This window comes from Gordonia namibiensis NBRC 108229, from assembly GCF_000298235.1.
In the GTDB taxonomy this organism is placed as follows: Bacteria; Actinomycetota; Actinomycetes; order Mycobacteriales; family Mycobacteriaceae; genus Gordonia; species Gordonia namibiensis.
The window spans coordinates 115,178-172,336 of sequence record NZ_BAHE01000016.1; the positions used below are offsets into that span (position 1 = coordinate 115,178).

Genomic DNA, 57,159 nt, shown 5'->3' on the forward strand with positions numbered 1-57,159 from the left:
GCGCCGCCGCGGGTGACCTGGCTCGATGCCCCGGAGCCCGACGCCGCCGAGGGTGCGGTGCTGCTCGAGGTCCGGTCCGACGACCGGATCGGGCTGTTGAGCCGGGTGAGCTCGGTCCTGGAGAGGAACGGCGCCGACATCCGGTGGGCGAAGGTCTCGACCCTGGGCGCGACCGTCGTCGACATCTTCAGCCTGCGACTGGCAGAGGACACCGAGGAGATGCGTGCAGCGCTCACCGCCGCGATCATCGCGGTGTGCCCGCCGCCGCAGCCCAAGCGTGACGAGGAGGACGGGCCGCAGACGCCCGGCGGGACGGGACGGTCCGGAGTGCCGATCTCCTAAATGGAATGACCGGGGAACCACATGGAAGGATGGGACCCATGTTCGATTCCCTCTCCGACCGGTTGACCGGTGCCCTGAAGGACCTCCGCGGCAAGGGGCGGCTCTCCGATGCCGACATCGACCGCACCTGCCGTGAGATCCGGCTCGCCCTGCTCGAGGCCGATGTCTCGCTGCCGGTGGTGCGCGCCTTCATCGCGCGGATCAAGGAACGGGCGAAGGGTGCGGAGGTCTCCGCGGCCCTGAACCCGGCCCAGACGGTCGTCAAGATCGTCAACGAGGAACTCATCGGCATCCTCGGCGGCGAAACCCGCCGGGTGCGGTTCGCGAAGAACCCGCCCACGGTCATCATGCTGGCCGGTCTGCAGGGTGCCGGTAAGACGACACTCGCCGGCAAGCTCGGTAACTGGCTCAAGCAGCAGGGGCACACGCCGCTGCTGGTGGCCTGTGACCTCCAGCGTCCGGGCGCGGTCTCGCAGCTGCAGATCGTCGGCGAGCGGGCCGGCGTACCGGTCTTCGCCCCGCACCCGGGCACCAGCGTCGGTGGGGAGGGAGCACTCGGCGTCACCTCCGGCGACCCGGTCTCGGTCGCCCGCGCAGGTGTCGAGGAGGCGAAGGCCAAGCACTACGACGTCGTCGTCATCGACACCGCCGGCCGCCTGGGTATCGACTCCGAGCTGATGAAGCAGGCCTCCGACATCCGGGATGCGACCACGCCCGACGAGGTGCTGTTCGTCGTCGACGCGATGATCGGTCAGGACGCGGTCTCCACCGCCGAGGCCTTCGCCGACGGCGTGGGCTTCACCGGCGTCGTGCTGACCAAGCTCGACGGCGACGCCCGCGGCGGTGCCGCACTGTCGGTGCGCGAGGTCACCGGTCAGCCGATCATGTTCGCGTCCTCCGGTGAGAAGCTCGAGGATTTCGACGTCTTCCACCCCGACCGCATGGCCAGCCGCATCCTCGGCATGGGCGACGTGCTCAGCCTCATCGAGCAGGCCGAGCAGCACTGGGACGCCGAGCAGGCCGAGGCCGCCGCGGCCAAGATCACGCAGGGTGAGCTGACCCTCGAGGATTTCCTCGAGCAGATGCTGATGATCCGCAAGATGGGCCCCATCGGCAACATCCTGGGCATGCTCCCCGGCGCCGGCCAGATGAAGGACGCGCTGTCGCAGGTCGACGACAAGCAGCTCGACCGGGTCCAGGCGATCATCCGTGGCATGACCCCTGCCGAGCGGGACAACCCGAAGATCATCAACGCCTCGCGCCGGCTGCGTATCGCCAACGGCTCCGGCGTGACCGTCAGCGAGGTCAACCAGCTCGTCGACCGCTTCTTCGAGGCCCGCAAGATGATGGCCCAGATGTCGGGTCGCATGGGCATGGGCGGGATGAACCGGAAGTCCAACCGCAAGGGCAAGAAGGGGAAGAAGGGCAAGGGACGCGGTCCCACGCCGCCGAAGGTGCGCGGGGGCTTCCCGGGGATGCCCGGTGGCATGCCCGCCGGCTTCCCTGACCTGTCCAACATGCCCGCCGGACTCGACCAGCTGCCGCCGGGTCTCGAGGGCATCGACGTCTCCCAGTTCCAGCCCAAGAAGAAGAAGTAGCGATGGGTGGCCCGGCGATGGATGGCCCAGCACCTGATGTCACCGCCCGCCACTACCGGGGCGCCGACCCGCTCACCGGCGAGCCGATCGAGTTCTGGGTGTCCGGTGAGACCATCAGCCACACGCCTGTCGTTGACGCCGAGACCGTCGTCGACGCCGGCTGGATCCTGCCGGGGCTCGTCGACGCCCACAACCACGTGGGTATCGCGCCCGGGCTCGGCGTCGACATCGAACAGGCCCGCGGTTACGCGTACGCCGACGCCCGGGCGGGGACTCTGCTGATCCGTGAGGTCGGGTCGCCGCTCGACACCCACCCGCTCGACGACGACCCCGCATGTCCGCGGTTCATCCGTTCGGGCAAGCACATCGCCCGGCCCAAGCGCTATCTCCGCGACTACGGCGTCGACCTCGACGACCCCGACGAACTGGCCGCCGAGGTGGCGCGCCAGGCGCAGGCCGGTGACGGCTGGGTGAAGATCGTGGGGGACTGGATCGATCGCGAGGTCGGCGACCTCGCGCCTCTGTGGACACGAGACCAGATCGAGGCCGCGGTCGCCGTCGCGCACGAACACGGCGCAAGGATCACCGCCCACGTCTTCGGTACCGACGCCCTGGTCGACCTCATCGGGGCCGGTGTGGACTGCATCGAACACGGCACCGGGCTCACCGCCGATCTGATCGATCAACTCGTCGACAGCTCGATCGCGTTGGTGCCCACGATGATCCAGGTGGAGAACTTCCCGGGCATCGCCGACGGTGCCGAGCGGTTCCCGACGTATGCCGCTCATATGCGCAAGTTGCACGCCGACGCACCGAAGGTGTTCGAGTCGGCCCGCGAGGCAGGTGTGGCTATCTTCGCCGGGACCGACGCCGGGGGATTCGTCGAGCACGGGCGCATCGTCGACGAGATCGAGGCTCTCTCGCAGGTCGGTCTGGGGAATGCCGGGGCGATCGCTGCAGCGTCCGTGCAACCTCGGCAGTGGCTCGGCGCCGACCTCCTCGCCGACGGCGACCGCGCCGATTTCGTGGTCTACCGGGAGAACCCCTGCGATGACCTGGGAGTTCTGCGTCACCCGTTCGCAGTGGTGTCGTCGGGCCGAAACATTTTGTGAGCAACACCACAAGGCGACCGCTGGTTGCGCTTACCTACTGCCGCGTAAGGTAGCAACCGCGTTGCACAGGTTCGTAAGGGGACGAACCGAACAGCACAGTGCAGACCCCGCCGAAACCGGGGGTGGAAACGGGGTTTCGGTGGGGGTCGCGCAAGCCTGGGGGCCGATCAATCGGTAGGCAAGTGGCGTTTGCGACGTACGGCATGTGGTTGTTCTCGCGGGGTGGACAACCACATGCCGGTTTCTTTTCCGGCAACATTCGCCGGACTCCGTCCGGGCGACCTGACGGATTTCTTTCCGGGGCCTCTGTTCTGGCAGAATGGCTCGACGGTTCGTCGGATACGGTCACGGCCGCCCGACGGTCACACCGAAACAGACGCAAAACCGGGTCCACCATTCCGGGTGGATCGCAGAATTGCGCAGTGACCACACGAAAGTAGAAGAAGACATGGCTGTCAAGATCAAGCTCACGCGGCTCGGCAAGATCCGCAACCCGCAGTACCGCATCGTCGTCGCCGACGCTCGGACCCGCCGCAACGGCCGGGTGATCGAGACCATCGGCAAGTACCACCCGAAGGAAGAGCCCTCGCTGATCGAGGTCGACTCCGAGCGCGCGCAGTACTGGCTGGGTGTCGGCGCACAGCCGACCGAGCCCGTCGCCGCGATCCTCAAGGTCACCGGTGACTGGCAGAAGTTCAAGGGCCTGCCGGGCGCCGAGGGCACCCTGAAGACCGCCGAGGCCAAGCCGTCCAAGCTCGACCTGTTCAACGCTGCGCTCGCCGCCGCCGAGAACGAGCCGGTCGCCGCGGCCACCACCCCGAAGAAGAAGGCCGCCAAGAAGGACGAGGCCCCGGCAGAAGAAGCTGCCGCCGAGGCCCCCGCCGCCGAGGGTGACGCGTGAGCGCTGTCGTCGCCGACGCGGTCGAGCATCTCGTCCGCGGAATCGTCTCCAACCCGGACGACGTCCGGGTCGACCTCGTCACCGGTCGTCGTGGACGCCTGGTCGAGGTCCACGTGAACCCCGACGATCTGGGTAAGGTCATCGGCCGCAACGGTCGTACGGCCACCGCCCTGCGCACCCTCGTCTCCGGTATCGGCGGACGCGGCATGCGCGTCGACATCGTCGACACCGACCGCTGACGGCCGACTCGCAGGACGAACGCATCGTGGATCTCGTCGTCGGACGCGTCGTGAAGTCGCACGGCATTCGTGGCGAACTCGTCGTCGACGTCCGAACCGACGAGCCCGAACTGCGTTTCGCTCGCGGCTCGGTGCTGCGCGGCCGACTGCCGCGCGGTGGCGGAGAACGTGGATTCACCGTGACAGCCGCCCGGGAACATTCCGGGCGGCTGTTGGTGTCTCTCGAGGGCATCGCCAGTCGCGATGCGGCCGACGCCATGCGCGGCACCCTGTTCCTCATCGACTCCTCGGAAGTCGAGCCGTCGGACGACCCGGACGAGTTCTACGACCACGAACTCGAAGGCGTCCCGGTCCAGCTCGCCGACGGCACCGAGGTGGGTGTCGTCGAATCGGTGCTGCACATGCCCGGCGGCGAACTGCTGTCGGTGCGCACCCCCGACAAGCGTGAGGTCTTGATCCCGTTCGTGCGGGAGATCGTGCCGACGGTGACCCGCGAACTCATCGTCGTCGACCCGCCCGAGGGCCTCCTCGATCCGGACTCGGCCGACGGCGCGAAGTGATGCGCCTCGACATCGTCTCGATCTTCCCCGAATATCTCGACCCGCTCCGGGTTGCGTTGCTGGGCAAGGCGATCGACGCCGGCCGGATCAGTGTCGACGTCCACGACCTGCGGAACTGGACACACGATGTGCATCGCAGCGTCGACGACTCGCCGTACGGCGGCGGACCCGGCATGGTCATGAAACCCGACGTGTGGGGGCCGTGTCTCGACGACGTCTGCCCCGACGACGCGCTTCTCGTCGTCCCGACCCCGGCCGGTGTGCCGTTCACGCAGGCGACCGCCCAGCGGTGGAGCACGGAGAAACATCTCGTCTTCGCCTGCGGACGCTACGAGGGCATCGACCAGCGTGTCTTCGACGACGCGGCCCGTCGGGTACGCGTCGAAGAGGTCTCCCTCGGCGACTTCGTCCTCATCGGCGGCGAGGTCGCGGTCATGGCGATGATCGAGGCAACCGTCCGGCTGATCGACGGTGTTCTCGGGAATCCTCGCTCGCACCAAGAGGATTCGTTCTCCGACGGGCTCCTCGAAGGGCCGAGTTACACGCGTCCGGTGAGCTGGCGAGGACTCGACGTCCCGCCGGTGCTACTCAGCGGCGATCATGCGAAGGTCGCGCGATGGCGACACGAGCAGGCGCTCGAACGGACCCGCGCCCGCCGGCCGGACCTCCTCGCCAGCCCTGTGAATCCCCACGAAGACCCGGAGTCGGATCCCCGCTAGGATTCGGCACAACTCGAGCACACGGGGGTGTTATGCAGGGCTATGAGGCCATGGTCGGGGAACTCGACCGTCAGCGTGCCGAACTCGCGCAGACCCGTGCCGCGTTGTCGGAGCTGACCTCCCGGGCGGTCAGCCGCGATCGGCTCGTCGCCGTCACCGTCAACGCACGCGGTCTCGCCGTCGACATCTCGATCGATCCCACCGCCTTGCGTCGCTACCGTGCCGACCAGCTCTCCGAACTCCTGACCACCCTGATCGCCGAAGCGGACCATGCGCTGACTTCGCGGCGCGCCGAACTTCTCGCTGCGGCAACGGGTTCGGGGTTGGACTACGCCGACGCGCGTCTCGACCCTGCCGGTCCCGACCCTGCCCGTCTCGACACCGCCCGGACTACCGGATGACGGCCGGAGGACGCCGAAACCGGGTGGCCGCGGACGTGGGTACCGCGGCGGACCTGTCCGCCCGGCTGGCCAATGCCGAGTCGCGGCTGGGCACCGTGCATTCCGAACTCGTCGAACTGCTCGCCGACATCGACACCGCGGTCGGGGTCGGGGAGAGCGCCATGGCCTTCCGTCGCGGTTTCGGTCCCGCGAGCGCCGACGCGAGCGACCTGCTCTGTTCCGCGGTAGCGCGTCTCGCCGAGCATCGGCGGGCGCTCACCACCGGTGTCGAGTCGCTCGCCTCCGCCGATGCCGACGCCGCGGCCGCCTTCGAACCCGGTGATCCCCGGTGAACTCGGCGCCCCGACACATCGCGGACGAACTGGCACCGGGCGTGTGGCCGGGTGCGGATCCGACGTCGCTCCGGGAGGCGGCACGACGCGCACGGGCCCTCGCCGAAAGCGTGGAGAGGGTCACCGACGTGGTCGTCTCGGCAACCGCCGCGTACTCCTCACCGGCCGGCGGCGGCGCGGCCGTCGAGGGGGAGTTCGCCGACGCTCTGGTCGACGGGCTCGGCCGGGTCACCGGCATCGGGCCGCAGTCGCTGCCGCATGTCGCCGAACGGCTCCGCGCGATGGCGGCGTCGTTGGACACCTATGCCGACGTCGTCGTGGAGACCGAACAGCAGATGACGACGATCGCCCTCGTCGCCGACCGTGACCGGCAGCGGGCGGAGGTCTTCGCCGAGGTCGGGGACGACTCGTGGCGGGTGAGTGCGGCAAGTGCCGGTCGTCTGGCCCTGACGGCTGCCGGTGACGACTACACGCAACGGTCGGAGGATGCCGGGCAATCCGCCGGCGGGACCCCGCCCGCGGCGACCAGCGGGATGATGCCGTTCGCCCCGATGGGTGCAATGGGCGCGGCCGGAGCGGCCGCCGCCGGGTTCGGTGCCGCCGTGGGTGCTGCATCGCGCACCGACCGGGACACCACCGGGGGAGACCTGACCTGGCTGAGGCGGCGCGCCGACGCCGTGCAGTCGACGGTGCCGACGACCATCGCGGGCTGGTTCCGGACCGCGGTCGGTGTCGGTGTCGGTGCCCGCGGGCGTCGCGTGGTCGTCGTCGGGACCAACGATCCGCAGCCCTACCAGCGCGCGGGGCTCGAACTCGCCGACGACGAGGCGTTGACCGCGAACGGGCGGGCGCCCGAACTCGCGATCGTCGAACACATGACGAGTTCGGGGATCACCCCCACGGCCGTCGCCGCCGCCACGCCGATGGATTCGGCGACGGTGGCGGCGCTGCAGGCCGCCGGCGTGGTCGCGATGGCACCCGGTTCGTCGCGCTGACCGGGGATTTCGTCGGACCGGGGTGTCTCTGGCACAATAGTCGGGTTGCCTGTCCCGTGTGACGGGCACCGACGACTCGGAGTATGAACCGGTTCGAAGCCGTACGGCCCGCCAGGTTCCTCTGCTCAACGTTCACGCCAGAATAGGACCCAATCAATGAACACGCTCGACTTCCTCGACAAGCAGTCCCTTCGCGACGATGTCCCGGAGTTCGGCCCCGGCGACACCCTCGACGTCCACGTCAAGGTCATCGAGGGCAGCAAGGAACGCGTCCAGGTGTTCAAGGGTGTCGTGATCCGTCGCCAGGGTGGCGGCGTCCGCGAGACCTTCACCGTCCGCAAGGTGTCCTTCGGCGTCGGCGTTGAGCGCACCTTCCCGGTGCACAGCCCGAACATCGCCAAGATCGACGTCCTCACCCGCGGTGACGTCCGTCGCGCCAAGCTCTACTACCTGCGCGATCTGCGTGGCAAGGCCGCAAAGATCAAGGAAAAGCGCTGACGCGTCTACCCTGACGAGGTGGCCGACACACAGCGACCCAGCGACGATCGCGACCTTGACACCGAAGGCAACGACGGTGAGAAGCGTCCCTGGCGGTTGAAGTCCGATCCGGACGAGACCGCCGACGCCAAGAGCAAGTCGGGCTCCGGCTCGCTCTTGCGCGAGGTCGTGATCATCGTGGGGTGCGTCCTGCTCCTCACCTGGGTGCTGCAGACCTTCATCGGTCGGCAGTACGTCATCCCCTCGGAGTCGATGGAGTCGACTCTGATCGGTTGCGACGGGTGCACCAACGATCGCATCGTGATCGACAAACTGGTCTACCGTTTCGGTGATCCGGAGCCCGGTGACGTCGTGGTCTTCAAGGGCCCGTCGGAGTCGTGGAACGGCGCCTGGGTGTCGCCGCGCTCGACGAACCCGGTCGTGCACAAGGCGCAGGATGCGCTGTCGTGGTTCGGTTTCGCCCCGCCCGACGAGAACAATCTCGTCAAGCGTGTGATCGCGACCGGCGGACAGACCATCGAGTGCCGCAACGACGAGGGTGTCGGCGTGAAGGTCGACGGCAAGCCGCTGCGCGAGCCGTACATCAACATGGAGTTGCAGCGCGAAACCCTCGCGGCTTACGGACCCGATTCCGGTGTGAGCGACAAGCTGCCGCCGTGTCTGGGCCCGGACTTCGGTCCGATCAAGGTTCCCGAGGGCAATGTGTGGGTGATGGGCGACAACCGCCTCAACTCACAGGACTCGCGCTACCACGTCGACGACCAGTACCAGGGCACCGTCCCGGTCAGCGATATCCGCGGCAAGGTCCGGACCATCATCTATCCCTTCTCGCGGATCGGTGGTGTCGGTTCGATCAATCCCCAGCAATGACCATGTGGGGATTGCGTACACCATGAGCCGCTGGCCACCGCGTTCGCCGGTCCGTCGTGCAGCCGGACTACGGACCTTCGAATTCGCGCTCTACCGGCAGGGCCTCGGTCCTGTCGCCGGGGTCGACGAGGCCGGTCGCGGTGCGTGCGCCGGGCCGCTGGTGGTGGCGGCATGTGTGCTGAAACCGACGCAGCTGGCCTCGCTCGCCGACCTCGACGACTCCAAGCGGCTCACCGAGAAGACCCGCGAGACGCTGTACCGATCGGTGACCCGGTACGCACACGCGTGGAGCGCGGTGATCATCGACGCCGCGGAGATCGACCGGATCGGCATCCACGTCGCGAACATCGAGGGCATGCGCCGGGCCGTCGCGGCACTCGACGTGACTCCCGGATACGTGCTGTCCGACGGGTTCGTGGTCCCCGGCCTGACCGCGCCGTCGCTGCCGGTGATCGGGGGAGACGGGGCCGCGGCCTGCATCGCGGCCGCGAGCATCATCGCGAAGGTGACAAGGGATCGGATCATGGTCGCGATGGACGCCGACCTGCCCGGGTACGATTTCGCGATCCACAAGGGATACAGCACAGCTCTTCACATGTCCCGCATCGATGCGGCGGGACCGTCACCACAACACCGCATGTCGTACCGGAACGTCGCGGCACGAGTGGTCTCCAGTGCAAACGACAACAGGGATAGGCTTACAGGATGAGTGCTGAGGATCTCGAGAAGTACGAAACCGAGATGGAACTCTCTCTGTACCGCGAGTACAAGGACATTGTCGGCCAGTTCACCTACGTGGTGGAGACCGAGCGGCGCTTCTACCTTGCCAACGCGGTCGAGATGATTCCCCGCAACACCGACGGCGAGGTGTACTTCGAACTCCGGATGAGCGACGCCTGGGTCTGGGACATGTACCGGCCGGCCCGCTTCGTCAAGCAGGTTCGCGTCATCACCTTCAAGGACGTCAACATCGAGGAGCTCGAGAAGCCGGAACTCCGGCTTCCCGACGAGCCCTGAACTCTCCTGGGGTGAACGTGCCCCGAGACGTCGACGACACCATGTTGGTGAGTCGGTAGTTCTCCACAGATTCGGCCGCGGCGGGTGTACTCCCGCCGCGGCCGAATCGTATTCGGGGACCCTTCAGAGCATGAGCAACCGTCGTGCGCACGTGGGCAAGCTGGGGGAGGACATCGCCGCCGAGTTCGTCGGTTCACTGGGGTGGGTGGTGCTGGAACGCAACTGGCGCAACCGATATGGCGAGCTCGACCTGATCGCCGTCGACCCCCGTGGCACGGCCGGTCCGGCGCTGGTGGTCGTCGAGGTGAAGACACGTGCCAGCCGCACCTTCGACGATGCCGTGATGGCCGTGACCCCGGACAAGCTCGCCCGGATGCGTCGGCTGGCCGGTATCTGGCTCGCGGGCCAGGAACGACGCTGGCCACAAATCCGGTTCGACGTCATCAGCGTGCAGTTGGACGGCCACACCCCGGACGACCCCGCAGCGGCGCACGTCAGGCACCACCGCGGAGTCCACGAGTGAGTAGTCGTCGGCCGGGCGTCTACAGCTTGCCGAGGTCGGAGCGGATGAGCATCACGTTGTAGTCGCTCCAGCGTGAGGCGTTGAAGTACAACTCTTTTCCGGTGCCGGTCAGTGCCGGCGAGGTCGGCAGCATCATCGGCCCGTAAACCACCGGGTTGCCGGGGGCCACGATGTTGCGCGGCGAGCTCCACGGGCCTTCGGGATGGTCCGCGGTGCGGAGTTTGATGCCGTTGTCGCCGTCGAGCATGATGTATTTCTTCAGGTACGGGCTCCACGCCACGGACAGTTCGCTGACCGGCTGACGGACGACGACGCCCTCGGTGTCGTGGATGTCGCTGATGCTGTCGACCCATCCGATGCGCTCGCCGGACCAGTACTGGTACTTACCGAGGTCGAGGATGTCATCCGGTTTGAACCGCGCCAGGAATGCAGCGCCGAAACGGCCGTTGGGCGTACCGAACTGGTAGATGTAGTCCTCTTCATCGGTGCCCGGCCGTCCACGCATGTATGCGTTCTGCTGGAACTTGCCGTTGTTGACGTCGATCGCGCGCAGGTTGCCGGGTAGCTCGAGGTCGATCGGAGCGTTGATGAGGATGGTGTCGGGGTCGCTGACCCAGGTCTGACCGTTGTCGTCGGAGTGGGCGATACCCGAGTAGTTGGTGATCCAGTTGCCGGCCGTACCCCAGGACCGGACCGACATGTAGTTGATGTACTGCCGGAACCCGCTGCCGTGGGGGAGCGAGATCGCCGCGGTGGGGATCGTGGTGACCTCGATGTTCGAGATGCCCAGGGACGGAATGAGTTCCTCGGCGTAGTTCGCCCGGCCCCGGATCACGGTCCCCGAGTTCTCGTCGCCGGCCACGCCGTTCGGGATGGTGATCTTCCCGTCGCTGAAGTCGTCGTCGTTCGTCCGCAGCAGGACATTGTGCCGCCATTCCTGACCGACGGCGGTGCAGTTGCCGAAGCTGTCGCCGAACGCCATCAACGTCTGCCCGCGGCCGTTGTCCCAGGCGATACCGAGGTCGGTGCCGCTGATGCCGAAGCGGTCGTAGGTGTCGTTGTTGCTGCGCGGACCGGTGACCCAGCTGAGGACCTTGGAGATGTTCCCGTTGTAGACGGGCAGCGGGCCCTGGGGTCCGGCTGCAGGGGCATTGGAGCTACCCGACGAACCGGTGCCGAGAAGACTCGAACCGGCGCCGGAGTTACCGCACGGCGCGGCTTCTGCGATGCCGGTACCGGCGGTCAGGACGATCGCGGAGGTACCGATTGCGAAGGCTCCCGCCAGCGCCAGTCGGACACCCTTGGTGAAACGGCTGGGCACTCAAGACCTCCGTGTGACAGGTGTTACTGAAGTTATGGACGTGACTATTGTTACTAGAGTTGTGTCACGGAAGGCCCCGAGATCGGTCACGATCCGATGTCAGCGGATGAGGTGGCGCTTCTCCGAGTCGGTGCGCGACTGCCAGCCGACCCGTTCGAGTTCGGGGACGTCGTTCTCTCGTTCGGGATAACCGATGCAGAGGTAGCCCACGAGTTTCCAGGTGGGTGGGACCGCGAGTGCGGCGGCCACCTCGTTCGGTTCGAGGATGGACACCCAGCCGATACCGACGCCGCGGGCCCGGGCGGCCAGCCACAGGGTGGTGATGGCCGTGACGACCGAGTACTCGAGTGTCTCCGGCACGGTGTGGCGACCCAGGCCGTGGCCCTGGTCGACGTCGGGTTCGCAGAACACGGCGAGATGAACCGGTGCGTCGTCGAGGCCGGCGAGCTTGAGTGACGAATACAGCTGTGCGCGCTCGCCGGTGTAACCGTCGAGCGCCTCGGCGTTGCAGCGAACGAAGCTGTCTCGCACGGCCTCCCGCGCCGCCTTGGTCTGCACCTCGACCCACCGCCAGGGCTGGCTGTTGCCGACAGACGGCGAAAGCTCTGCCGCTTCGAGGATCTCGGGGAGGAGGTGCGATTCGAGCGGTTCGCGACTGAACCGGCGGACGTCGCGTCGCCAGCGGAAGAGTCGATCCAGGTCGTCGACGAACGCGTCGTCGAATGTTCCGTCACTCATCGGTTGTCGAGCTTAGCGACGGTCATCGATCAGATCGGTGCCGGCCCGGTGGTGGCGCGGACGACGAGCTCCGGCGGTTGTGCCGACGACGACGTCGGGAGCCCGTGAATCAGGGTGAGCATCGACTCGACGGCGCGAACACCCATTTGGCGCAACGAGATCCGGACCGTGGTCAGCGGAATGAAGAGTTCGCGTGCGATGGGGATGTCGTTGAATCCGATGATCGAGACATCTTCGCCGGGGGTCAGTCCGCGATCGCGGAGGACGCCGAGCGCACCGATCGCCGCCTCGTCGTTCATCACGAACACCCCGGTCGGTGGGGTCCCGGACGCCAGGAGGGACTCCATCCCGCGCCGGCCGGCGGCGGCGTCGAAGCCCTCGTACCGGATGGCCTCGTCGGCGAAGGGGATTCCGTGTCGCGAGAGGGCGGCCCGGAATCCGGACAGGCGGTCGGCCGTGGTGCTGACCCAGGACGGTCCCCCGATCACACCGAGCTTGCGATGACCGAGGTTGATCAGGTGGCTGCCGGCGATGTCGCCGCCGAGGATGTCATCGCTGGTGGAGTGCACGGCGGCGCCACTGCGGCGGTTGACCAGGACGACGTCGATCCCGCGCGAGGCGATCTGTTCGATGTTGTTGTTGTCCAGTCGGGCATCGCCGATGATCAGGCCGTCGACGGCCCGGCCGAGCAGCAGTGACACCTGACGTAGCTGCTCCACCGGGTCGTCGCGGGTGTTGGCGACGAAGGTCGCGTACCCCGCGGCGTTCGCGGTTTCCTCGACGGCGTCGTACACCGTGGCGAGAACGGCATCGGTCAGCTGCGGGACGAGCACACCGAAGGAGTGGGAGCGGCGAGTGGTGAGGCTGGCGGCGTTGGGGTTGGGGACATATCCCAACGCCTCGGCGATCTCGAGGATGCGGATGTCGCCGGGGGTGGCGTTGGTACCGTCCTGAGCTGCCCGACGAAGCGCGCGGGACACGGTCGACACGTGGACACCGGCCTCCGTGGCGATCGTCTTGAGCGTCACCGCGCTTCGACTGCGCGGCGGGCGCACTGAGTCAGTCGGTCGCATTCGTCTCCAATCCCTGGCAGATGCCGTCGATGATCGTGTCGGCCCACGGGAGTGGTGCGTTCCGCTGCCGGGATCACCCATTCTAGCTAAGATGCAACCGATTGCAGCGAAAGCAGTCGATTCCGGGGCGCTTCTGGTCGCCCCACGTCCCCAACCAGGTCGAGGTGACCTCACACAATGACATTCTCGGACGGAACGAATTCAGGCGGAACGGGTTTGGGTGGACTGAACCCACCCTCCGGGGCGCTGACGCTGGCTCTGGTGCAGCAACAGGTACCGCGGGTGCGGTCTCGTGAGGACATCATGGCGGTCACGCGCTCGGTCGCGTCGATGGTGTCGGAGATCGCGGGGGCGTTCTCGAATGCGGATCTGATCGTCTTTCCCGAGTACAGCCTCCACGGTCTGCGCAAAGACGCCTGGGCGGACGACTCGCTCATGCTGGACATCGACGGGCCCGAGGTCGACGTGCTCCGCCGGGCGTGTGTCGATGCCGGCCGGTGGGCGTGTTTCAGCGTGATGGAGGCCAACCCGTCCGGTGCGCCGTTCAACGTCGCGATCATCGTCGACGATCGCGGTGAGATCGTCCTCTACCAGCGCAAACTACATCCCTGGGTACCGAAGGAACCCTGGGAGCCCGGTGACCAGGGGATCGCGGTGTGCGACGGACCCCACGGGTCCAAGCTCGCCGTTCTCATCTGTCACGACGGGATGTTCCCGGAGGTGGCGCGCGAAGCGTCCTACCTGGGGGCGAATGTGCTGCTGCGTACGGCCGGATACAAATTCCCGTTGGCTCAGGCGTGGCGGATCACCAACGAGGCCAATGCGTTTCACAATCTCGCCTTCACCGCGTCGGTGGCTCTGGCGGGGGAGGACGGCAACCACATCGCCTCGATGGGGCAGGCCATGGTGTGCGACGTCGACGGCACGATCATCGCCTTCGGCGACGGAACCCCGAATCGAGTCGTGACGACCTCGATCGTGCCCGCCACCGCCGATGCCGCACGCCGGCAATGGGGAGTGGAGAACAACATCTACCAACTCGGCCACCGAGGTTTCACCGCGGTGGCCGGGGGTGCGCGGGACTGCCCGTACACCTTCATGAAAGACCTGGTCAAGGGTGAATATCGGGTGCCGTGGGAAGCCGATGTGGAGGTGACCGACGGCACCGGTGAGGGCTACGGCCCGGCACGGGCACCGGGGTCCGACCAGGACACGGCCCGTGCCGGCTTGCGCGCTCCTGCGGCGAACCCGACGCCGTAACGGCTCTGTTAACAGTGGGCTCTTGGCGGCTCAGGGGTCGACAGAGAGAGATTTGTGTCATACGGTCGCTGCAACCGATTGCACAAGCGATTGCGATCTGCCAATCGACGAAGGAGGGCCTTTTGCCCGTGGATTCCCCAACTTCGGAACTGCGAGACATCGAGCTCGAGTCACTGTCCGATTCCGAGGTTTACAAACTACTTTCGATCGCGGTTCAACCGCGCCCGATAGCATGGGTGTCGACCGTCGGAACCGACGGAGTCGACAACCTGGCGCCGTTCAGCTTCTTCAACGTCGCGTCGCGGACGCCACCCACGTTGATGTTCTCGATCGGGGAACGTATCGGGCACCCGGGGCGTGCCAAGGACACCCTGATCAACATCGAGGCGACCGGCGAGTTCGTCGTCAACATCCCGGCGCGTGATCATGCACGGGCGGTGACCGTCAGCCATGAGACCGTCGAGTCCGACATCGACGAGTTCGTGCTCGCCTCGGTGGAGAAACGTGATTCGACGAAGGTTCGGCCGAAGGCAGTCGCCAACGCGCTGGTGTCGTTGGAATGCACTCTGCTCCAGACACTTCCGATCGGGACAGACACCGTGGTCTTCGGCAGTGTGGTGGCCGCGACGGTGCGTGGGGACGCGGTCGACGAGCGTCTGTACAGCGATCCCGACGCGGGGCTCTGGCTCGCCCGTCTGGCCGGTCCGTACTACTCCGCGGTCGTCGGGGGAGTCCACCAGGATGCCGAGGGGTCGGAGCCGCGGGGCGCGGATCGTTGAGGCAGCTCGGAATCGGAGTGGTGCAGACCAGGGCCGATGGTGAGGACCCGGGTGCACGCTTCCGCGAGATCTCCGGCCGGATCGACGAGCTCCGCGGTGCCGGGGCCGACGTCATCGTGATCCCCGAGTTCGCCATGACCGGTTACGACCTGACGGTCGACCAGCGAGGGATCGCGGCCGACGCCTCGCTACGTGCGCGAGATCTGTTGGGTCAGTGGGCGATCGCTCATCAGGTCACCCTGGTCACCGCGCTCCCGCTGCTCGACGACGACGGTGTGCTGTACGACGCCTCGGTCATCCTGGCCGCGGACGGACGTCAGTACGTCGGCGCCAAGCGTTTCCTCTGGGGCGACGAACGCGCGACCTTCACGGCCGGGCGCGGGGCGGCGTTGCTCGCCGAGGTGGACGGAATCACCATCGGCGTGCCGATCTGTTATGAGATCGGCTTCCCCGAAGTCGTTCGTGAACTCGTCCTCGCGGGTGCCGAGATCATCGCGGTGCCAGCGGCTTTCGGTCGTCCGCGCCGCCACGTGTGGGAGCTCTTCACCAGTGCTCGAGCCGTGGAGAACGGCTGCATCGTGGCCGGTGCGGGACTCTGTTCGGAGAACCTGCGGGGTCAGCCGTTCGCCGGCCACAGCACCATCGTGGATCCGTTCGGTCGGCGCCTGGTGCAACTGGGCGACGTCCCGGACGCGGCGGGTGTGGTCGTCGACCTCGCGGACATCGACCGCGCACGGGCTCAGCTGCCCTATCTGGAAGACCTGAAGTCGATCAATTCTGTTGCAGCGCTGGACAACTGAGAAACAACGACCGATAATGGACGTCGCGGGTTACGGTGAGGTTGTTAACGCACTGTGAACAAGCACCCGGACGTATTTACCCCATACAGAGTCCGCGTATAGCGTGGACGCAACCGATTGCACAAGCGATTGTCCGCCCCCTGGGCGCAACACGGTGATCGACCGTGCCGAGCCGCTACCGACGTCGTCACCCGGCCGGGATCGCACTACGGACCTACCGAACAAGGATGCACATGCCTGACCTACAGGGAATGGATCTTCTCGCCGCCTTCACGCAGGAACTCGAACTCTGCAACGTGGCCAAGGGCGAACACGTGGTGGTGCTGACCGAGCCGACCAGCCGCGACGACTACATCGCCGCGGCCTTCGGCGCGGCACAGTCGCTCGGCGCGCACGTCCTGGTGTTGACCGCTCCCGGCGGTAGCCCGGCGCCGTTGCCGAGCACCCACACCGGTGCGGGGCCCGGTTTGCAGTCGGTGCTCGCCGACCAGGTCGCCCAGGACACCCTCAAGCGGGCCGACCTCGTCGTCGATCTGACCCGCGAGGGCTTCATCCACGCACCCGTGCAGCAGGAGATCCTCGCGGCCGGGACCCGGATCATCTTCGTCTGCGACGCGCCGGAGGTCCTGATCCGCAACATGCCCGCTCGCGCGGACAAGGACCGGGTCCAGCGCGGCGTCGACCGCATCCGGACGGCATCGACGATGAGGGTGACCTCCGCGGCGGGAACCGACCTGACGGTCGAATTGCGCAACAGCGCACCGGAATTCCAGGTCGGTTACGCCGACGATCCGGGGCGCTGGGATCACTGGCCGTCGACGATGGTCCTGTGCTGGCCGGAGATCTCCAACGGCACCATCGTGCTCGACAAGGGGGACATCGTCCTCCCGTTCAAGGAGTACGTGCGCGACACGGCGGTGCTGACCGTCAGCAACGGTCAGATCGTCGACGTCAGCGGCGGCGCCGACGCACGGATGCTCTCGTACTTCCTCGACGATTCCGACGACAAATGGGCGCGCTACCTGTCCCACATGGGCTGGGGTCTGATGCGGAGCGGCGACTGGTTCGCGACCGCGATGTACGCGAAGGACGAGATCATGGGAATGGACGCACGAGCCTATGCCGGCAACTTCCTGTGGTCCACCGGGCCACACCCCGTTCTGGGCCGGGATTCCTACGCCCACCTCGACATCGCGCAGCGCGGCATGACGATCACTCTCGACGGCGAACCGGTGGTCAGCGACGGCGTCCTCGTCGACGATCTGGTCACGGAGGGCTGAGGCAGATGGTTGCCACACAGTCCTTCGAGGTCATCGTCGTCGGCGGCGGACTCGGCGGTGTCACCGCGGCATTGGCACTGCGCCGCAGGGGACTTCGGGTCACCGTCCTCGAGGCCGCCAAGGAACTCGGCGAGGTGGGTGCGGGTATCCAGACCGCACCGAACGCGAGTCGCGTCCTCATGGGAATGGGGCTGAGGTCGAAACTCGAGGCGATCAAGACCGAACCGCTGGATCAGATCCGCCGGCGTTGGGCGGACGGATCGGTGATCGGCCAGACCTCGCTCGGCCGGTTCTGCAAGGAGAATTACCTTGCGCCGTACTGGCATTACCACCGGGCCGATCTGCACTCGGTACTCGTCCACGCCTGCAGCGATCCGGACCAGCCGGGCCCCGCGGTCGACTTCCGTACCGACAGCCGGGTCGTCTCGCTCGACCAGTCCGACCCGACACGCCCCAAGGTGGGCACCGCGGACGGGGAAACCTACAGTGCCGACGTCGTGATCGGTGCCGACGGTGTCCGTTCCTCCGTCCGCGACCTGGCGGGATTCGACGACACGCTGGTCTACTCCGGTGAGATGGCCTACCGCGCACTGATTCCCGGGGAACGTATCTTCAAGGACCCGGCCACACGATTCGTGTTCGACCGATTCCAGTCGGCGATCTGGTACGGGCCGGACCGTCACCTCGTCCATTACCTGCTGCGCGGCGGCGAATACCTGAACGTCGTGGCCCTGGTGCCGTGCACCGATGAGGTTCGGGGCAACGGACCGCGAACCGCGACGGCCGCGGAACTGGCTGCCCAGTACGCCGATTGGGATGAGCGGGTGCCGGCGATGCTGTCGAAGGCCGACGACGACATCCTCGTGCAGGCGCTGTACTACCGGCGGCGGGATCCGGTGTGGGTGACCGACCGGGTCGCCCTCCTCGGGGATGCGTGTCACGCGATGCTGCCGTACCAGGCGCAGGGCGCCTCGCAGGCCATGGAGGACGCCGCGGTCCTCGCCGAGGAACTCGGCCAGGTCACCCGGGACGGTATCGACTCGGCGCTGATCCGCTACGTCTCGCGCCGCGCTAAGCATGCCGGCATGGTCCAGGACGCGTCGTTGGCGAACATGTCGCTCTACCACCTGCACGACGGGCCCGAGCAACAGGCGCGTGACCGGAAACTGGCCGAGTTCGACGGCGAATCCGTCGTGTCGTACCGCTGGTTGTGGAGTGGGACGCCACTCAACGACCCCGACAACGAAAGCTTTGAGTACAAGTTCGCGAAATGATGCACCAACCCTGAAATCAGCTGTGCCGCAACGACGCGTCGGTTGATTGATCGTTGCGCCGAGGTAGATTCCCAGGCGCAGACCACTACGTCACACACGGAGTACACATGAAATCCGGCGAGAGCGTCGTTCAAGCACTGCCATGGAAATGGAATGTCCAGGGCAGGATCTTCATCATCGGTGGCCTGGGCTACATGTTCGACGCATGGGACGTCGTCCTGAACGGGTTCCTCACCCCGCTCGTCGGCGACTACTGGGACCTCGATCTGGGCACCCGGAGCCTGGTGGCCACGGCGAACCTGATCGGCATGGCCATCGGAGCGGTGGTCTGGGGCAGCATCGCGGACAAGATGGGCCGCAAGAAGGCCTTCAGCGTCACGATGCTGATCTTCGCGCTGTTCTCGGTCATCGGTGCCTTCTCGGTGAACTTCGAGATGTTCATCCTCTTCCGCTTCCTCGCCGGATTCGGCCTCGGTGGTTGCATACCGGTCGATTACGCGCTGGTCAGCGAGTTCTCGCCACGTCGGCTGCGCGGCCGCATCCTGGCCGCGATGGACGTGTGGTGGCCGATCGGCGGCACCATCTGCGGCGTGGTGGCAACGCTCCTGGTCCCGGTCGAGGCCGACACCCGGTGGCGTGCGATGTTGATCTTCATGGTGCTGCCCGCACTGTTGCTGTTCTGGGTGCGGCGGGGCATTCCCGAGTCGCCGATCTACCTCGCACGGACCGGGCAGGCCGACAAGGCCCGTGCGGTGATCGACGACATGGTGGCGCGGACCGGAGCAGAGCCCGAGGTCTACACGATCTCCGATCCTGCTCCGGCGGAGAAGATGTCGTGGCGTATCGCGATCACCCAGCTGCGCGACGTGTGGCGGTTCAACCCGCGCATCACCGCGACGGCTTGGGCCCTGTTCATCACGATCATGTTGCTCTACTACGCAGCCCTGAGCTGGATGCCCTCGATTCTGCGTGAACAGGGCCACGGGGACACCGCGGCATTCGCCGGGACGACCCTGATGACCGGTGTGGGCATCGTCGGCGTCCTCACCTCGGCGTGGTTGTGCGAGGCCTACGGACGCAAATGGGTGATCGGGCTCTCGGGTCCGCTGGCCGGGCTGGCCGTCGCACTCTTCGCGGCCACCCTGAACGCCGGCACCATCTCGCTGGTCTTCCTCTGCATCTTCGGCTTCCTGATCCAGCTGACCATCCCAGTCTTGTATGCCTATGTCTCCGAGCTCTATCCGACCGAGATCCGGGCCAGCGGCTTCGGGTGGGCGTCGGCAGTGAGCCGCGTGGCCACCGGGTTCGCGCCGCTGTTGTTCGGCACCCTCCTGTGGCCGGTGGTCGGCTTGACCGCGACCTTCGCCATCGCCGGTGTGCTGGTCCTGGCCGCGGTGTGCTGGATGATCGTCGGATCGCCGGAGACGAAGGGACGCGAACTCGACGACATCGGCGTGGAACCGGAAACCCCCGTCGCCGACGGTGTCACCTCGTGAAACCCTCGTCCTTCGGATATCACCGGGCTAGTTCGGTCTCCACGGCCTGCCGCCTCCTCGCCGAACTCGGTGAGGATGCCAAGATCCTCGCCGGCGGCCAGTCGCTCGTCGCGATGATGGCGTTCCGACTCGCTCGCCCGAGTGACCTCCTCGACATCGGGGGAGTCGACGAACTCGACTACCTGGACGTGGGGCCGGCGGAGCTGCGGATCGGTGCGCTCACCACCCATCATCGGGCCGAGAAGGCGCAAGAAGTGTTGACCGACAACGGGTTCGGGGTCATCGCCAGAACGATGCCCTACATCGGGCACCTGCCCATCCGGACCAGGGGGACCGTCGGCGGCAGTCTGGCCCACGCCGATGCCACCGCCGAGTGGTGCCTGCTGGCCGAACTGCTGGATGCGCAGATCGTGGTCACCTCGGTGCGCGGGGAGCGCATCATCGATGCCCACGAGTTCTTCTTCGGGTTCTTCGCCACCGCACTCGACGAGGACGAACTCATCACCGAGTTGCGGTTCCCGCGTCCGGCGCCGAATGCGGCGGTCGCCGAGTTCGCCAATCGGCACGGGGATTTCGCCGTCGTCGCCGCCGGGGTGGATCTCGACGTCGATCCGGCTGCCGGAGTCCGGGCGGGTCGCGTCGCGCTGGCGGGCACACAGCCGGTGCCGGTGACGATCGCCGCTGCCGGTGAGGTGCTGGCCGACTGTGGGGAACTCACCCCACACCTGGTCGATGCCTGTGTGGAGGCCGCCGTCGCCGAGCTGGACCTCACCGATCAGGCCGACCCGGAATACGTACGCGGGGTGGCCCGTACGCAGATCCGTTCCGCGCTGTGGTCAGCAGCGCCCGAGGAAGTCAGGAGCCGATGATGTCAGCACCGTCGTTGACCGGGCCGGAGACGATGCTGCGAGGCGGCTCATGGGTCGGACGATCCGTACGACGCCGCGAGGACGGACGCCTTCTCCGCGGCACCGGCCGCTTCCTGGACGACATCGAGCTGCCCGGCATGGTTCATGCCCAGTTCGTCCGCTCCACCATCGCAGCGGGGACCTTCGCCGACCTCCGGCTGGACCGGGTACGCGAGATGTCGGGAGTCTGCGCCGCCTTCACCGCGACCGACCTGGACCTGGCCCCGATGGCCCCGTCGCTCGACCGGCCGCTGTCGGAGTTCGTGCCGACCGAGATGCCGATCCTCGCCGACCGCGAGGTGCGGTACGTCGGCGAACCGATCGCGATCGTGGTGGCCGAGGACGCGTATCGCGTCGAGGACGCGCTCGAGTCGGTGGAGGTGACCTACCACTACACCCAGGCGATCACCGGTATGACCGATGCGCTGGCACCCGAGGCGCCGCTGGTGCATGCCGCCGCGGCGAACAACACCCTGGTCGACGTGTCGATGTTCGACACCGAGGGCGTCGACGAGGCCTTCGAGAGCGCCGATTGCGTTGTGTCCGTGACCTGTTCGACCGGGCGGCAGAATGCGCTCCCGATGGAGACCCGCGGCGCGATCGCCGAATGGGACGAACGCAACGAACAGCTCGTGGTCCACACGCCCAGCCAGGTTCCGCATCAGGTCCGCACCGTGATCTCGAAGTGCCTGGGTATCGACGAGCGCAAGGTCCGTGTGATCGTCCCCGACATGGGCGGCGGCTTCGGCATCAAGTGCGTCGTCGGACGCGAAGAGGTCGCGGTGGCTGCCGCCGCGCTCCGGTTGCGCCGGCCGGTCAAGTGGATCGAGGACCGACGCGACGCCCTGACCGCATCGTTCCTCGCACGCGAGCAGCATTACGAGGCCAAGGCGGCGTTCGCTGCCGACGGTTCGATTCTCGCGCTGGCCGCGGATGTTGTCTGCGACATGGGTGCGTACAGCTGCTACCCGTTCACCGCGGGTATCGAACCGCTGATGGCCGCAACGGAGATGCCGGGGGTGTATCGGGTGCCGGAGTACCGGGTCCGGGCCCGCGCGATCACCACCAACAAGGCCCCGACCGCGCCGTATCGAGGCGTGAGCCGCCCGCAGTACGTCATGGTCATGGAGCGCCTGATGGAGCGCGCGGCCCGCGAACTCGAGATGGACCCGCTCGAAGTGCGCCGGCAGAACCTGATCGACGTATTTCCCTACACCGGGGTCAACAACGTGACCTACGATCCCGGCTCCTATCGGGAGTCCCTGGATCTGTGCGAGTCCGTCCTGGCCGACGAGGGATGGTTCACCCTGCGTGACGAGGCGCGGGCCGAAGGTCGGCACGTCGGTATCGGCTTCTCCTGCTTCAGCGAACGGACCGGCTACGGGTCGGCCGCCTTCGCCGCCCGCAAGATGGACGTCGTCCCGGGATTCGACATCTCCGAGATCCGGATGGACACCAGCGGAACGGTCGTGGTCACCACCGGAACGCTCAGCCACGGCCAGAGTCACGAGACGACCATGGCGCAGATCGTCGCCGACCGCCTCGGTCTGTCCATCGAGCAGGTGCGGATCTCGCAGGGTGACACCGAGCGGATCACCTACGGCTTCGGCAGTTTCGCTAGCCGGTCGATCACCATCGGCGGCAGCGCCGTAGCACTCGCGGCCGGCAAGCTCGGTGAGAAACTCCTCGACATCGCAGCCCACCTGCTCGACACACACCGCGAGAACGTTCGACTCGGCCAAGGGCGCGTCGAACTCGTCGACGAGCCGACGCGTGGCTTGAGTTATCGGGACATCGCCGACGTGGCCTACCTGAAGGCGCATCTGCTGCCCAAGGAATGCGAGCCGGGTCTGAACGCCACGGCCAGTTTCGACGTCGCAGGCGACGGAACGTTCTCCAACGCCACCCACGGCGTCGTCGTCGAATTACACCCGGGCACCGGCAAAGTCGAGATCCTTCGGTACTACTGCGTCGAGGATTGCGGGGTCGCGATCAACCCGCAGGTCGTCGACGGGCAGGCCCGCGGCGGCATCGCCCAGGGCATCGCGGGCGCGCTGTTCGAGGAGGTCACCTACGACCCGACGGGACAACCGCTGGTCGCCAGCTTCATCGACTACCAGGTCCCGACCGCCTCCGAGATCCCCGACGTCGGCATCTCGCACCTCGAGACCCCCTGCCTGTTCACCGAATCCGGGGCCAAGGGCGCCGGCGAGGGCGGCACGATCGGGGCTCCGGCAGCGGTCCTCAACGCCGTCAACGATGCCCTGTCGTCGACGGGGATCGAACTGGACAACACACCCATCCATCCGCACATGGTGGCGGCAGCTCTCGCCGGCGCCCACGGTCACGACGCGGCCGACGGATACACCGAACGACAAGGGGAGCAGAGATGACATCCACCGAAGAGAGCACCGGGCCCACCGAGGCCGAGAAGGTCCTGATCGAACTCCGGGTCAACGGCGTCACGCGCGAACTGATCACCGAACCCCGCCGAACCCTCGTCGACGCGCTGCGCCACGACTTGCGGCTCACCGGAACCCATGTCGGCTGCGAACACGGCGTCTGCGGCTCTTGCACGGTGCTCGTCGACGGTGCGCCGGCGCGTTCGTGCCTGATGTTCGCGGTCCAGGCCGAGAACCACGAGATCACCACGGTCGAATCGCTGGAGGAGTCCGACGGGTCTCTGGGAGATCTGCAGAGCTGCTTCTCCCGTAATCACGGTCTGCAGTGCGGGTTCTGCACGCCGGGCTTCCTGATGCTCGCGGAGGGGTATCTGGCCGAGAACCCCGCACCGACCCGCGAGGAGGTGCGCGAGGTGGTGGCGAGCAACTACTGCCGCTGCACCGGCTACCAGACCATCGTCGACAGCATCGTCGAATGTGCCGAGCTACGCAGGCAAGGCCACGACGGAGGGCCCGGGATGTGCGGCCACGGCTCGCCGACGACCGAAGACACCACGACAGAGGAGATTTCGCGATGAAACTGGAGAACACGGTCACCATTGCCGCACCTCCGTCCGAGGTGTTCACCCTCATCAACGATGTGGAGCGGGTCGCCACCTGTGTTCCCGGCGCAACCCTGACCGGTCGGGACGGGGATGCCTACACCGGCGGGGTCAAGGTCAAGGTCGGCCCGATCGCCGCGGCGTACCAGGGAACCCTGAGGTTCGTCGAGATCGACGAGATCAACCACACGCTGGTCATGGAGGGCTCGGGTGCGGACTCGCACGGCAACGGCGGCGCTCAGGCGAGCGTGCGGTTGGCAGTTGTGCCCGACGGCACCGGCTCCCAACTCCGCGTCGACACGGACGTGTTGCTCAGCGGCAAGATCGTCGCCTTCGGCAAGTCCGCGATCGTCGCCGTGTCCAACAAGATCATGGGGCAGTTCGCCGACAACGTCTCGGCACTGCTCACCGGACCGGCGTCCGCCGTGACCGCACAGCCCGGTCTGCCGGCTGCTGCTGCGTCCTCGCCGACGGCTGTTCCGCAGACGGTCTCGAATGGTTCGGGTGACCTGGACATGATGGCGTTCCTGCCGGCCGGTACGGCGAAGGCCGTCACCTACGCCGGCATCTTCGTGGCCGGTATCGCCGAAGGGTTGCTCATCGCACGGGCTTTCGGCCGACGCTGACACGGACTGCCAGTCAGAACGGCGCCGGACCGTCCTCGACCTGGCGACGCTCACGCTCTCGCTTGTTGCGGGCACGTTCGGCCCTCCGCCGGGCGTGCTTCGCGGCGGTTCGGTTGGTCGGCGTCGGGGTGTCGTCACCGGTGATGATCCGTGGGGTGGGTGGCGCTTGAGCAGGTTGCTCGAAGCGGATGCGGCGCAGGTTGGGGAACAGATCTTCGAGGGTTTCGGCGTCGCCGCGGATTCGGTAGCCCTCTGGGGTGACGTACTCGGTGACCAGACGGCCGTCGTCGTCGCGGTACTGGACGTCGATCCAGTCGCCAAAGGTTTTGTGCAGGTGCCCGTACCGGCATTTGGCGTTGAGGTTCTCACTGGAGGTGAGTCCACCGCGGGTCGGGCGCTGTCGGTCGAACTCGGCGACGTGGTCGAGGTCGCAAGTGAAAGACGACTGCTCACAACCGGGCTCGGTGCAGTAGCCGTCGCGGATGCGGACGAAGTCGGCGCACGCGGTGGTCGGGCGGTAGGGGTCGGACGGCTGGGAACCGGGATAGACGACTATGACATCCGGTGACGTTGCTTCGGCATCGTTCGGCGCGGTCGGCTCAGCGATCGGTGCGGCTGCGGGTTGCGGGCGTCTGGCTTCGCGGTCGTGTGCGTCACGCTCGTCGTGCTTGCTTGCCGGCGAGGGCGTTTCGGCCGCAATCCGTGTGGGTGCCGTGCGGACCGGAGTCACGGGTTTGATGGTGGCGTCGGGTCGGTGGGCGAGGTCGCGGACGTGCTCATCGGAGATGACGCCGTGCCCGTCGATCCAGCCGATCCCGGGTGCGCCGGCCAGTGTCGCGGCATCGGTGACGACGTGGATGACGATCTCGCGCACCGACGCGACCGCCGCCCGGGGTTCGCGAACCTCGGCCGTGCAGTTGTCACGATCGCAGCTGCATTCGAACAGAGTGCCGGTCAGGAGGGCGAACATCGCGTCGGAGTTGCGTTGTCCGACGGTGCGGCCGTCGTGCTTGCACACCGAATCTGCCAGCACGCGAACGGCCTTGGCGGCGATGCGCACGTTCTCCGCGGCCATCACTCCGGTGATCTCGGCGGTGCCGTCGTCGAGGGTGTGTGTATGCATCCCGCGGTTGTCGAGCGCCTCTTTGCGGCGTTCGCGGACCAGGTCTGGGTCGTGACGGAACACCAGGCGGTCGACCATGTCGCGCAGCCGGGCTCGCGTCCAAGAGCCCTTTCTGTTGCGGAGAGTGGCGGCGATCTCGGCGTCGAGGATGGGAGTGATCGATGAGTCGGGCGGGACGAGTGCGGTGCGGGACAGGATTACCTGCAGCTGCCAGCGGGTGGTGATTCCGTCGCGCAGGGTGTCCAGTACCTCGGGGAGGTTCTCGTGCAGGGTGATTGTTCCGTCGATGAGGATCTCGGCTTGGCGTCGTGTCAAAGACAGCTGGCGCGACACCCGCTGGACGCACTCGGCCTCACCGGTGACGACGATCCCGCCGTCGAAGGTGTAGCGGGTGCTTATACAGCGTTCGGCGATCGCGTGCACCGTCTTGTATCGGGCCCCAGTGTTCGTAGGATTCGCGACGCTGAGACGCCTTGAGTTCGTCCATGAGGGAGTACATGTCGGCGTCGTAGGGGTGGGCTGGATCGATCCCGGCGAGATACCCGCCCTTCGGATCGATCCGATTCCCCGACACCCTGCCCCCAGAAGTGTTGCGGCGCCGACCCGATCGATCGGCTCACCTACTGACAACCAATGTAGACCCGACCACCGACAAACCCGGACCGTCGTCCACAGGCGTCATCTCGCTACACAGATGCGCCGCAACAAGGTTGGCTGAGATGAAGTCGCATGCGACACCGAAGGTGTGCAGGGCTGCCGGTCAAGCCGGTGATGTGGATATCGGAGAGGTGATCCACAGATCACTCGCCGGGCGACTGTAGGCCGGTTCGCCGGCGTGATCCTTCGACAGACTGTGCTCCATGTTGGGGCAAACACAGTCGGTGGGGCTCAATGCCTTCGCCGCTCGGGTCGTCGACGTGCAGGCCAGTGTCGGATCGGGGTTGCCCGGCTTCGCGGTGACCGGTAACCCCGATCCGTCGGTGCGCGAGGCGCGCGACCGGGTGCGGGCGGCGGTCAAGAACTCGGGGTTCAAGTTCCCCGACCTGAATGTGACGGTGGCGCTCTCGCCGGCAGACATGCCGAAGGTCGGTTCGGGTTTCGATCTGGCCATGGCGATCGCGATTCTGGCTGCGACCGAACAGGTGTCGTCGGAGAAGCTGACGTCGACGATCTTCCTCGGCGAACTCGGCCTCGACGGGAACGTCCGGCCGATACGCGGAGTGCTGCCGGCGGTGATCGCCGCGCGACAGGCGGGTTATCGGCGTGCGGTGGTACCGATCGAGACGGTAGCCGAAGCGGCGCTGGTCGACGGGATGGACGTCGGCGGCGCGACGAGTCTCAAAGAGGTGGTCGCCTGGCTTGCGGGTGACCTCGTACTCGACAACTTCCACCGAACGCCGACCACGAAGCCGCCACCGATTCCGGACATGGCCGACGTCGTGGGGCAGCACGAGGCGCGGCACGCACTCGAGATCGCTGCGGCCGGAGCGCATCACGTCCTCATGACCGGGTCGCCGGGTATCGGGAAGACGATGCTCGCACGACGCCTCCCCGGCATTCTGCCGCCACTGGGTGTCGAGGACTCCCTCGAGGTGACGGCGATCCACTCGCTCGTAGGGGAGCTGTCACCGGGTCGCCCGCTCATCACCGAGCCGCCGTTCGTCGCTCCGCACCACAGTTCGTCGACGACGGCGCTGCTCGGCGGCGGTACCGGCTTCGCCCGGCCGGGCGCGGTCTCCAAGGCACATCGGGGTGTGCTGTTCCTCGACGAATGCGCCGAGATGAGCGCGAAAGTCCTGGAGTCCCTGCGGGAACCATTGGAAGACGGCGAGGTGCGGGTGCCGCGGCGGGATGGGGTCGCGACGTATCCGGCGCGGTTCCAGCTCATTCTCGCAGCGAACCCGTGTCCGTGTGCACCCGCGCATGATGTCGACTGCGTGTGCACGGCAGTGGTCCGACGACGCTACCTGGGCAAGCTTTCCGGACCCCTGCTCGACCGCGTCGACATCCGTGTCCGTATGGACCCACCGGGAAATGCGGCGCTGATGAGCGGTGCAGGGGAGTCGAGTGCCGAGGTGCGGGCACGAGTCACCGCCGCGCGTGCGGCAGCGATCGAACGGTGGTCGGAATTCGGGTGGCGCACCAACGCCGAGGTGCCGGGCGCGGCCCTACGGCAGAAGTTCCGGCTACCACCGGAGTCCCTACGTCCCATCGAACTGTTCCTCCGGGACGGCCGGGTGACGGCACGTGGCGCCGACCGGGCGTTGCGACTGGCCTGGACCCTCAGCGATCTGCGGGGCACCGAGAGTCCCGTCGAAGACGATGTCGCACAGGCACTTCTGTACCGAGACCGAGGAGCAACGTGATGAGTGGCAAGTACCCGTCGGAGCTGACGGCGTGGGCCTACCTGGCACGCGTGGCCGAGCCGCCGTGTGCGGACGTGATCACCCTGGTGGACCAGGTCGGTGCGGTCGACGCGGCATCGGCGATTCGTGAACGCGCTGTCCCGGACGGTCACGAACCGGTTCTGGCGGCAACCGCGGCGCGGTACGAATCCGACCGTGCGACCGAGGATCTCGACGCGGCCGCCGCGATCGGTGCACGGCTGGTCACCCGATCCGATCCCGAGTGGCCGGCCTGGTCGCTCCTCGCCCTCGGCCAGGCCGACACCGCCGCACGCGGCGGCGAGCCACTGGCCCTCTGGGTGCGTGGTCCGGCGCGGCTCGACGATCTCGCCGCGGCCTCGATCGCGCTCATCGGGTCCCGCGCAGCGTCGTCCTACGGCGGGCACGTCACGCAGATGCTGGCCTCGGGGTTGTCGGGCGAGGGTTTCGCGGTGATCTCCGGTGGCGCCTTCGGGATCGACGGGGTGGCGCACCGCGCCGTTGTCGCGGCCGGCGGGGTCACCGCGGCGGTGATGGCCTGCGGCATCGACCGCGACTATCCGGCTGCGCATTCCGCGCTGCTGGCGGAGATCGCCCGGACCGGCGCGATCATCAGCGAGTACCCGCCGGGCACGACGGCCGCCAAACATCGGTTCTTGACGCGCAATCGGCTGGTCGCGTCACTGTCGGGGGCGACCGTCGTCGTGGAGGCCGGCAGACGTTCGGGCGCGGCGAACACCGCCGCCTGGGCGCGGAAACTCGGTCGGCCACTCGGTGCGGTGCCGGGACCGGTGACGTCGGCGACCTCCGTCGGATGTCATCGGATGATCGCCGACGGGCTGGCGGTGCTGGTCTCCGACGTCGCGTCGGCGGTGAACCTCGTCCGGCCCGACGGCGGGGGAGACATCGGCCGGGGGAGGGTGAAGAGAACCGATGGCCTCAGCGCCGAGCAGCTGCGCGTGCACGACGCAATTCCGGGCAGGGGTGGCGTGGGGATCCAGGAGATCGCCTTCGCGGCAGGACTCGAGGTGCCGGTCGTCCGGGCGGCGTTGGCGCGACTGGACATCGACGGGCTGGTGGAGAACGTCGGCGGTCAGTGGCGACTGGCCACCGGCTGACTCACTTGCGCGTCAGGATGTCGAGGAAGATGCGCAGGTCGTCGGCCGTCGCTTCACCGAGCCGTCCGTGCGCGTGGACGAAGCCGATCCCCGCGTAGAGCAGCGTCGTCGCGCGGGCATGGGCCTCGGCCTCGTCGAAGCCGAGTTCGCGCATCGCCTGATGGGACATCTGGAAGATCTGGCCGTCGAGTTCGGAGATCGAGTCGGCGATCGTCCCGTCGGTCTCGGCCCACCGGCGCATCGCGGCTTCCATCCGCCACCTGCGCGGATCGGACACGAGCTGCGCCATACCCTCGATGCGCTCGACCGGCGGGAGCTCCTCGAGGTCCGCCATCCGCGCCACGGCGGCGGCCTGACCCTTGCGACAGTGGTCGGCGAGTTCGGACTTCATCGTCGCGATGTCGGTGAAATGCCAGTAGAAACTGCCCTTGGTGACCCCGAGCCGGGCGCTCAGGCGGGAGATCTTCAGACCGTCGATGCCGTCTTCGAGGAGAACCTCCACGGCGGCGTCGAGCCAGTCGTCGGCGCCCAGACGCGAGCTACGGACGGGAGCACTGTCCACTACGGATCGGGGTTCCACTGGTTGCTCCGGCATGGAATCGCCTCTGGTCGGGGTCTCGCGACGTCTGATCTGAAGAATTGCGAACTCTCGGATCACATCGCTTGATCGTGAGAAAACCTTACAAGGGGCCTCCAACGGCTTCCTCGGACAAACCGGCACCGCGTCTTAGGCTCGCCTAAGTAATAGGCGTAAGGTGAACGCGACAAGGAGGTTCCATGGCCAAGCGCGTGAACACGATGACGGTGCTCCGTCGTGAGCAGATCAGCCCGCACTTCGTCCGGCTGTACCTCGGCGGCGACGGGTTCGACGACTTCCAGGTGGCGGTCGGTGCTTCCGGTGACGCCGACACCGACATGTACGTGAAATTCATCTTCGCGCCGGAGGGCGTGACCTACCCGGAGCCCTTCGACCTCGCCGAGGTCCGGGCCACGCTGCCGCCCGAGCAGCAACCGGTCCTGCGCACCTACACCGTCCGCCGCGTCGACCCGCAGGCGCGCGAGATCCTCGTCGACTTCGTCGTCCACGGTGACGAGGGCATCGCCGGACCGTGGGCCGCATCGGTGGAGCCGGGGGAGACCGTGCGGTTCATCGGCCCGGGCAGTGGATATCGGCCGAAGTCGGATGCCCCGTGGCACCTCCTCGCCGCCGACGAGGCCGGGCTGCCCGCCGTGGCCGCCGCTCTCGAATCGCTTCCCGCCGACGCGATCGCCAAGGTGTTCATCGAGGTCGCCGGACCCGAGGACGAGCTCGACCTCATCGCACCCCCGGGTGCGGAGATCGTCTGGGTCCACCGTGGCGGACCGGCCGGCGAGGTCGACGACTCGGTCGCCGGCGACAACGCGCCCCTGATCGCAGCCGTCCGCGACGCGGAATGGCTCGACGGCGAACCGCATGTCTTCATCCACGGTGAGGCACAGGCCGTCATGCACAACCTGCGCAGCTACATCCGCAAGGAACGCAAGGTCAGCCCGGCCAACGCCTCGATCTCCGGATATTGGCGCCGCGGCCGCACCGAAGAAGGCTTCCGGACCTGGAAGGCCGAGCTACGCGCTGCCGAGGAAGCCGCACCGGCCGGCCGATAGGCACGCGGCAGGCATCGATCCGGCCACGGCACCGCGTGTGGGGTTGCACCCGCCCCCGGCGCGCGATGTGCTGGCAGGCATGCTCGACGACTTCGCCGATCACCTGCGCCTGGAGAAGGGTCGCAGTGAACACACCATCCGCGCCTACGTCGGTGGTGCGCGTGCGTTGCTGTCGTTCGCCGGTGCCCGTGGAGTGGCCGCGGCGGACATCGACCTCGCCCTTCTGCGGGCCTGGCTGGCCGAGCTGACGCAACGCGGCGCCGCCCGTACGACAATCGCGCGACAGGTCTCCGCGGCGAAGACCTTCTGCGCGTGGGCGGTTCGCGAGGGCATCATGGCCGCTGACCCCTCGCAGCGACTCAAGGCGCCGAAAGCCCACCGCACACTCCCGGCCGTCCTCGCACCCGGACAGGCCGACGCCGCGATCGGAGCGACCGCGCAGGAGCGCGATCCCGGCGACCCGATCGCACTCCGGAACCGGTTGATCCTGGAATTGTTGTACGCCAGCGGTATTCGCGTCGGCGAATTGTGTGGTCTCGACGTCGACGACATCGACACGGGGCGTCGAATCCTGCGCGTGATCGGCAAGGGCGACAAGGAACGGTCCGTGCCCTACGGCGAACCCGCGGCCAAGGCCATCGACGACTGGCTGCGACGCGGGCGTCCGGCGCTGGCCACCGAGGCATCCGGACCGGCGCTGCTCCTCGGCGCGCGCGGCGGAAGACTCGACCAGCGGATGGCACGGTCGGTGGTGTCGGAGGCGGTCCAGGCCGCCGGTGGCCCGGCGATGGGACCGCACGGCCTCCGGCACAGCGCCGCGACACACCTTCTCGAAGGTGGTGCCGACCTACGCGTCGTGCAGGAGCTGCTCGGGCACTCCTCACTGGCGACGACGCAGATCTACACCCATGTGAGCGTCGAACGCCTCCGTGCGGTGCACCGTCAAGCCCATCCTCGAGCGTGATCACGGCGGCTCCGGGCCGAGCGGTTTGAGCCGCACCCGCACGGCTCCGAGCAGCCCCAGGGGATTGAGGTACTCGGCATCGCGCCCGGCCCCGCGTCGTGCGCCCCAGTGCAGACACGCCAGCGTCGGACATCCCGGATGCCCGGCGACGAGCGTGCCGATCGGCTCGCCCCGGTACACATGGTCGCCCTCGTCGACGGACGCCTCGACGGGCTCGTAGGTGGTGATCAGCCCGTCCGGGTGCTGCACCGAGACCACCGGACGACCCGCCACCCGACCCGCGAACCGCACCCGGCCGGCACCGGCCGCAGAGACCGCGACACCGGGCACGGCCGCGAGGTCGACGCCGCGATGCCCCGGTTGCCACCGTTTCTCCGGCGCATCGAAGCCGGTCACGACGGTGGGACGCGGTGACAGCGGAGCGGAATAGGTACGCGGCGCGGCATTACCCTGGGACGGTGTCGAGCACAGGATGACCAGGAACAAGGACGCCGCCGACGCGGTGCGGGAACACGAGGTGTGCACTCCTGTTGGACGCACCGGAGCGCGATCCGGATCCATCGCCGGGGCAGGGGGCCGGAGCGTTTTGGTTTTCGCTGGTCGACGCGCGTAAACTCTCGTCCGCACCTCATCGGTTGTTGATGGGGTGACTTCGCGCGCCTGCGACACCACGCCGAATGTGCAGTCCCGGACCCGGTCATCGACCGGAATCGGGTGACATTCCGCCGGCAGGCGCCAGGGTCGGACACCAACCCGGTGCCGACAGACAACTGCGACAAAAGGAAATCTCATGGCTGTCGTGACCATGAAGCAGCTGCTTGACAGCGGCGCACACTTCGGGCACCAGACCCGCCGTTGGAACCCGAAGATGAAGCGATTCATCTTCACCGACCGCAACGGCATCTACATCATCGATCTGCAGCAGACGCTGACCTACATCGACAAGGCCTACGAGTTCGTCAAGGAGACCGTCGCCCACGGCGGCACCATCCTGTTCGTCGGCACCAAGAAGCAGGCTCAGGAGTCCATCGCCGCTGAGGCCACCCGCGTCGGTATGCCTTACGTCAACCAGCGTTGGCTCGGCGGCATGCTCACCAACTTCAACACCGTGCACAAGCGTCTCCAGCGCATGAAGGAGCTGGAGACCATGGAGCAGACCGGTGGCTTCGAGGGTCGCACCAAGAAGGAGATCTTGATGCTGACCCGCGAGAAGAACAAGCTCGAGCGCACGCTCGGCGGTATCCGCGACATGGCCAAGGTCCCCTCGGCCGTGTGGGTCGTCGACACCAACAAGGAGCACATCGCCGTCGGTGAGGCTCGCAAGCTGAACATCCCGGTCATCGCGATCCTGGACACCAACTGCGACCCCGACCTCGTCGACTACCCGATCCCGGGCAACGACGACGCCATCCGTTCGGCTGCTCTGCTGACCCGCGTCGTGGCCTCGGCCGTCGCCGAGGGCCTGCAGGCCCGCGCCGGCGCCGCCGGTGGCGACGCCAAGCCGGAAGCAGCCGCAGGCGAGCCGCTCGCCGAGTGGGAGCAGGAACTGCTGACCCAGGCCGCGGCTCCGGCCGGTGGCGAAGCAGCCACCGACGCGCCGGCTGCCCAGTAACACCTGCCGCAGCAATTCGGTCCCACCACACTCTTTCGAAGGAGGCTCGCCAACGATGGCGAACTACACCGCAGCCGATGTGAAGCGACTTCGCGAACTCACCGGTTCTGGAATGCTGGACTGCAAGAACGCGCTGGCCAACAACGACGGTGATTTCGACAAGGCCGTCGAGGAGCTGCGCATCAAGGGCGCCAAGGACGTGGGCAAGCGCGCTGAGCGCTCCACCGCCGAGGGCCTGGTCGCCGCCAAGGGCGGCGCCCTGATCGAGATCAACTCCGAGACCGACTTCGTCGCCAAGAACGACGAGTTCCAGAAGCTCGCCGATGACATCGTCACCGCGGCCGCCGAGGCCAAGACCAACGATGTCGAGGAGCTGAAGAAGGCTGCTCTCGGCAGCGGCACGGTCGATGAGGCCATCGCCGCGCTCTCGGCCAAGATCGGCGAGAAGCTCGAGCTCCGTCGCGTCGTCTTCTACGACGGCCCGGTCGCCGTGTACCTGCACAAGCGTGCTTCGGACCTCCCGCCCGCCGTCGGCGTGCTGGTGTCCTACACCGGTGAGGGCGAGGGTGCCGAGGAGGCTGCTCGCGGCGCCGCCATGCAGGTCGCAGCTCTCAAGGCCAAGTACGCCACTCGCGAAGAGGTCCCCGCGGACGTCGTCGAGAACGAGCGTCGTATCGCCGAGCAGACCGCCAAGGAGGAGGGCAAGCCGGAGCAGGCTCTGCCCAAGATCGTGGAGGGTCGCGTCAACGGCTTCTACAAGGACGTCGTGCTGCTCGACCAGCCGTCGGTCCAGGATTCGAAGAAGACCGTCAAGGCTCTGCTCGACGAGGCCGGTGTGACCGTCAAGGGCTTCACCCGCTTCGAGGTCGGACAGGCCTGATCGCTTCCGGGGTCTCCCCGGATGACGACTCGACCGCCCCGTCTCCCATCGTGGAGGCGGGGCGGTTGTCGTTGCGCCGCAACACGAAAGTGATGCCGCCGATGCCGATGGCGAGTGCGGCGAGCACCCACAGCGTCGTGCGGAACGCACCCAGGAAGGTGCGGGCGGTGACGGACCGCACCGCCTCCTGCGTGTAGGGCTGCGCCTCGGCGGCGATCGCCGCGACCGCGCTGTTCGTCGGGGTGCCGGTGCACCCGGGGGCCGGTCGTTCCGGATGCGCTGAGGTGAGCTGTTGCGACGCGCACCAGGCGAACCGGTCGGCGACGGCCGGCCGGAACATCGGGTCCACCGGCGAATCCTCCAGTGCGACGGTCAGTTCGGCCCGCACCGCGGGCACGCTGGTGCCGGTCTGTCCGGCCACCTGACCGAAGAAGAACATGGTCACCAGCGCCAGGCCGATCGACGCCCCGATCTGCTGCACGGTGGGGATCGTGCCGCTGGCCGACCCGACCGTCTGCGGCGAGGTGTCGGAGAGGATGACCGCCTGCAGGGGCGCGACGAACAATCCGGTACCCACCCCGCCGAGGACAAGGGGAACCAGGATCGCGCTCACCGGAAGGATTTCCGACGCCGGGTCGAGCGTCAGTGCGATCCACGCGAACGCCACCCCGACGGTGACCACACCGCCGAGCAGAACCCGGGGCGACCCGATGCGGGCGACCGCCCACGGTGACGCGACCGACCCCACGGCTGCACCGCCGGCGAACGGCAACGCGAGGAGCCCGGTGTCCAGTGCCGAGTACCCGAGACCGAATTGCGCCGAGATCGACACGGTGAAGAAGAATCCCGCGAACACGCTGAAGAACAACAGCGACATGGCGAGTCCGGCCGCGAACCGGCGCGACGAGAAGAGCGTCATGCGCAGCAGCGGCGTCCCGCCCTGCGCGGCAAGGCGTTTCTGGTGCCAGACGAAGACGACCGACAGGATGCCGGCGGCACCGAGCATGATCCACAGCGGTGCCGGCCACTGCTGTTCCCGGCCCACCGCCACCGGGTACAGCAGCAGGAACAGTGCGGAGGCCGAGAGCACCATGCCGACGATGTCCGGACGGTCCGGATCAGGATCGAGCGCGGCCGGGAGTCGACGCCACGCCAGTACGCACGCGAGCACGCCGAGCGGGAGATTGACGAAGAAGATGGTGCGCCAACCCCATCCGGCGATGTCGGCGTGCACCAGCAACCCGCCGACGACGGGACCGAGGATCGCGGCCAGTCCCGCCACCGCGCCGTAGATGCCGAAGACCAGCCCGTGGCGCTCCCTGGTGAACAGGGCGGCGATGAGGGCCAGCGTCTGGGCCGACATCAAGGCGGCGCTGACACCCTGTGCACCCCGGAAGACGATGAGCATCACCGGATCCGTTGCGAGACCGCACAACATCGAGGTGACGGTGAACGCGACCATCGCGATCACGAACAGACGGCGACGCCCGTACCGGCCGCCGAGGGTGGCCGCGGTGAGCAGGGTGCACGCGAACGACAACGTGTACACCGTCAGCACCAGAAGCTGCTGTGAGCTCGATGCCCCGAGGTCGACGGTGAGATCAGGCAACGCGATGTTGACGATGGTCGTGTCCAGCATCTGCATGAACACGCCCAGCAGGCATCCGGCGAGGGCCAGCCACGCCGGGCCCGCCGTCACGATGTGAGTGCGGGCAACGACGGTTGGTAGTCACCCTGGTCGGCCACCGCGCTGATGACGTCGACGAAGCGTTCGACGTAGCGCTGCACCGATTCCCGTGCGATGTCGGTGTTCGGGTAGAGGAATGTGATCGAGGTGGTCGTGGGGAAGCGGTTCACCCACATGTAGACCTCCTCGCTGCTCCCGCGGTTCCCGAAGAGGCAACCGTTCCCGGCCTCGAAGATCTCCACGCCCGGCAACTTGCGCACGTCGACGTAGGAGACCATCGGTACCGACCAGCCCGGTTTGACGTCGAGGCCGTCCTCGGGTTCGGCGAGCTGCAGTACCCGGTGGAACGAGATGTCGGTCAGTTCTTTTCCGGCGGCGTAACTCCGCGCGGCCTGCGGTGCGAGGCTGCGGAACGACGTCGTGTCATCGACCGTCAGCGGAACCGGGATGAGACTGGTGAACCAGCCCACCGAGTTCATCTCCTCGGCACCGGACCGGGTACTCTTCGGCGTCATGCCGAAATAGTCGCTCTTGCCACTGAATTCGGCGTAGACCAGCGCGGCGACGGCCATGATCCCGGCGATCACGTTGGAACCCAGGTCGCGACAGACGTCCTCGAAGCGTTGGGCGGCGGCCTCGTCGAACACTGTCGCGTTCATGAGCGCGCTCCGCGTGTACCCCTCGGTGTCGGTGCCGAGGGGGAGCGGGAAACTCGGCAGCCGGCCCTCGTTGGCCCGGACCAGGTCGATCCACCGTTCGACGTGGGGGGAGTGCCGGGTGAGCTGCCGCGAGATGGCGCGTTCCCGGGCGCAGTAGTCGATATAGCTTCCGACGGGAGGCAATTCGGCGCCGGCGTCGAATGCGGCGTTCATGTAGAGCGTCATCAGCTCCAGGCAGGTGGACGCCTGCGAGATGCCGTCGGTGTTGAGGTGGTCGACGGCCGCGTAGATCGTGAAACCGCCCTCCCATTCGATCGCACCGAAGGTGAAGCAGTCCCAGTTGAACGGACCCGACGTCTCTTCCTGTACGAGCGTGCAAAGCCGCTCGGCGTCGAGGTCTCCGTGATCGACCGGCACCATCTCGATGTCTTCGGTCGGCACGAGGTGGCGAAGCACCGAACCGTCGTCCTCCATGGAGAACCACGAACGGAAGCTGTCGTGGCGCCGGACGAACTGATTGACCGCCGTGGTCATCGCATCGACGTCCAGCGGGGCGTTGACATCGAACGCCATGAGGCACAACCGGGCGAACCGGAAACCGGCAGATTCGTTGCGCCACGCAACCTTCAGGTATTCCTCCTGCTGGTGCGAGGCGGGGACGGGGTGGACGGGCGCCAGGCCCGCCGTGGTGACCGAGGCGAGTGAGGCCACCCAACTCGTCAGGTGACCGGGGCGCGGATCCCACTCCTCGATCAGTCCGAACTTAATCATGGTGTGACCACCTCTTTGCTGAAGGGGATTTACTTGCGGGCGATGCAATTTGATTACGAGTGTTGTCATTCGGCTGACTGACAAGTTTCGACGATCGCAGGGACGGTACCCGAGATTCGGTTCACCAGAACAGTTTTCCGGCGAAAGTGTCTGATTTGTGTGAAAAAGTCTGAATTCCTGGACATTTGACCGCATTGGACACCGCTCGATTTGTCCGGCAGACTGCCTCCGCATCGATGTGATGTGGCTCGCATCGGCGGTCGTGCTGCAGGAAAGCGGAGTGGATGAACGAACAGGATGTCGCCGGGGTGAACGGTCGCCGTGTCATCGGAGCGGTGGGCCTCATCGCGCTGTCGGTGCTGGCGATGGTGATCGGGTTGCCGGGTTCTGCTGCGGCGGAACCGAATCCGGCGTCGATCGTCGCCGAACGCGTGCAGCGTGCGGGCGAGATCGACCTGACTGTCCGGTCGAGTGCCATGCGCAAGACGATGACCGTGAAAGTGCTTCCCGCAAAAGGGGATCGGCCCGCTCCCACGCTGTACCTGCTCAACGGCGCCGCCGGCGGTGACGGCGGTAGCAGTTGGTTCGACCGCACCGACATCCGCACGTACTTCGCCGATCAGCACGTCAACGTGGTCGTCCCCATGGGTGGCGCCGCGAGTTACTTCACCGATTGGCAGCGTCCGGATCCGGTGCTCGGGGTGCAAAAATGGGCCACGTTCCTCACCGAGGAACTCCCCGACGTGATCGACCGTCGTCTCGACGCCAACGGCCGTAATGCGGTCGCCGGGATCTCGATGGCCGGTACGTCGGTGTTCCAGCTCTCGCTGCACGCGCCCGAGCTGTACGAGGCGCTCGGTTCCTTCAGCGGATGTGCGCAGACGAGTGACCCGCTGGGTCAGGCCGTGGTGCGCATGGTCGTCGAGGGGCGCGGCCACGGCAACACCCTCAACATGTGGGGGCCGCCGACGAGTCCGGCCTGGCGCGCCAACGATCCCTTCGTCCACGCGGAGTCGTTCCGTGGGAAGTCGATCTATGTGTCCAACGGTTCCGGTGCGCCGGGGCGCTACGACACGATCGACGGGCCGGGCATCGACGGCAACGGTTCCAAACTCTTCGACCAGCTCGCCGTGGGCGCGGTGATCGAGACCGCGACGGCCGAGTGCACCCGTAATCTGCAGCGCCGGATGCGCGAGGTCGGGGTGCCGGCGACCTTTCACCTGTACGAGGGCGGCACCCACTCGTGGCCGTACTGGCAGGACGAACTGCACCGCGCCTGGCCCCAGTTCCGCGCGGCGCTGGCCGGGTGACCCCCGGCGAACTCGTCGGGTGCAAGGACGGCCGCACCGTCTCCGTGGTGGTCCCGGCGTTCGTCGGGGAGATGCCCGCGGCCGCCGTCATCGACTCGGTCGCCCCGCTCGTCGGGACGCTCGTCGACGAGATCGTCGTCGCCGATTCGGGTCCGCGGGAGGATCGGGGAGGCGTGCTGCGGCGGGCGCTCGCGACCACCACCGGCGATCTGGTCGTTTTCCTTGACGGTGATGTCGTGGACCCCGATCCGGCCGACGTCTCGCGACTACTCGGTCCGCTCCTGACGTCCCCGGGCGTGCAACTTGTCAAGGGGTACCACCGGGTCCCGGCCGGCGGCAGTCGGCTCACCGAGTTGCTGGTGCGGCCCCTCATCGCGTCGCTGTGTCCCGAACTCGCGGCGATCATCGCTCCGATCGGCGGTGACCTCGCCGGAACCCGGGACCTGCTGAGGTCGATCCCGTTCGCACCAGGCCACGGCGTCGACATCGGCATCCTGCTCGACACGGTCGCGGAGCACGGGATCGATGCTGTCGGGCAGGCCGACCTGGGGGTCCGGGAACTGCGGAGTCGACCGCTCGTCGAACTCGGTCCGGAGGCGCGCCAGATCGTCGTCACCCTGCTCGAACGTCTCGGAATCGAGGACTCGCAGGCTCCGCTGACCCAGTTTCTGCCCGAAGACGACGGCTACCGGTGTGTGCAGACGTTTCCGGTGCCGGCCCGGTCCGAGGAGTACGCGTGTCGCGAGTCGCATTCGGCGAGGACGTAACATAGTTCACCGAACCGACGAGTGAGGAAGCGAATGAGCGAAGCGCCCGATCCCACCCCATCCGATCTCAAGAAAGCCGAGCGTGCCGGATTCAAACGAGTCCTGTTGAAGCTGGGTGGTGAGATGTTCGGCGGGGGAGAGGTCGGTCTGGACCCGGACGTCGTGGCGACCGTGGCCGATCAGATCGCCGACGTCGTCAACTCCGGTGTGCAGGTGGCCGTCGTCATCGGCGGAGGCAACTTCTTCCGCGGCGCCGAACTACAGCAGCGCGGCCTCGACCGCAGTCGCTCGGACTACATGGGCATGCTCGGTACCGTGATGAATTGCCTTGCGCTGCAGGACTTCCTGGAGAAGCGCGGCATCAGCACCCGCGTGCAGACCGCCATCACCATGGGCCAGGTCGCCGAGCCGTATCTGCCGCTGCGCGCCCAGCGCCACCTCGAGAAGGGGCGTGTGGTCATCTTCGGCGCCGGCATGGGCATGCCGTACTTCTCCACCGACACCACCGCCGCCCAGCGCGCGCTGGAGATCAAGGCCGAGGTCGTCCTCATGGCCAAGGCCGTGGACGGTGTCTACGACGCCGATCCGCGCACCGATCCGGACGCCAAGCTGTTCACCGAGATCACCCACCGCGAGGTCCTCGACAAGGAACTCAAGGTCGCCGACGCGACCGCCTTCAGCCTGTGTATGGACAACAAGATGCCGATCTTGGTGTTCAATCTGCTCCAACAAGGCAATATCGCCAGAGCGGTGGCCGGCGACCGGATCGGCACGCTGGTAAGCACCTAGCAGCCCCAGCGAACCGCACGAGAGCACGGCCCCGCACGAGAACAAGGCCTGCCCAGGCCCTACCGAACGGAACAAGGACGAAGATGATCGACGACGCGTTGCTCGACGCCGAGGAGAAGATGGAGAAGGCGGTCAACGTCGCCAAGGAGGACATGGGCTCCATCCGCACCGGACGTGCGAACCCGGCCATGTTCAACAAGATCAACATCGAGTACTACGGTGCGATGACCCCGGTGACGCAGGTCGCGTCGATCAACACGCCCGAGCCGCGCCTGGTCGTCATCAAGCCGTACGAGGCGTCGTCGCTCCGTGACATCGAGACCGCGATCCGCAACTCCGATCTCGGCGTGAACCCGACGAACGACGGCACGATCATCCGCATCGCCATCCCGCAGCTCACCGAGGAGCGTCGTCGCGAGCTGGTGAAGCAGGCCAAGGGCAAGGGTGAGGACGCGAAGGTCGCCATCCGCAACGTTCGCCGTAAGGCAGCCGACGAGCTCAAGCGCATCCAGAAGGACGGCGAGGCGGGCGAGGACGAGGTCACCCGGGCCGAGAAGGAACTCGACAAGACCACGGCCACCTATGTGCATCAGGTCGACGAACTGGTGAAGCACAAAGAAGACGAATTGCTCGAGGTGTGAGCGAGAAGGCATCCGACCCCGAGAACAAGACCGGCCCGGAGAAGAAGTCGCGGGCAGGTCGTGACCTCCCGGCCGCCATCGCGGTCGGAGGCACGCTCGGCGTCAGCATCATCCTGATCCTGCTGTTCGCGCCGATGCTCTGGTACGTCCTCGTCGCCGTCGCCTTCGCGATCGCGACCTGGGAGGTGACCAAGCGGCTGCAGACCGCGGGCCACAACGTCGCGTTCTGGCCGCTGCTCATCGGCGGTCAGGCCATCATCTGGGTCAGCTGGCCGTACGGGCCCACCGGCGTGCTGGTCGCGTTCGTCGCGACCGTCCTGGTGTCGATGGTGTGGAAGCTGCTCGCCCAGGGCATCTCCAACGCGCCGGAGAACTATCTCAAGGACCTTGCCCTCACGGTGTTCGTGCTGGCCTGGCTGCCGTTGCTGGCCTCCTTCGGTGTCCACCTGGTCACCCAGGAGGACGGCGCGGCCCGCGTCGCGACCCTGATGGTGGTCGTGGTCTGTTCCGATGTCGGCGGATACGCCGCCGGGGTGCTCTTCGGTAAGCATCCGATGGCGCCGGCGATCAGCCCCAAGAAGTCGTGGGAAGGCCTCGTCGGCTCGCTGCTCGTCGGCACGATCGGCGCGGTCTGCTGCATCACGTTCCTGATCGGCAGCCACTGGTGGATCGGTCTGATCCTCGGGCCGGTGCTGGTGGTGTGCGCGACGCTCGGCGACCTGGTGGAGTCGCAGGTCAAGCGCGATCTCGGCATCAAGGACATGGGCACACTGCTGCCGGGCCACGGCGGCATCATGGATCGCCTCGACAGCCTCCTGCCCTCGGCGTTCGTGGTGTGGGCGGTGCTGACGGCTCTCCTGTAGGAGAGACCGGCCTACCCGGCGGCCTTCTTCAGGGCCCGACGTAGCTGCAACATGCGCAGCCCGCCGATGAGGGCGACGATCAGCGCGCCCGCGATCGCGGCGATCAGCAGGCTGACCCCGAGCGGGAGGTTGACCTCCCAGAAGATCAGCTCGATCCGCTGACTCTCCAGGTTCTGCACGATGAACACCAGCAGCAGGACCAGGATGACGGCGCCGATGACGACGCCGAACCAGGTCGCGCGTGTGCGGGTGTGTTCGACGTCGGCGACGGTCTGGCGCAGACGGTCACGCTCGGCCAGCACGGCGTCGTGATCATCGCCGGCGGGTACCGGGGTCACGGGTGCGGGCTCGGGGACGGGCGCGGTGTCGTGAGCAGGGTGGGGCTCGCCTTGCGAACCCCACTGGGGGACCGGATTCCCGGTTCGTCGGCGATCGGGTGTGGTCATGGGTTCATCATGACATGCGACAATGGCCCAATGACCTCATTACCGCTGGTGTTCGACGCGCCCAAACGCGGGCTGCCGCCGACACACTTCGCCGACCTCGACGCCGCCGGTCGCGTCGCGGCGCTGGCCGAGTTGGGTCTCCCGAAGTTCCGGGCCGATCAGCTGGCCCGTCAGTACTACGCGCGCCTCAACGGCGACGTCGAGGAGATGACCGATCTGCCCGCGGCCTCCCGCGACGCCGTGCGCGAGAAGCTGTTCCCGCGGCTCCTCACCCCGGTGCGGCACATCTCGTGCGACGACGACTCGACGCGAAAGACCCTCTGGCGCCTGCACGACGGCACCCTCCTCGAGAGCGTGCTCATGCGATACACCGAACGCAACACTCTGTGTATCTCCAGTCAGGCCGGCTGCGGCATGGCCTGCCCGTTCTGCGCGACGGGACAGGGCGGCCTCGATCGCAACCTGTCGACCGCCGAGATCGTCGATCAGGTGCGCGCCGCCGCGCGCGCTCTGCGCGACGGTGAACTCGGCGAGCCGGGACGCCTCTCGAACGTCGTGTTCATGGGCATGGGAGAACCGCTCGCCAACTACAAGCGCGTCGTCAGCGCAGTCCGTCAGATCACCTCGCCGGCCCCCGACGGTCTCGGGATCTCGGCGCGATCGGTGACCGTCTCGACCGTCGGTCTCGCCCCGTCGATCCGGCGCCTCGCCGACGAGGGCCTCGCGGTCACGCTCGCGGTGTCCCTGCACACCCCCGACGACGAACTGCGCGACACCCTCGTGCCCGTCAACAACCGCTGGTCGGTGGCCGAGGTCCTCGAGGCGGCCCGCTACTACGCCGATACCACCGGACGTCGCGTCTCCATCGAGTACGCCCTGATCCGCGACGTCAACGATCAGCCCTGGCGGGCCGACATGCTGGGGCAGAAGCTGCACAAGGCGCTCGGCTCGCTCGTGCACGTGAACCTCATCCCGCTCAACCCGACCCCCGGCTCGGAGTGGGATGCCAGTCCCAAACCGGTGGAACGGGAATTCGTGCGCCGCGTCCGCGAGCAGGGCGTGTCCTGCACCGTGCGCGACACCCGCGGGCAGGAGATCGCCGCGGCCTGCGGCCAGCTCGCCGCCGAAGAGCGCTGAGCCGGGAGACGAAACCGGAGATACGAAAAACGCTGAGCGGCGGTGCCGCTCAGCGTTTTTCGGTGTCTGGTCAGTGGAGGATCAGGACCACTTGCCGCGGTTCATCCACCAGCCGCGGACCGCGAAGTACAGGACGCCGACCGCGAAGGCGATGAGCCAGAGATCCTCGACGTGACCGGTGTGGTTACCGATCATCATGAGCAGCAGGAAGGCCGCGAAGAAGATGGCGGCACCGTAGAAGGTCTTCGTCGCCGATCCGAACCAGCCAAAACGAGCCGACGGCGCATCGGCGGGCTCACGACGCCAGCCGGTGTCGATGACGTCGGCGTGTCCGCCAGTGTGCTCCACATCGGTGCTTGCCACAGCCACTCCTCACAGCGCGGGTCGTCAGAAGTCTGACGAACGGTAGTAGTTCTCGAACAGCATAGCGGCACAGTGATCTCGACGACCCAGCCCGGTGGGTGATTCGGTGACAGAATGCGGCACATGTCTCCGTCCGAGTTCCGCGCCGGCCCCGGTGCCGGTCGTTCCCTGGCCGACTACCGTGCCGAGGCCTATCCCCGCGACATGATCGGATACGGTGCCACGCCGCCGAATCCGCAGTGGCCCGGGGACGCCAAGATCGCCGTTCAGTTCGTCCTCAACTACGAGGAGGGCGGCGAGAACAACGTGCTCGAGAACGACCGCGGCAGTGAGACCTTCCTGTCGGAGATGGTCGGCGCACAGCCGTTCCCGAACCGGCACATGAGCATGGAGAGCATCTACGAGTACGGCTCGCGGGCCGGGGTGTGGCGGGTTCTGCGGGCCTTCGACCGCCGTGGACTGCCGTTGACGATCTTCGCGGTCTCCCAGGCGATGGCCCGTAACCCCGAGGTGGCGGCGGCCTTCGTCGAACGCGGTCACGAGATCGCCTGCCACGGCTACCGGTGGCTCAACTATCAGCTGATCGACCCCGAGGTCGAACGCGATCACATGCGCGCCGGGATCGAACTGCTCACCGAGATCACCGGGGAGAGGCCGCGCGGCTGGTACACCGGCCGGGACTCACCCAACACGCGCCGCCTCGTCGTCGAACAGGGCGGGTTCACCTACGACTCCGACAGTTACGCCGACGACCTGCCGTACTGGGTGAAGGTCCCGCGCGGCGACGAACTCGTCGACCACCTCGTGGTGCCCTACACGCTCGACACCAATGACATGAAGTTCTCGTCTCCCGGCGGCTTCCCGTCGGGGGAGCAGTTCTTCGCGCACCTGCGCGACGCCTTCGACGTCCTCTACCGCGAGGGCGACGAGGGGGCGCCGAAGATGCTGTCCGTCGGACTGCACTGCCGGCTCGTCGGACGGCCGGCCCGGCTGGCGGCCCTCGAGCGGTTCCTCGACCACATCCAGTCCCACGACGGTGTGTGGATCACCCGCCGTATCGAGATCGCCGAGCACTGGCGGAAGGTGCATCCGGCCGGCTGACACAATGGATCCGTGCCCACACGTGTGTTGATCCTCGGTTCGACCGGCTCCATCGGCGTTCAGGCGCTCGAGGTGATCGCCGAACATCCCGACCGCTTCGAGGTCGCCGGTCTCGGCGCGGGCGGCGGGAACCTCGACCGGCTGGCCGAACAGGCCGCGGCCTTCGGTGTCCCCGCGTCCCGGCTGGCCGTCGCCGACGAGGCGCGTGCCGCCGAGCTCGCCGAACGACTCGCGGCGCCGGTCCTCGGTGGCGCCGACGCCATGTGCGACCTGATCGACGCGGTCGCCGCCGACGGCGGCGTCGACGTGATCCTCAACGCGGTCGTCGGATCGATCGGGCTGGCCCCGAGCCTCGCGGCGCTGCGTGTCGGGGCGCGGCTGGCACTGGCGAACAAGGAGTCCCTCGTCGCCGGCGGGGCACTCGTCCTCGACGCAGCGGCTCCCGGTCAGATCGTCCCGGTGGACTCCGAGCACTCGGCCATCGCCCAGTGCCTGCGCGCGGGTACCGCCGCCGAGGTGGACCGGCTGGTGCTCACCGCGTCGGGCGGGCCGTTCCGCGGTTGGTCGGCCGAACAGCTCCGGGACGTCACCCCCGAGCAGGCCGGGAAGCACCCCACCTGGTCGATGGGCCCCATGATCACCCTCAACTCGGCAACCCTGGTCAACAAGGCCCTCGAGGTCATCGAGGCGCATCTGCTCTTCGACGTCGACTACGACCACATCGATGTCACGGTGCATCCGCAGTCGATCGTGCACTCGATGGTGACCTTCGTCGACGGCGCGACCGTCGCCAAGGCGTCGCCGCCGTCGATGAAACTCCCCATCGCCCTGGCGCTGGGCTGGCCCGATCGCGTCCCCGGATCGTCCACCGCATGCGACTTCTCCACCGCCTCGGCGTGGACGTTCGAGCCCGTCGACGACGAGGTCTTCCCGGCGATCGAGCTCGCCCGGGCGGCGGGACGGGGTGGCGGGAGTCTCACCGCCGTGTACAACGCCGCCAACGAGGCGGCCGCCGACGGCTTCTTCGCAGGTGCGATCCGTTTTCCGCGGATCGTCGAGATCATCGGTGAGGTGCTCGGCGAGGCGGATCAGTGGCGTGTCGCGCCAGGTACTGTGGAGGAGGTCTTCGCCGCCGATCGGTGGGCCCGGGAGCGCGCCGCGCAGCTGGTCGTCGCCTCGTCGTGATCGGTGCGCATCTTGATCTGGATGGAGTGAGTACGTGAGTTTCGCGATCGGTGTCACGCTTTTCGCGGTGGCACTGTTGCTGTCGGTCGCCTGGCACGAGTGCGGTCACATGTGGGCCGCCCAGGCAACCGGCATGAAGGTGCGTCGCTACTTCGTCGGCTTCGGGCCGACGATCTGGTCGACGCGCCGCGGCGAGACCGAGTACGGGCTCAAGGCGATCCCGCTCGGCGGCTTCTGCGACATCGCGGGCATGACCCCGCACGAGGAGCTCACCGCCGACGAGCAGGACCGGGCGATGTACAAGCAGAAGGCCTGGAAGCGCCTCGTCGTGCTGTTCGCCGGTCCCGCGCAGAACTTCATCCTCGGCTTCGTGCTGATCATCATCGTCGGCCTCACCTTCGGGCTGCCCGACCTCAGCCCGCCGCCGACCCCGGCGAAGGTGGCCGAGACCCAGTGCGTGTCGTCGACGATCACCATCGCCGACGGTGAACAGACCAACTCGCCCTGCACCGGCGGCGGACCGGCGGCGGCCGCGGGCCTGCGCCCGGGCGACGAGATCGTGGCCATCAACGGGACCCCGGTCGGCAAGGCCGCAGACCTGACCCCGGTGATCCGCGAGTCCACGGGCCCGGTCGTCCTCACCGTCGACCGCGCCGGTGAGCGCCTCGACCTGACGATGACCCCCGAGCCGGTCACCGTCACCGCCAAGCGCTCCGACGGCACCACCGAGAGCGTGTCGTACAACATGGTCGGCATCGCCTACGACGCCCCGCCGGCGATCAAGGACTTCAGCGGCTTCGATGTGATCCCAGGCGCTTTCGTCTTCACCGGTGACCTGATCAAGGAGACCTGGAACGCGCTGCTGTCGCTGCCCACCAAGATCGGTGCACTGTGGACCGCGGTGACCGGTGGCGAGCGCGCGCTCGACACCCCGGTCAGCGTGTACGGCGCCTCCGTGCTCGGTGGCCAGGCGGTCGAACGCGGTCTATGGGACATGTTCTGGATGCTGTTGATCAGCATCAACTTCTTCCTCGGCCTGTTCAATCTGGTCCCGCTGCTGCCGCTCGACGGCGGCCACATGGCGATCGTCGGCTACGAGAAGGGCCGCGACACCGTCCGCCGCTGGTTCGGCCGGGCCCCCGGCGCCGCCGTCGACTACTACAAACTGCTCCCGATCACCTACGCCGCGGTGGTGGTGATGGCCGGCTTCATGGTGCTCACCCTCACCGCCGACATCATCAACCCGATCAATCCGTGGTGACCTCCCACAACGAATCACCCCAAGACGCCCGAGAAGACCCACACCCGAATCACAGAGGTGAATGAGATGAACGCCCCGACTCCTGCCAACGCCGTGCCGATCGGACTCGGCATGCCGGCCGGACCCCCGCCGGTGCTGGCCCCGCGCCGCAAGACCCGGCAGCTGTTCGTCGGCTCGGTCGGCGTCGGCAGCGACCACCCCATCTCGGTGCAGTCGATGACGACCACCAAGACCCACGACATCAACGCGACGCTGCAGCAGATCGCGGAGCTCACCGCGTCCGGCTGCGACATCGTGCGCGTCGCATGCCCGCGTCCCGAGGACGCCGAGGCACTGCCGATCATCGCCAAGAAGTCCAAGATCCCGGTCATCGCCGACATCCACTTCCAGCCGAAGTACATCTTCGCCGCGATCGACGCCGGCTGCGCCGCGGTGCGAGTGAACCCGGGCAACATCAAGGAGTTCGACGGCCGAGTGAAAGAGGTCGCGAAGGCCGCCGGTGATGCGGGCATCCCGATCCGCATCGGCGTGAACGCGGGCTCGCTCGACAAGCGCATCCTGCAGAAGTACGGCAAGGCGACGCCCGAGGCGCTCGTCGAATCGGCGCTCTGGGAGGCGGGCCTCTTCGAGGAGCACGGCTTCGGCGACATCAAGATCTCGGTCAAGCACAACGACCCGGTGATCATGGTCGAGGCCTACCGTCAGCTCGCCGCCCAGTGCGACTACCCGCTGCACCTCGGCGTCACCGAGGCCGGTCCGGCGTTCCAGGGCACGATCAAGTCGGCCGTGGCCTTCGGCGCACTGCTGAGCGAGGGCATCGGCGACACCATCCGTGTATCGCTGTCGGCGCCGCCGGCCGAGGAGATCAAGGTCGGCGACCAGATCCTGCAGTCGCTCAACCTGCGTCCCCGCAAGCTCGAGATCGTGTCCTGCCCGTCGTGTGGTCGCGCCCAGGTCGACGTCTACAAGCTGGCCGACGAGGTGACCGCGGGCCTCGAGGGCATGGAGGTCCCGCTGCGCGTCGCCGTCATGGGCTGCGTGGTCAACGGGCCGGGCGAGGCCCGCGAGGCCGACCTCGGTGTCGCCTCCGGAAACGGCAAGGGGCAGATCTTCGTCAAGGGTGAGGTCATCAAGACCGTGCCGGAAGCGCAGATCGTGGAGACATTGATCGAAGAAGCGCTGCGGATTGCCGAGGAATCAGGGGAAACTGGAGACGGCACGCACGTCGGCTCGCCCGTGGTCACCGTCTCCTAGGCGCCATCGGCTCGAACCGAACGGGCGCTGTCGCGAGTCCCCGTGGGGAAGTGAGGAGCGGTGGTGCTGAAGCTACTGGGCGACAAACCGCTCGGCGCGCGTGATGCGGCTGCCGTCGAACGCGTGCTCATGTCCGACCCGGTGGCGATGTGCATGGTCGCCGCGAGGTTCGAGACCCACGGCATCAACCCGCGTCTGCTCGGCGGCGAGCTCTGGACCGCACACGACCCCTCGACGTCGCTGTGTTTCTCCGGTGCCAACCTGATCCCGCTCATCGGGTCCGCCGACGACCTCGACTACTTCTCCGATCGTGCGGTCGCCGCACCCCGCGCGTGCTCGTCGATCGTCGGCCGGGCCGACCTGGTGTTGCCGATGTGGCAGCAGATCGAACCCGTATGGGGTCCCGCGCGGGAGGTGCGTCCGGTCCAGCCATTGCTCGTCCTGTCCGGCAGCCCGGCGGTCCCGTCGGATCCGGCCGTCCGGCTGGTCACCCTCGACGACCTCGACGCCTACATGCCGGCCGCGATCGACATGTTCATCGGCGAGGTCGGCGTCGATCCGACCGCAGGCGACGGCGGACGTTCCTACCGCAGACGTCTGGCGTCGCTGATCTCCGCCCAACGGGTCTTCGCCCGCTTCGACGGTCCCGATGTCGTGTTCAAGGCGGAGATCGGGTCGCTGTCGCGGCGGGTCGGTCAGATCCAGGGCGTGTGGGTGTCGCCGGACCGACGCGGCGAGGGTCTGGGCCTGGGAGGCACCGCGGCGGTCGCCGAGGCGGTCGCGGCCCACGGACGACTCCCGAGCCTGTACGTCAACAGCTTCAACGAGACCGCCCGTGCTGTCTACGACCGCATCGGGTTCACCGAGGTCGGCACCTTCGCGACCGTCCTCGTCGACTGATCGACTCCCGGTCTCAGGTCACACCGCGACCTCCCGCGTGCCTACCGGGTATCGATGCCCCGCAGCCATAGACTCGACCGCGATGTGGCGCATGCGAACTCGATGGACCCCGGCGGTGATGGTCGCGGTCTGTGCTGTCGTGATCAGCGCGACCGCCGCCTGCTCGTCCTCGGAGGACGATGGCCCGCGCCGCGCCGCGGAACGATTCCTCGAGGCGTACTCGCAACAGGAACTCGACGCCGCGGCCGCCCTCACCGATGTGCCACAGACGTCCCGCTCGGCGATGGAGTCGGCGTGGTCGGGTCTCGCCGCGGAGGAACTCGAGGCCAAGGCCGGTCGGGTTCGCGTCACCGGGGACACCGCCGAGGTGGAGGTCGACTACACCTGGGCGCTCCCGCGCGGCCGTGACTGGTCGTACGACGCCACCCTGCACCTGGGTCGGTCCGACGCCGGTTGGGGGGTGCGCTGGGCATCGACCGCGGTCCATCCGAAACTCGGCGCGGACCAACGACTCTCGCTGCAGATCATCGAGGCGCCCCGGGCGACGGTGAACGAGGCCGACGGTTCGGAGGTCATGGTCAACGGCACCGTCGTCGGCGTGAACTTCGACCCGGAGAAGGCCACCGAGCAGGGGGCCTCGATCGCGACCTCGGTCACGAGTGCGGTCGCCGTGCTGCGTCCCTTCAACCGCGACCTCGACGAGCAACTGATCACCGAACAGGTCACCTCGAACGGTCAGCAGTATCCGCTGGCCCGACTCACCCATGCCCAGTTCGACCGGTTGCGAGACCAGCTCGCGATCCCCGGCGTCGTCACCAACGAACAGGCCGAACTGGTCCCCAAGGACCCGAAGTTCGCGCCGGCGCTGCTGACCGAGGTCAAGAAGGTCGTCGACGGCGAGGTCGCCGGACGGGCCGGGTGGCGGGTGGTCTCGGTGAACCCCAACGGACTCGACGCCGACGTGCTCGCCGACCACGACGCCGACCCGTCACCCGCCGTATCGCTCAGCCTGTCGCGCACCGTGCAGAACGCCGCTCAGCGAGCGGTCAACGCCGCCAACAGGTTCCAGGTCGCGATGGTCGTCGTGCAGCCGTCCACCGGCCGAATCCTCGCCGTCGCGCAGAACCCCAATGCCGACCGGCAAGGCCCGATCGCGACGACCGGCCTGTACCCGCCCGGCTCGACGTTCAAGATGGTCACCGCGGCGGCTGCCATCAACCGCAAGATGGCCGGGCCCGACACCACCGTCGGCTGCCCGGGAGAGATCCAGATCGGTCCGCGACTGATCCCGAACTACAACGGCTTCTCGCTCGGCACGGTGTCGATGCTGCAGGCGTTCGCCGCGTCCTGTAACACCACGTTCGCCAAGCTCGCCAGCCAGATGGGGCCCTCGGACCTCGCCCACACGGCCGCGGCCATGGGTATCGGTCAGCGGTACTCGATCGCCGGCCTCGACGCGGTCTCCGGGTCGGTGCCCATCGAGAACGAATTGGTCGCACGCAGCGAGGACGGCTTCGGACAGGGCAAGGTGCTCGTCTCGCCCCTCGGCCTTGCGCTGGTCGCCGCGACCGTCGCCAACGGTTCCAAAGCCCCCGTGCCGCAACTGATCCTGGACAAGCCGACCGAGATCGAGGGGCCGACCCCGACGATGCCGCCGGAGGTCTACCAGCAGCTGCGGCCGATGATGCGCGCGGTGATCACCAGTGGTACCGCGTCGGTCATCGACGGCCGCGGAGCGGTGTTCGGCAAGACCGGTGAGGCCGAGTTCGCAGGCGGATCGCACGCCTGGTTCGCCGGCTACCGCGGCGACATCGCCTTCGCCACGCTCGTCGTCCGCGGTGGCGACTCGAACAACGCGGTCGCCGTCACCCGCGACTTCTTCGACGGGCTGGGCCCGGGATACGCGGTCCGCTGACATCGGCGGAGCTCGATCACGGGAAACGGGGCTCGATCAACGGGAGGAGCGTTCGGGCAGGATCACCCGGCGCCCGCCGTGCTCGATGACCTCGACGGGATGGTCGTAGGTGCGGCTGAGCAGTTCGGCCGTCATCACCTCGTCGGTCGAACCGATGGCAAGCAGCTCACCGTGCTTCATCACCGCGATGCGGTCGGCGTAGGCGGCCGCGAGCGTCAGGTCGTGCACGACGAGCAGCACGGCGTTCCCGGCGTCGCGGTGAATGCGCAGGATCTCGAGGACCTGCTCCTGGTGGTGGATGTCGAGGGCGGCGGTCGGCTCGTCGAGCATCATCACCGGGGTGTCCTGGGCCAGCGCCCGCGCCAGTGACACCCGGGCCTGCTGACCGCCGGACAACTGGGCGAAGGGGCGGTCGATGATGTCGGCGAGTTCGCACAGCTCGACGGCGTCGGCGATGACCGCGGGGGAGTCGGCTGCCCTGGGGGTACGCAACCAGGGGTAGCGGCCCATGGCGACGACCTCGGCGACGGTGAACGGGGTGTCCACGCGGTTCTGCTGGGTGACCACGCTGCGGTGACGTGCGAGCTCGCGCAGCGGGGTGGTCGCGACGTCCCGTCCGTCGATGGTCACGCGGCCGCTCTTCGGGCCACGCGTGCCCGAGAGCACCGACAGCAGCGTCGATTTGCCGCATCCGTTCGGGCCGACCAGCGCCACGAGTTCGCCGGGATGGACCTCGAGGGAGACGCCGCGGACGACCTCACGGCCGCCGAGTTCGACCCGGACGTCCTCGGCGGCGATGCCCGGCGTGCCCGCGGGCTGCACGGCGGCGGTCACCAGCCGGCCCCCGCGCGACGGCTGCGGCGCAGCAGGATGAAGAAGACCGGCCCGCCGATCAGTGCGGTGAACATGCCGAGCGGGAGGTCGGCGTCGCCGACCATCGTGCGGGCCGCGAGGTCGGCGCCGGTGATGACGAGCGCACCGCCGATCACGCTGGTGGGCAGCAGGATCGAGTGCTTGGGGCCGACGATGAGCCGCATCACGTGCGGGACCACAAGGCCGACGAAGGCGATGATCCCGGCGAAGGCGACGGCTGCGGCGGTGAGGATCGCGGTCAGCACGATCGCCTGGCGTCGAACGGATTCCACGTTGACGCCGAGCGACGCCGCCTGGATCTCACCGAGGGCGAGCAGGTCCAGTTTGTGGACCAGGAGCACGCAGGCCGCGACGCCCACGACCACGAGCGGTGCCACCACCCAGATCTCGCTCCAGGTGCGGCCGGCCAGCGAACCGAGCTGCCAGAAGACTATCTGCTCGCGGGCAGCGGTAGAGGCGACGAAGGTCAGGAAGGCGATGACGCCCGCGGCGAAGGCGTTCACCGCGATGCCGGTCAGCACCAGCATGATCGCCGACGACGACCCGTCGCGCAGGGAGAGCAGGTAGACCGCCGCGGCGGTGACGAGTCCGAAGAGGAAGGCCGCCCCGGCCAGCGCCCAGTTCCCGGCGGCCCCACCGGCTCCCGCCGAACCACCCGCGAGGACGATCACCAGGCAGGCACCGATGGCCGACCCCGAGGACACCCCGATGATGCTCGGCTCGGCGAGCGGATTGGCGAGGACGCCCTGTAGCAGGCACCCCGCGGCACCGAGTGCGGCGCCGACGAACAGTCCTAACACGATGCGCGGAAACCGGACGTTCCACAGGGCCCCTTCGCCGTTGGGATGCGAGGGCAGCGGTCCGATCTCGAGGTGGAAGTGGTGCGCGATGCTGCCGAGCACCTCGAGCGGCGGGATCTCCACCTGGCCGATCCCGGCGGACACGATCGCGAACGTCGCGGTCGCGAGAAGCATCACGGCGACGACGACGGTGTTGCGCATCCGGTGCGAGCGGGCGGTCACGGGTGCCGCGGTCCCGGTATCGGTTTCGGCGGTCGGGATGCTCACGTGTAGATCGCCTTCGCCAGCGCCGAGAGGACGAGTCCGACGTCGGGACCGAAGGCCAGGATCTTGCTCTCGTCCATCTGCACGACGCGGCGGTTGCGGCCCGCCTCGGTGTCGGCGATCCCCGGGAGCGTCAGCACTCCGGCGGGTCCGCCGACCGTGTCGGCGCCCTGGGTCATGACGATGAGGACGTCGGGGTCGGCCGTGATCATCGCCTCGGCGGTGATGGCGGTGAACGCACCGGTGAGCTGTGCCGCCTCACCGGCGTCCCGGCCGCCGAGTTCGGCGATCAGGTCGTCGGCGCCCGAACCGGGGCCAGCGAGGAGCAGGAGGTTGCGGCCGCGGATGTAGAGGAAGGCCATCGTCGGGTCGCCGGAGGGATGGGGGACGAGATCGCGGGCGGCCTCGATCTGTGTATCGGTGCGTTCGACGAGCTTTTCACCCGCCTCGGGGACCCCGAGGGTCTTGGCGACCGACCGCATCAAAGTGTTGTTGGACGCGAGGTCGCGGGTGGCGGGGAACACCACCACGGTGACGCCGGAGTCGCGGATCTGGTCGACCGCGGTCACCGGTACCGTCGACTCGCTGACCAGCAGAACCGTCGGAGCAAGGGCCAGAACGGATTCGGCGTTGAGACTGTGCCCGCGGTTCGTCACCACCGGGAGTCCGACCGCCGACGGAAAAGCCGTCGAGGTGTCGCGGCCGACGGCCCGCGAGCCCATGCCGAGTGCGAAGACGATGCTGCCGAGGGTGCCGCTGACGTCGACGGCGATGATCCGGCTGGTGTCGGTGACGGTCACGGGTCCGTAGCGGACGGAGTCGACGGTGACCGGCAGCGCCGATCCCGGGTCGTCCGCGACGGGTGTCACATCGTTCCCGTCGAGGGTGGCCGTCTGCGGCCCATTGCGCAGATGGGCGCCGGGGGAGTGCCGGTCCTGTTCGATCGGGGTGACGAAGCACGCCGAGACGGTCACGACGGTCAGGACCACCACCAGCAAGGCCCGCACCGATCTGATCGACGCGCCCACCGTCACCACCTTCGAATCCGGTCCCGACGCCCAGCGGCGTGGAAGTCTTAGGGCGAGCTTAGTTGTCGCGCCGATGCCGTCCGCGCACCGGTCCACCCCGGGTGGACGGATAAAGTGGTCGCATGCCAGTTCGCAGTGCCCTGACCCCCGGTACCCCGACGCCGATCCGAACCGTCCCCGACTCCATCGAGCGGCCGGAGTACGCGTGGAAACCCACCGTGAACGAGGGTCACGAACCCTGGGTGCAGACGCCGGAGACCATCGAGAAGATGCGCCTCGCAGGCAAGATCGCCGCGAACGCGCTCGCCGAGGCCGGCAAGGCCGTCGCACCCGGCGTGACGACCGATGAGCTCGACCGGATCGCCCACGAGTACATGGTCGACCACGGCGCCTATCCGTCGACGCTGGGCTACAAGGACTTCCCGAAGTCCTGCTGCACCTCGCTCAACGAGGTGATCTGCCACGGCATCCCGGACTCGACCGTCATCGCCGACGGCGACATCGTCAACATCGACGTCACCGCCTACATCGACGGCGTCCACGGCGACACCAACGCGACCTTCCTCGCCGGGGACGTCGAGCAGGAGGTCGTCGACCTCGTCGAGCGCACCCGTACCGCCACCGAGCGGGCGATCAAGGCGGTCAAGCCGGGACGCGAACTCAACGTCGTCGGCCGCGTCATCGAGTCGTACGCGAATCGCTTCGGTTACAGCGTCGTCCGCGACTTCACCGGGCACGGCATCGGCGAGACCTTCCACAACGGGCTCGTCGTGCTGCACTACGACGAGCCCAACGTCGACACCGTCCTCGAACCCGGGATGGTGTTCACCATCGAGCCGATGATCAATCTCGGTGGCCTCGCCTGGGAGATGTGGGACGACGGCTGGACCGTCGTGACCGCCGACCGGAAGTGGACCGCGCAGTTCGAACACACCCTCGTGGTCACCGAGGACGGCGCGGAGATCCTGACCCTTCCGGACGCCTGACCGCGGTTCCCGCCCGGCTGGGCGGGCTAGGCGGGGAAGCGCACGGGCTGCGGCTCGTTGCTCGTCGTCGTGGTGCCGTTGCCGAGCTGCCCCTTGGAGTTGAGTCCCCAGCAGTACATCTTCGCGCCGGCGACCGCGCACACGTTGGCCGAGCCGGTGGTCACCTCGGTGACGCCCGACAGCCCGTTGATCCGGTCCGGGGCGTGGTCGGGGAGCGCACTCCGTGAACCCCAGCAGTAGGCGGAACCGCCCGCCGCGGCACAAGCGGCGTAACCCGTGGTGGAGACCTGTGTCGCGCCCCGGACGTCGATCGGCGTCGGTCGTTGCCGGCTGACCTCGGTGCCGTCGCCGAGCTGACCGGAACCATTCTCGCCCCAGCAGAACACGGTCCCCGAGGCGCCGCCGGAACCGTCGGCCACCGCGCACGTCGAGTAGAGGCTCGTGGAGATCGAGGTGGGGGAGTCCAGGTCGAGCCTGGTCGGGGTGGGCCGGTTGGTGGTGGTGCCGTCGCCGACCTGCCCGTCGGCGTTGTTGCCCCAGCAGTAGGCGGAGCCCGTGGCGATGGCACAGGTCGTCGTGTGGGAGGTCGAGACCGCCGTGACGTTCGACAGACCGGAGACCCGCGTCGGTGTGGGGATCGTGGGGTCGGCGCCCGCACCGGTCTGTCCGTGGAGGTTGTTGCCCCAGCAGTAGAGGTCGCCGGAGCTGACGGCGCAGGTGGTGAGGCCGACTGCCACCGAGCTCACGTCGGTCAGGCCGGACACCTTGGTCGGCAACGTGACGTTCTGGCCGGTCTGTCCGGCGCCCTGGCCCCAGCAGTAGAGGTCGCCCGAGGCGATCGCGCAGGTTCTACCGAGGCCGCCCATGCTGACGGCAGACACATCGTCGAGGCCGGACACCTTCTCCGGGCGCGGCCGGTCCGTCGTCGAACCGTCGCCGAGGGTGCCGTACTGGTTGCCGCCCCAGCAGAACAGCTCGCCGCCACGCACTGCGCAGGTGCTGTCGCCGCTCGAGGCGATGGACGCGAAGTCACCGCCCGAACCCGGTGTGGCACTGGTCGATCCGGCCGACGAGCTCGTCGACGTCGAGGCGCCTGAAGCCGTGGTCGCCGGGGCGTCGTCGGAGCCCACCAGGGCGATCGCGGTGATCACGAGAGCCAGGACGAGGACGAAAACACCGGCGCCGACACCCACGAAGAGCCCGGTCCGATTCTTCTTGGGAGGTGGCGGGGGGAAGCCGCCGGCGAAGACCGCGGCCGGGGTGTGCGGCTGGTGCGCGGTGGGCGGGGTGTGCACCTGGAACGGGGGCTGGTGCGGGATTCGTGGCGGGAACGCCGGGGCCGGGGTGGTGGGGGCCGCGCGACGCGGGCCCGCGGCCGCCGCCTGCTCGAGTGCCCGCGCGAACTCCGTGCACGATGCGAACCGGTCGCCGGGCTGCTTGGCCAGCGCCCGGGCGAAGACCGGATCGAGATGCGCCAGAGCCGGATCGTGGTCCGACGGCCGCGGCACGGGCGAGTTCACGTGTCCCGAGATGAGCGCCACCGGGGTGTTGCCCGGGAACGGCCGACGACCGGTGAGCAGCTGGAAGACGGTGCAGCCCAGGGCGTACTGGTCCGAGGCGGGTATCGCGGCCTCGCCGGTGAGGAGTTCGGGAGCGGCGTAGGCCAGCGTGCCGACGAACAGGTTGGTCGCGGTCATCTTGTTGCCGTCGACCAGCCTGGCGATACCGAAGTCGAGAACGGTCACGCGCGTGATGCGGCCGTCCGGCC

57 protein-coding genes and 1 pseudogene (2 of these 58 only partly in view) are annotated in these 57,159 nt (G+C 67.7%); 44 read left to right on the plus strand and 14 right to left on the minus strand.

Annotation, left to right across the window (positions count from 1 at the left end; translation table 11 throughout):
* From GONAM_RS10820 to GONAM_RS10890, 15 genes are all read left to right on the plus strand, one after another.
* Positions 1-342, plus strand: partial view of a [protein-PII] uridylyltransferase gene (locus GONAM_RS10820; protein WP_083876410.1) — the final stretch only. 2,184 nt of this gene lie to the left of the window's left edge; only the last 342 of its 2,526 coding nucleotides appear in the window; its start codon lies beyond the left edge, outside the window; the stop codon is at positions 340-342.
* Between the two features lie 38 nt (positions 343-380).
* Complete coding sequence (gene ffh, locus GONAM_RS10825) at positions 381-1,940, plus strand: signal recognition particle protein (protein ID WP_006866811.1); 1,560 nt, start codon at positions 381-383, stop codon at positions 1,938-1,940.
* A 17-nt stretch (positions 1,941-1,957) separates the two neighbouring features.
* Positions 1,958-3,052: an amidohydrolase family protein gene (locus tag GONAM_RS10830; protein ID WP_040536124.1), complete on the plus strand. Its 1,095-nt coding sequence runs from the start codon at positions 1,958-1,960 to the stop codon at positions 3,050-3,052.
* Positions 3,053-3,500: 448 nt separating this feature from the next.
* Entirely contained in the window at positions 3,501-3,953 is a 453-nt protein-coding gene (gene rpsP / locus GONAM_RS10835) for a 30S ribosomal protein S16 (protein WP_006866813.1), read from the plus strand.
* The gene (locus tag GONAM_RS10840; RefSeq protein WP_004572301.1) at positions 3,950-4,192 is read left to right on the plus strand and encodes an RNA-binding protein; all 243 of its coding nucleotides are present in this window, start codon (positions 3,950-3,952) and stop codon (positions 4,190-4,192) included. Before rpsP ends, GONAM_RS10840 begins: the two co-directional genes overlap by 4 nt.
* Positions 4,193-4,218: 26 nt before the next feature.
* The gene (rimM, locus tag GONAM_RS10845; RefSeq protein ID WP_006866814.1) at positions 4,219-4,752 is read left to right on the plus strand and encodes a ribosome maturation factor RimM; all 534 of its coding nucleotides are present in this window, start codon (positions 4,219-4,221) and stop codon (positions 4,750-4,752) included.
* Positions 4,752-5,471, plus strand: a complete 720-nt coding sequence (trmD, locus tag GONAM_RS10850; protein WP_006866815.1) for a tRNA (guanosine(37)-N1)-methyltransferase TrmD — start codon at positions 4,752-4,754, stop codon at positions 5,469-5,471. The genes rimM and trmD overlap by 1 nt, the downstream gene beginning before the upstream one ends.
* Before the next feature lie 32 nt (positions 5,472-5,503).
* On the plus strand, positions 5,504-5,872 hold the full coding sequence (locus tag GONAM_RS10855; protein ID WP_006866816.1) for a YbaB/EbfC family nucleoid-associated protein: 369 nt from the start codon (positions 5,504-5,506) through the stop codon (positions 5,870-5,872).
* Positions 5,869-6,204, plus strand: coding sequence for a hypothetical protein (locus tag GONAM_RS10860; RefSeq protein WP_040536063.1), 336 nt, complete (start codon positions 5,869-5,871; stop codon positions 6,202-6,204). Before GONAM_RS10855 ends, GONAM_RS10860 begins: the two co-directional genes overlap by 4 nt.
* The gene (locus tag GONAM_RS10865; protein WP_006866818.1) at positions 6,201-7,199 is read left to right on the plus strand and encodes a hypothetical protein; all 999 of its coding nucleotides are present in this window, start codon (positions 6,201-6,203) and stop codon (positions 7,197-7,199) included. The genes GONAM_RS10860 and GONAM_RS10865 overlap by 4 nt, the downstream gene beginning before the upstream one ends.
* A 156-nt stretch (positions 7,200-7,355) precedes the next feature.
* Positions 7,356-7,697 carry a 50S ribosomal protein L19 gene (rplS, locus tag GONAM_RS10870; RefSeq protein WP_005198975.1) on the plus strand — a complete coding sequence of 114 codons (342 nt, stop codon included), beginning with the start codon at positions 7,356-7,358 and terminating at the stop codon, positions 7,695-7,697.
* 18 nt (positions 7,698-7,715) lie between these two features.
* Positions 7,716-8,567, plus strand: a complete 852-nt coding sequence (gene lepB, locus GONAM_RS10875) for a signal peptidase I (RefSeq protein WP_006866819.1) — start codon at positions 7,716-7,718, stop codon at positions 8,565-8,567.
* Positions 8,568-8,589: 22 nt separating this feature from the next.
* Entirely contained in the window at positions 8,590-9,276 is a 687-nt protein-coding gene (locus GONAM_RS10880) for a ribonuclease HII (RefSeq protein WP_006866820.1), read from the plus strand.
* Positions 9,273-9,584 (plus strand): DUF2469 domain-containing protein, encoded by a 312-nt coding sequence (locus GONAM_RS10885; RefSeq protein ID WP_005198978.1) that lies wholly within the window; start codon positions 9,273-9,275, stop codon positions 9,582-9,584. Before GONAM_RS10880 ends, GONAM_RS10885 begins: the two co-directional genes overlap by 4 nt.
* 130 nt (positions 9,585-9,714) lie before the next feature.
* On the plus strand, positions 9,715-10,107 hold the full coding sequence (locus GONAM_RS10890) for a YraN family protein (RefSeq protein WP_006866821.1): 393 nt from the start codon (positions 9,715-9,717) through the stop codon (positions 10,105-10,107).
* Between the two features lie 19 nt (positions 10,108-10,126).
* Here GONAM_RS10890 and GONAM_RS10895 read toward each other — a convergent pair whose 3' ends face one another.
* The 3 genes from GONAM_RS10895 to GONAM_RS10905 all read right to left on the minus strand — a co-directional run bounded on the left by GONAM_RS10895 (position 10,127) and on the right by GONAM_RS10905 (position 13,194).
* On the minus strand, positions 10,127-11,428 hold the full coding sequence (locus GONAM_RS10895) for a glycoside hydrolase family 183 protein (protein ID WP_006866822.1): 1,302 nt from the start codon (positions 11,426-11,428) through the stop codon (positions 10,127-10,129).
* Positions 11,429-11,527: 99 nt separating this feature from the next.
* Positions 11,528-12,166 carry a 5,6-dimethylbenzimidazole synthase gene (gene bluB, locus GONAM_RS10900; protein ID WP_006866823.1) on the minus strand — a complete coding sequence of 213 codons (639 nt, stop codon included), beginning with the start codon at positions 12,164-12,166 and terminating at the stop codon, positions 11,528-11,530.
* A 29-nt stretch (positions 12,167-12,195) separates the two neighbouring features.
* Positions 12,196-13,194, minus strand: a complete 999-nt coding sequence (locus GONAM_RS10905) for a LacI family DNA-binding transcriptional regulator (RefSeq protein ID WP_006866824.1) — start codon at positions 13,192-13,194, stop codon at positions 12,196-12,198.
* Between the two features lie 222 nt (positions 13,195-13,416).
* Here GONAM_RS10905 and GONAM_RS10910 point away from each other — a divergent pair, with 222 nt between their 5' ends.
* The 10 genes from GONAM_RS10910 to GONAM_RS10955 all read left to right on the plus strand — a co-directional run bounded on the left by GONAM_RS10910 (position 13,417) and on the right by GONAM_RS10955 (position 24,666).
* The gene (locus GONAM_RS10910; RefSeq protein WP_006866825.1) at positions 13,417-14,499 is read left to right on the plus strand and encodes a formamidase; all 1,083 of its coding nucleotides are present in this window, start codon (positions 13,417-13,419) and stop codon (positions 14,497-14,499) included.
* Positions 14,500-14,627: 128 nt separating this feature from the next.
* On the plus strand, positions 14,628-15,278 hold the full coding sequence (locus GONAM_RS10915) for a flavin reductase family protein (protein ID WP_006866826.1): 651 nt from the start codon (positions 14,628-14,630) through the stop codon (positions 15,276-15,278).
* A gap of 17 nt (positions 15,279-15,295) precedes the next feature.
* Positions 15,296-16,078, plus strand: coding sequence for a carbon-nitrogen hydrolase family protein (locus GONAM_RS10920; RefSeq protein WP_040536067.1), 783 nt, complete (start codon positions 15,296-15,298; stop codon positions 16,076-16,078).
* A gap of 233 nt (positions 16,079-16,311) precedes the next feature.
* Positions 16,312-17,358 (plus strand): 2,5-dihydroxypyridine 5,6-dioxygenase NicX family protein, encoded by a 1,047-nt coding sequence (locus tag GONAM_RS10925; RefSeq protein WP_006866828.1) that lies wholly within the window; start codon positions 16,312-16,314, stop codon positions 17,356-17,358.
* A gap of 5 nt (positions 17,359-17,363) precedes the next feature.
* Positions 17,364-18,632: an FAD-dependent monooxygenase gene (locus GONAM_RS10930; RefSeq protein WP_006866829.1), complete on the plus strand. Its 1,269-nt coding sequence runs from the start codon at positions 17,364-17,366 to the stop codon at positions 18,630-18,632.
* A gap of 107 nt (positions 18,633-18,739) precedes the next feature.
* Positions 18,740-20,128, plus strand: coding sequence for an MFS transporter (locus tag GONAM_RS10935; RefSeq protein WP_006866830.1), 1,389 nt, complete (start codon positions 18,740-18,742; stop codon positions 20,126-20,128).
* Positions 20,125-20,997 (plus strand): FAD binding domain-containing protein, encoded by an 873-nt coding sequence (locus GONAM_RS10940; protein WP_006866831.1) that lies wholly within the window; start codon positions 20,125-20,127, stop codon positions 20,995-20,997. Before GONAM_RS10935 ends, GONAM_RS10940 begins: the two co-directional genes overlap by 4 nt.
* Complete coding sequence (locus GONAM_RS10945) at positions 20,994-23,429, plus strand: xanthine dehydrogenase family protein molybdopterin-binding subunit (RefSeq protein ID WP_245548607.1); 2,436 nt, start codon at positions 20,994-20,996, stop codon at positions 23,427-23,429. Before GONAM_RS10940 ends, GONAM_RS10945 begins: the two co-directional genes overlap by 4 nt.
* Entirely contained in the window at positions 23,426-24,016 is a 591-nt protein-coding gene (locus GONAM_RS10950) for a (2Fe-2S)-binding protein (protein ID WP_006866833.1), read from the plus strand. The genes GONAM_RS10945 and GONAM_RS10950 overlap by 4 nt, the downstream gene beginning before the upstream one ends.
* Positions 24,013-24,666, plus strand: coding sequence for an SRPBCC family protein (locus GONAM_RS10955; RefSeq protein ID WP_006866834.1), 654 nt, complete (start codon positions 24,013-24,015; stop codon positions 24,664-24,666). The genes GONAM_RS10950 and GONAM_RS10955 overlap by 4 nt, the downstream gene beginning before the upstream one ends.
* Positions 24,667-24,679: 13 nt before the next feature.
* On the opposite strand, the pseudogene GONAM_RS10960 reads toward GONAM_RS10955, so the two are convergent.
* Positions 24,680-26,363, minus strand: a pseudogene (locus tag GONAM_RS10960) (DUF222 domain-containing protein).
* A gap of 286 nt (positions 26,364-26,649) precedes the next feature.
* Here GONAM_RS10960 and GONAM_RS10965 point away from each other — a divergent pair.
* Positions 26,650-28,155, plus strand: a complete 1,506-nt coding sequence (locus tag GONAM_RS10965; protein WP_006866836.1) for a YifB family Mg chelatase-like AAA ATPase — start codon at positions 26,650-26,652, stop codon at positions 28,153-28,155.
* Complete coding sequence (gene dprA, locus GONAM_RS10970) at positions 28,155-29,291, plus strand: DNA-processing protein DprA (RefSeq protein ID WP_006866837.1); 1,137 nt, start codon at positions 28,155-28,157, stop codon at positions 29,289-29,291. The genes GONAM_RS10965 and dprA overlap by 1 nt, the downstream gene beginning before the upstream one ends.
* Before the next feature lies 1 nt (position 29,292).
* Here the strand turns inward: dprA and GONAM_RS10975 are convergent, their stop codons facing one another.
* A complete protein-coding gene (locus GONAM_RS10975) occupies positions 29,293-29,886 on the minus strand; it encodes a TetR/AcrR family transcriptional regulator (protein ID WP_040536069.1) in 594 nt (197 codons plus the stop codon).
* Positions 29,887-30,068: 182 nt separating this feature from the next.
* Between GONAM_RS10975 and GONAM_RS10980 the strand changes: the two genes are divergently transcribed.
* The gene (locus GONAM_RS10980; protein ID WP_006866839.1) at positions 30,069-30,935 is read left to right on the plus strand and encodes a siderophore-interacting protein; all 867 of its coding nucleotides are present in this window, start codon (positions 30,069-30,071) and stop codon (positions 30,933-30,935) included.
* A 79-nt stretch (positions 30,936-31,014) separates the two neighbouring features.
* A complete protein-coding gene (locus GONAM_RS10985; RefSeq protein WP_006866840.1) occupies positions 31,015-31,899 on the plus strand; it encodes a tyrosine recombinase XerC in 885 nt (294 codons plus the stop codon).
* Here GONAM_RS10985 and GONAM_RS10990 read toward each other — a convergent pair whose 3' ends face one another.
* Positions 31,900-32,385, minus strand: coding sequence for a M23 family metallopeptidase (locus GONAM_RS10990; protein WP_006866841.1), 486 nt, complete (start codon positions 32,383-32,385; stop codon positions 31,900-31,902).
* A 304-nt stretch (positions 32,386-32,689) separates the two neighbouring features.
* On the opposite strand from GONAM_RS10990, the gene rpsB reads away from it, so the two are divergent.
* Both rpsB and tsf read left to right on the plus strand, forming a co-directional pair.
* Positions 32,690-33,511: a 30S ribosomal protein S2 gene (rpsB, locus tag GONAM_RS10995; protein WP_005198990.1), complete on the plus strand. Its 822-nt coding sequence runs from the start codon at positions 32,690-32,692 to the stop codon at positions 33,509-33,511.
* Positions 33,512-33,566: 55 nt separating this feature from the next.
* The gene (tsf, locus tag GONAM_RS11000; protein ID WP_006866842.1) at positions 33,567-34,391 is read left to right on the plus strand and encodes a translation elongation factor Ts; all 825 of its coding nucleotides are present in this window, start codon (positions 33,567-33,569) and stop codon (positions 34,389-34,391) included.
* Here the strand turns inward: tsf and GONAM_RS11005 are convergent.
* Together GONAM_RS11005 and GONAM_RS11010 are read right to left on the minus strand one after the other, a co-directional pair.
* Entirely contained in the window at positions 34,363-36,090 is a 1,728-nt protein-coding gene (locus GONAM_RS11005; RefSeq protein WP_006866843.1) for an MFS transporter, read from the minus strand. The genes tsf and GONAM_RS11005 overlap by 29 nt on opposite strands.
* The gene (locus GONAM_RS11010) at positions 36,087-37,508 is read right to left on the minus strand and encodes a condensation domain-containing protein (protein WP_006866844.1); all 1,422 of its coding nucleotides are present in this window, start codon (positions 37,506-37,508) and stop codon (positions 36,087-36,089) included. The genes GONAM_RS11005 and GONAM_RS11010 overlap by 4 nt, the downstream gene beginning before the upstream one ends.
* Before the next feature lie 284 nt (positions 37,509-37,792).
* On the opposite strand from GONAM_RS11010, the gene GONAM_RS11015 reads away from it, so the two are divergent.
* The 5 genes from GONAM_RS11015 (at position 37,793) to GONAM_RS11035 (ending at position 41,878) form a co-directional block, all read left to right on the plus strand.
* Positions 37,793-38,818 carry an alpha/beta hydrolase gene (locus GONAM_RS11015; RefSeq protein WP_006866845.1) on the plus strand — a complete coding sequence of 342 codons (1,026 nt, stop codon included), beginning with the start codon at positions 37,793-37,795 and terminating at the stop codon, positions 38,816-38,818.
* Positions 38,815-39,585 carry a glycosyltransferase family protein gene (locus GONAM_RS11020; protein WP_006866846.1) on the plus strand — a complete coding sequence of 257 codons (771 nt, stop codon included), beginning with the start codon at positions 38,815-38,817 and terminating at the stop codon, positions 39,583-39,585. Before GONAM_RS11015 ends, GONAM_RS11020 begins: the two co-directional genes overlap by 4 nt.
* A 33-nt stretch (positions 39,586-39,618) precedes the next feature.
* A complete protein-coding gene (gene pyrH / locus GONAM_RS11025) occupies positions 39,619-40,374 on the plus strand; it encodes a UMP kinase (protein ID WP_006866847.1) in 756 nt (251 codons plus the stop codon).
* Between the two features lie 83 nt (positions 40,375-40,457).
* Positions 40,458-41,015 carry a ribosome recycling factor gene (gene frr, locus GONAM_RS11030; RefSeq protein WP_006866848.1) on the plus strand — a complete coding sequence of 186 codons (558 nt, stop codon included), beginning with the start codon at positions 40,458-40,460 and terminating at the stop codon, positions 41,013-41,015.
* Entirely contained in the window at positions 41,012-41,878 is an 867-nt protein-coding gene (locus GONAM_RS11035; RefSeq protein ID WP_006866849.1) for a phosphatidate cytidylyltransferase, read from the plus strand. The genes frr and GONAM_RS11035 overlap by 4 nt, the downstream gene beginning before the upstream one ends.
* An 11-nt stretch (positions 41,879-41,889) precedes the next feature.
* Here the strand turns inward: GONAM_RS11035 and GONAM_RS11040 are convergent, their stop codons facing one another.
* A complete protein-coding gene (locus GONAM_RS11040) occupies positions 41,890-42,324 on the minus strand; it encodes a LapA family protein (RefSeq protein WP_006866850.1) in 435 nt (144 codons plus the stop codon).
* Between the two features lie 30 nt (positions 42,325-42,354).
* On the opposite strand from GONAM_RS11040, the gene rlmN reads away from it, so the two are divergent.
* Complete coding sequence (gene rlmN / locus GONAM_RS11045; protein WP_006866851.1) at positions 42,355-43,461, plus strand: dual-specificity RNA methyltransferase RlmN; 1,107 nt, start codon at positions 42,355-42,357, stop codon at positions 43,459-43,461.
* Between the two features lie 81 nt (positions 43,462-43,542).
* Here the strand turns inward: rlmN and GONAM_RS11050 are convergent, their stop codons facing one another.
* A complete protein-coding gene (locus GONAM_RS11050) occupies positions 43,543-43,824 on the minus strand; it encodes a DUF2631 domain-containing protein (protein WP_005199001.1) in 282 nt (93 codons plus the stop codon).
* Between the two features lie 114 nt (positions 43,825-43,938).
* Here GONAM_RS11050 and puuE point away from each other — a divergent pair, with 114 nt between their 5' ends.
* The 6 genes from puuE (at position 43,939) to GONAM_RS11080 (ending at position 51,440) form a co-directional block, all read left to right on the plus strand.
* Entirely contained in the window at positions 43,939-44,925 is a 987-nt protein-coding gene (gene puuE / locus GONAM_RS11055) for an allantoinase PuuE (RefSeq protein ID WP_006866852.1), read from the plus strand.
* 12 nt (positions 44,926-44,937) lie between these two features.
* Complete coding sequence (dxr, locus tag GONAM_RS11060) at positions 44,938-46,110, plus strand: 1-deoxy-D-xylulose-5-phosphate reductoisomerase (RefSeq protein WP_006866853.1); 1,173 nt, start codon at positions 44,938-44,940, stop codon at positions 46,108-46,110.
* Between the two features lie 34 nt (positions 46,111-46,144).
* Positions 46,145-47,371 (plus strand): M50 family metallopeptidase, encoded by a 1,227-nt coding sequence (locus tag GONAM_RS11065; RefSeq protein WP_006866854.1) that lies wholly within the window; start codon positions 46,145-46,147, stop codon positions 47,369-47,371.
* A 66-nt stretch (positions 47,372-47,437) separates the two neighbouring features.
* Complete coding sequence (gene ispG, locus GONAM_RS11070; RefSeq protein WP_006866855.1) at positions 47,438-48,625, plus strand: flavodoxin-dependent (E)-4-hydroxy-3-methylbut-2-enyl-diphosphate synthase; 1,188 nt, start codon at positions 47,438-47,440, stop codon at positions 48,623-48,625.
* Between the two features lie 63 nt (positions 48,626-48,688).
* A complete protein-coding gene (locus tag GONAM_RS11075; RefSeq protein WP_040536136.1) occupies positions 48,689-49,525 on the plus strand; it encodes a GNAT family N-acetyltransferase in 837 nt (278 codons plus the stop codon).
* An 82-nt stretch (positions 49,526-49,607) separates the two neighbouring features.
* The gene (locus tag GONAM_RS11080) at positions 49,608-51,440 is read left to right on the plus strand and encodes a penicillin-binding transpeptidase domain-containing protein (RefSeq protein WP_040536084.1); all 1,833 of its coding nucleotides are present in this window, start codon (positions 49,608-49,610) and stop codon (positions 51,438-51,440) included.
* A 36-nt stretch (positions 51,441-51,476) separates the two neighbouring features.
* Here the strand turns inward: GONAM_RS11080 and GONAM_RS11085 are convergent, their stop codons facing one another.
* The 3 genes from GONAM_RS11085 to GONAM_RS11095 are packed head-to-tail and all read right to left on the minus strand — an operon-like array spanning position 51,477 to position 54,384.
* Entirely contained in the window at positions 51,477-52,274 is a 798-nt protein-coding gene (locus GONAM_RS11085; RefSeq protein WP_006866858.1) for a heme ABC transporter ATP-binding protein, read from the minus strand.
* Positions 52,271-53,380, minus strand: coding sequence for a FecCD family ABC transporter permease (locus GONAM_RS11090; RefSeq protein ID WP_006866859.1), 1,110 nt, complete (start codon positions 53,378-53,380; stop codon positions 52,271-52,273). Before GONAM_RS11090 ends, GONAM_RS11085 begins: the two co-directional genes overlap by 4 nt.
* Positions 53,377-54,384, minus strand: a complete 1,008-nt coding sequence (locus GONAM_RS11095) for a heme/hemin ABC transporter substrate-binding protein (protein ID WP_040536138.1) — start codon at positions 54,382-54,384, stop codon at positions 53,377-53,379. The genes GONAM_RS11090 and GONAM_RS11095 overlap by 4 nt, the downstream gene beginning before the upstream one ends.
* 143 nt (positions 54,385-54,527) lie before the next feature.
* Here GONAM_RS11095 and map point away from each other — a divergent pair, with 143 nt between their 5' ends.
* Entirely contained in the window at positions 54,528-55,391 is an 864-nt protein-coding gene (gene map / locus GONAM_RS11100) for a type I methionyl aminopeptidase (RefSeq protein WP_006866861.1), read from the plus strand.
* 26 nt (positions 55,392-55,417) lie between these two features.
* Here the strand turns inward: map and GONAM_RS11105 are convergent, their stop codons facing one another.
* Positions 55,418-57,159, minus strand: partial view of a protein kinase domain-containing protein gene (locus GONAM_RS11105; RefSeq protein ID WP_006866862.1) — the 3' portion only. Its footprint extends 424 nt past the window's final position; 1,742 of the gene's 2,166 nt are visible here — the last part of the coding sequence; the start codon falls outside the window, past its right edge — the gene reads right to left on this strand; it ends in the stop codon at positions 55,418-55,420.

Coding starts and splice junctions, on each gene's coding strand:
- GONAM_RS10925 (WP_006866828.1), top strand. CDS start 16,312: ATGCCTGACCTACAGGGAATGGATCTTCTCGCCGCCTTCACGCAGGAA.
- trmD (WP_006866815.1), top strand. CDS start 4,752: ATGCGCCTCGACATCGTCTCGATCTTCCCCGAATATCTCGACCCGCTC.
- ffh (WP_006866811.1), top strand. CDS start 381: ATGTTCGATTCCCTCTCCGACCGGTTGACCGGTGCCCTGAAGGACCTC.
- rplS (WP_005198975.1), top strand. CDS start 7,356: ATGAACACGCTCGACTTCCTCGACAAGCAGTCCCTTCGCGACGATGTC.
- frr (WP_006866848.1), top strand. CDS start 40,458: ATGATCGACGACGCGTTGCTCGACGCCGAGGAGAAGATGGAGAAGGCG.
- map (WP_006866861.1), top strand. CDS start 54,528: ATGCCAGTTCGCAGTGCCCTGACCCCCGGTACCCCGACGCCGATCCGA.
- GONAM_RS10950 (WP_006866833.1), top strand. CDS start 23,426: ATGACATCCACCGAAGAGAGCACCGGGCCCACCGAGGCCGAGAAGGTC.
- GONAM_RS10965 (WP_006866836.1), top strand. CDS start 26,650: ATGTTGGGGCAAACACAGTCGGTGGGGCTCAATGCCTTCGCCGCTCGG.
- rlmN (WP_006866851.1), top strand. CDS start 42,355: ATGACCTCATTACCGCTGGTGTTCGACGCGCCCAAACGCGGGCTGCCG.
- tsf (WP_006866842.1), top strand. CDS start 33,567: ATGGCGAACTACACCGCAGCCGATGTGAAGCGACTTCGCGAACTCACC.
- GONAM_RS11010 (WP_006866844.1), bottom strand. CDS start 37,508: ATGATTAAGTTCGGACTGATCGAGGAGTGGGATCCGCGCCCCGGTCAC.
- rpsB (WP_005198990.1), top strand. CDS start 32,690: ATGGCTGTCGTGACCATGAAGCAGCTGCTTGACAGCGGCGCACACTTC.
- GONAM_RS10860 (WP_040536063.1), top strand. CDS start 5,869: ATGACGGCCGGAGGACGCCGAAACCGGGTGGCCGCGGACGTGGGTACC.
- GONAM_RS10855 (WP_006866816.1), top strand. CDS start 5,504: ATGCAGGGCTATGAGGCCATGGTCGGGGAACTCGACCGTCAGCGTGCC.
- GONAM_RS11040 (WP_006866850.1), bottom strand. CDS start 42,324: ATGACCACACCCGATCGCCGACGAACCGGGAATCCGGTCCCCCAGTGG.
- GONAM_RS10910 (WP_006866825.1), top strand. CDS start 13,417: ATGACATTCTCGGACGGAACGAATTCAGGCGGAACGGGTTTGGGTGGA.
- GONAM_RS10985 (WP_006866840.1), top strand. CDS start 31,015: ATGCTCGACGACTTCGCCGATCACCTGCGCCTGGAGAAGGGTCGCAGT.
- GONAM_RS10930 (WP_006866829.1), top strand. CDS start 17,364: ATGGTTGCCACACAGTCCTTCGAGGTCATCGTCGTCGGCGGCGGACTC.
- GONAM_RS10955 (WP_006866834.1), top strand. CDS start 24,013: ATGAAACTGGAGAACACGGTCACCATTGCCGCACCTCCGTCCGAGGTG.
- GONAM_RS10945 (WP_245548607.1), top strand. CDS start 20,994: ATGATGTCAGCACCGTCGTTGACCGGGCCGGAGACGATGCTGCGAGGC.
- GONAM_RS10935 (WP_006866830.1), top strand. CDS start 18,740: ATGAAATCCGGCGAGAGCGTCGTTCAAGCACTGCCATGGAAATGGAAT.
- rpsP (WP_006866813.1), top strand. CDS start 3,501: ATGGCTGTCAAGATCAAGCTCACGCGGCTCGGCAAGATCCGCAACCCG.
- GONAM_RS10880 (WP_006866820.1), top strand. CDS start 8,590: ATGAGCCGCTGGCCACCGCGTTCGCCGGTCCGTCGTGCAGCCGGACTA.
- GONAM_RS10885 (WP_005198978.1), top strand. CDS start 9,273: ATGAGTGCTGAGGATCTCGAGAAGTACGAAACCGAGATGGAACTCTCT.
- GONAM_RS11015 (WP_006866845.1), top strand. CDS start 37,793: ATGAACGAACAGGATGTCGCCGGGGTGAACGGTCGCCGTGTCATCGGA.
- ispG (WP_006866855.1), top strand. CDS start 47,438: ATGAACGCCCCGACTCCTGCCAACGCCGTGCCGATCGGACTCGGCATG.
- GONAM_RS10830 (WP_040536124.1), top strand. CDS start 1,958: ATGGATGGCCCAGCACCTGATGTCACCGCCCGCCACTACCGGGGCGCC.
- GONAM_RS10890 (WP_006866821.1), top strand. CDS start 9,715: ATGAGCAACCGTCGTGCGCACGTGGGCAAGCTGGGGGAGGACATCGCC.
- GONAM_RS10975 (WP_040536069.1), bottom strand. CDS start 29,886: ATGCCGGAGCAACCAGTGGAACCCCGATCCGTAGTGGACAGTGCTCCC.
- bluB (WP_006866823.1), bottom strand. CDS start 12,166: ATGAGTGACGGAACATTCGACGACGCGTTCGTCGACGACCTGGATCGA.
- dprA (WP_006866837.1), top strand. CDS start 28,155: ATGAGTGGCAAGTACCCGTCGGAGCTGACGGCGTGGGCCTACCTGGCA.
- GONAM_RS11080 (WP_040536084.1), top strand. CDS start 49,608: ATGTGGCGCATGCGAACTCGATGGACCCCGGCGGTGATGGTCGCGGTC.
- puuE (WP_006866852.1), top strand. CDS start 43,939: ATGCGGCACATGTCTCCGTCCGAGTTCCGCGCCGGCCCCGGTGCCGGT.
- pyrH (WP_006866847.1), top strand. CDS start 39,619: ATGAGCGAAGCGCCCGATCCCACCCCATCCGATCTCAAGAAAGCCGAG.
- GONAM_RS10980 (WP_006866839.1), top strand. CDS start 30,069: ATGGCCAAGCGCGTGAACACGATGACGGTGCTCCGTCGTGAGCAGATC.